Source organism: Chrysosporum bergii ANA360D (assembly GCF_029891735.1).
Taxonomy (GTDB): Bacteria; Cyanobacteriota; Cyanobacteriia; order Cyanobacteriales; family Nostocaceae; genus Umezakia; species Umezakia bergii.
Window position 1 is genome coordinate 1 of sequence record NZ_JANQDH010000039.1, and the last position, 54,662, is coordinate 54,662.

The window sequence follows — 54,662 nt, forward strand, 5'->3', positions numbered from 1 at the left end:
CATTTTTTTGTCACTTTTTACCGATTCTCAATTAATCGTAGTGATGTCTCACTGTGCGCGATCGCTCCCATGAATGCCGCTTGAGCAAATTCTTACACAGCAAGCTTTTTGCCCCTTCCTCTCCGTCGAACTCACGTTAAATTACTAGTTGTCATTGCTACTTGAACCGAAAACAGTAGGTAATTTAGCCGTTAATTAACCATAAACTCTCTCTTCACTAAATCTGCCAATTTTCATGGAGTTAGTGAATCCTGTGGGGATGACATTTTATTTGTAGCGTTACACTAAGAAAAGTAAATAAATGTAAATAAATATTAAGTCGTGGAAAACATCACACTAGGACAAAATGGTCCGGCTGTTACACCCCTTTGTATTGGTACTTGGGCTTGGGGTGACAAACTGTTTTGGAATTATGGCGATGGCTATGGAGTAGAACAGTTAGAGGAAGCTTTTACAGCCGCATTAGAGGCTGGTATTACTTTTTTTGACACTGCGGAAATTTATGGTTTTGGGCTATCAGAAAAATTGTTAGCCAGATTCATGAAAAAAGCTGAAAAACCTGTACAAATGGCAACGAAGTTTGGCCCCTTACCTTGGCGATTTACAGGTGAATCCGTCTCCAATGCCTTAACTGAAAGTCTTAAACGCCTACAAATAGAGCAGATCGAACTATATCAAGTGCATTGGCCATTTGCCTTCTTTTTAAGTCAAGAAACCTTGATGAATACCCTAGCAGATGAAGTAAAGCGGGGTAGAATTGCCGCGGTGGGTGTGAGTAATTATTCAGCCAGTCAAATGCGAGACGCACAGCAAATATTAGCTGCCCGTGGAGTACCTTTAGCTGTGAACCAAGTGCGCTACTCTTTGCTAACCCGTCAAATTGAAAGTAATGGTATTTTGGCTACAGCTCGTGATTTGGGTGTGACTATTTTAGCCTATAGTCCCTTGGCTCAGGGATTGCTGACAGGTAAGTATACACCTGATAGAATTGAAACTCCCAGGGGTGCGAGGAAAATAGACCCGCGATTTAGTCAAGAGGGGTTACAAAAAATTGCCCCAGTAATTTCCTTACTGCATACTCTGGGAGAAAAGTACCATCGCACTCCTGCCCAAGTAGCCCTTAATTGGTTAATTGCTCAAAAAAATGTGATTCCCATTGCTGGGGTAAAAACTGCTGAACAAGTCAAACAAAATGCTGGGGCTTTGGGCTGGAGATTAAGCACCGAGGACAGGGCGCAACTAGAAGAAATCAGTCGTCCTTGGTTGAAATAACTAATGAATACTGAGTGATAACTTTATTCTCTAGCTGCATTTGAACCTAGCTTTTGATTGGTGGATGACATAGAAGCGTCGCGGCGAGTCCGCAGCTTGGGCTTAGGAGTAACTCGTCTGCCTTCGTCTTCACTATTGTTATCTGAGGCGTTCCAAGAGGAACGTTTTCTGTCGCCAGAAGACTCGCCACCACGGCGCTTGGTCAACTTGGGTTTGGGGCAGGGGGCATCTTCTTCCGGATCTACGCCTGTTTGCAACCAAGCAGGGCGAGTTTGGTCATAGGCCATTTGTAGTGCAGCTGCGGCGATCGCATGAGCATCATATTCTCCGATTAGTTCGCTGACTATGGGGAGGAATGAAGCTAGGCGTTCGCCTGTTAGGGTTTCTTTGACCTTACTTTGCAATTTTTGGATGTGTCGCGCTTCGATTTGCGCTCGTGTGGGAATAGAAAGCAATTGCCAAGTTTGGCGGTTGTGGCGCTCAAATGCCTGTTGTTTGCGGCGCTCGAAGGGTTGTACTAAAGAAATTGCTGTACCTTCTTTACCGGCACGACCAGTGCGGCCAATGCGGTGAACATAGGTTTCCGGGCTATCTGGCAGGTCGTAGTTAATCACATGGGAAAGTAGGTCCACATCCAGCCCCCGTGCTGCTATATCAGTAGCCACTACCCAGCGCACCTGACGATTACGGAATCTGGTCAATAGTCGTTCCCGTGCTTGTTGGGACAAGTCGCCGTGGTACTCATCAACACTGTGACCTGCTGCTTGCAGTAGATTGGTGAGTTCTGCTGCTGTACGTCTGGTACGCACAAAAATTAAAGCGGTTTCTGGATCTTCCATTTCCAGAATTGGCTGTAGTGCTTTAGCTTTTGTCCAGTGACGGGGGATGAGATAGGCTACTTGATTGATTTTGTTGGGTGTGGCCTTTGGCTGTTCTACAGTGACTGTGGCTGGATTTCGCAAGAATTTGTTAACAATCATGCGAATGGATGGTGGCATTGTTGCCGAGAATAAAGCTGTTTGGCGCTCTTGGGGGGCTTGAGATAAGATTTTGATCACATCATCAATAAAGCCCATGCTCAACATTTCGTCAGCTTCATCCAAGACAAACCACTTCACTTGATCGAGTTTTAGACAACCCCGGTCTAGTAAATCGATCATTCGTCCTGGCGTACCTACTACCATGTGAACACCGCGTTTGAGTTGCATCATTTGGCGTTCAATTGATTGACCGCCATAAATTGCCAGAATTCGCAATCCTTCGTTGCCCGCAAATTGGCTGATGGCATCATGAACTTGAATTGCTAACTCACGGGTTGGAGCTAATACCATTGCTTGTACAGCTTTTTGGTTAATATCCAACTGCTCTATAATTGGCAAGGAAAATGCTGCTGTTTTGCCCGTGCCGGTTTGAGATTGACCCACCACATCCCTACCTGCTAACAGTTGGGGAATGGCTTGAGCCTGAATATTGGTAGGTGTGGTAAAACCAATTTTTTCGAGTTGCTCAACACGTTTTTGTGAAATACCTAATTCTTGAAAGGAAAGAGTCATTAATTCTCCTAGATTTTGTTTTTTGGTTTTAGATTTGTCAATCTGACGGCAGTGGCTGATCAACAACATCTGCATTCAGTGGTCAGATTTATCACTATTTGGTGGAACCCTCATCTAAGTAAGGACTCCACGGGGAAAGAGGGTCAGTGATGCCTAAAGGGCTGAATATGACTTCTCTGGTGGTGGAGACACTGCTTTATCCAGGCATACGCAGTGCTTGATCCACCCTGATGCTTTTACATTGGGTAACTATTGACAACGTGACCGTAGAGGTCGTATGTATCAGCATTGTGGATTGCCACAGGTACAATGGTTCCTAATTTTGCTTCCCCATCGACATATACCTGACCATCGACTTCTGGGGAAAACCTACCTGAGCGACCTATTAGCTTTCCACTTTCAGGGTGTTCTTGTTCAATCAGGATGTCAACAACTTTGCCGATTTCCTGTTGATTTTTTTTAGCTGCAATCGGTTCCTGCAGCGCCATTAATCTATGCCAGCGCTCATCCATTATTTCTTGGGGTATTGGATTGGCTAGTTTGTATGCCGGCGTTCCTTCTTCTGGTGAAAATTTGAATACACCAACATGGTCAAATTCATGCCGCTGGACGAATTCTAGTAGATGCTGAAAATGTTCTGGGGTTTCTCCAGGGAAACCAACTATAAATGTTGTCCTGAGTACGGCATTTGGCAGAGCTAGTTTGATGCGTTCAATAATCCCATCATTTACCCGTCCTTGCCAAGGACGATTCATGGACCGAAGAATATCTGGATGAGAATGTTGCAGGGGCAAATCCAGATATGGTAAAACGTTGTGGGTTTCTTGGACTGCCTTTATTACATCTGGGGTCAGCCCGGTGGGATATGCGTAGTGCATTCTAATCCACCGTACATCTACCTTACCCAAAGCGCGCAGTAATTCGGCTAACTTTGGTTTACCATAGATATCTAACCCGTAATTGGTGGTGATTTGGGAAATTAAAATAATTTCCTGCACCCCTTGACTAGCTAACTGCTCGGCTTCAGCAACTATAGATTCAATAGTACGCGATCGCTGCTTTCCTCGCAGATGGGGAATAATACAAAATGCACAACTATAATCACATCCTTCTGCTATTCGCAGATAGGCCACGCCTTCGGTTGTAGTACGATAGCGGGGTGTAGTCTCGTCGGCAATGTAGGTTGGTTCGGCACTAACCTCTTGTACCCGCTCCCCTTGTTCTACACGCTTGATGACATTAACAATTTTGTGATAATCTCCCGTCCCTACTAATGCTACTGCCTCTGGCAACTCTTCCAGTAATTGTTCCTGGAAGTGCTGTGCCATACAGCCCGTGATCACGATTTTCTTGTTGGCTTCTGCCAGTTCCACTAAGGTTTTGACGGATTCCTCTCTTGCTGCTTCTATAAAACTACAAGTATTAACTATAACGTAATCTGCCAACTCTTCATTTGTATCTACGCCATAGCCTGCTTCTACGAGCAGTCCTAGCATATGTTCTGTATCAATTCGGTTTTTTTCGCAGCCCAAGTGCGAAATGGCAATTGTTGGCTTTTCACCCATATTTTGAAAACATTTGCTGTTTTTTTCTTTTTTTGGTAATTTGATATCCAACCAGCCCTATTTTAGCTGCTTGTGATAGACAACTTTACAAACTTTAGACTAGAATAGCAGGCTTTAACTGACAGCTACTACCTAAAGTTACATGACATGGATATTTTCCTGCCATGTTATGATATTTTTACTATTTAGTCTATTTCCCGGGGCAAGTGGAGTGTCTTTGAGTATAATTGACACTTTTATTTTTTTCACAAATTCTCTGTTGGTATTTTTCATTACCGCAGCGTGTGTTGTTGATTTACCCATCGGGAAGCTGCCCAAAGGGCTTGTTGTGAGAAGTCGCTGCCCTCTGGGAAATCGCGCTCTCTGCGTAATTTTTTTCGCATGAGTACGAAAACACGCCGAATAAAGCGCTTACTCTACCGTTATACTTAGGACTTGCCAACGATCATGCGCCGAAGACCAGCCCCAAGTGTGGGAAGTTACCTCGCTTCTTTTGCGTAGCAAACTCCTCTTCTAGCCTGGTTTGATCTTAACATATCTTAGGATAGGTTTTACAATATTTTCCATCCTAGGGAAGAAGAAATTAGCTAGTTAATCATATGCTAACGTGTGTTAACTAATGCTATACTTTACCTATGGCAGAATTACATACCACTCAGAAAAGCGGTCGAATTTCTGGGGTTGCACCCTAATGCCTTGAGGAGATATGCAGATGAAGGAAAAATCAAAAGCATTAAAAACCCGGCAGGGCAAAGATTGTACAATCTTGAATCATACATCAGACGTGATTCAACTAGGACTACCACTATTTGCTACTGTCAATTCAGTTCCTCAAAACAGCGACATGATCTCGACAGACAAACCGCTGATATGCAATCCCTCTACCCGGGCGCAGAAATTATCAAAGATACTGGATCGGGACTCAACTTCAAAAGAATTTGAAATTGAAAATCAAAAAATTCAGAGAAATCCAAAATCCACAATTGGCACAGTCAAACAAGTTCTGGACTCTCGACTGGTGAACACTAGACCCCGCAAAACGGATTAATAACGTGGACTTATATCAGCTATTTAAAACTCGAACACCGATTATTGGCGTGGTTCACCTACTTCCACTGCCCACCTCGCCCCGTTGGGGAGGCAATCTCAAAGCAGTAATTCACCGTGCGGAACAAGAAGCAGCAGCCCTAGCCAGTGGCGGAGTAAACGGTATTATTGTGGAAAACTTTTTTGACGCGCCATTTGTAAAAAACCAAGTAGATCCCGCAGTGGTGAGTGCCATGACTGTGGTGGTACAAAGAATTCAAAATTTGGTGCCATTGCCCATAGGTTTGAATGTTTTGCGAAACGACAGCAAAAGTGCAATGGCCATTGCCTACAGCACAGGAGCAGAATTCATTCGCGTTAATGTTTTGACAGGAGTGATGGCCACAGACCAAGGATTAATTGAAGGAGAAGCCCATCAATTACTCCGTTATCGGCGAGAATTGGGCTGCGATGTCAAAATTATGGCTGATGTGTTGGTGAAACACGCTCGTCCGTTGAGTGCCCCAAATCTCACAGTTGCTGTCAAAGACACAATTGAAAGAGGTTTAGCAGATGCCATAATTTTGTCTGGCTGGGCTACCGGCAGCCCACCTAACCAAGAAGACCTGGAATTAGCTTCTGGTGCGGCTAATGGCACTCCAGTTTTTATTGGTAGTGGGGCTAATTGGGAAAATATTTCTACACTAATGGAAGCAGCAAATGGTGTAATTGTTTCTAGTTCACTCAAGCGCCACGGTCGAATAGAGCAACCAATTGACCCGATTCGCGTCAGTCAATTTGTGGAAGCTGCTCGTAGTGGTGAAAATCCTCCAGGTGATATTCAATCTATTTCTGTTGACACTCCCCACGCCTAAAGGCGGGTGATTCCAGCGTCACTGACGTTCCTTCTTAGGGTTAGCTAGGCAGCCGACTACTCTTGTAGTATAACACAATAAAAAGCCGTCCTTCTAGGACGGGCTTCTCATCCCATTCTTTTGGTCAAAAGCAAAACCAATACACTACTACCTATGATTCGCCGCCGTTCTACTCCTTGGATTCATAAATGGTCCCGTCCATTGTTAGCCGCGATCGCCGGACTTGGTGCTTTGACAACAGGTTATATCACCATCAAAAAGTTAACAGGAGGTACTGCCGCTTGTGTGGCGGAAGCCGGAGCTAAAGGCTGTGATGATGTACTTTCCAGTCCTTGGGCAACCATACCAATTTTTGGCGGTCAGCCGTTAGCTTTATTTGGTTTTTTGGCTTATGTGACTATGGTGATTTTGGCTGTTGCTCCTTTGCTATGGAAACCAAGTGATAAAAATAGCCTTAAACAACTAGAAAACTTGACTTCGTGGTTGCTGTTGATAGGAGCGATCGCTATGTCGGTGTTCAGTGGCTATTTAATGTATGTGTTGGCATTCCAAATCCAAGCGGTCTGTTATTACTGTATTGCTTCCGCCCTCTTCTCTGTTAGCCTTTTAGTGTTGACCATTATGGGTCGTGTGTGGGAAGACATTGGGCAAATTTTCTTCACCGCTATTATTGTGGGGATGGTCACTCTGATTGGTACTTTAGGTGTCTATGCTGGGGTAAATTCATCAGGTGTGACCTCAAACTCTACCCTTGGAGAACCTCAAAAAATTAACTTTGTTCCCAAAGAACAACCTAACCCTGCTTTTGGTTGGACAATTACCACTAATTCTGGTGAGGCAGAAATTGAATTAGCACGCCATCTGGCTACCACAGACGCTAAGGAATATGTTGCCTATTGGTGTCCTCATTGCCACGAACAAAAACTACTCTTTGGTAAAGAAGCTTACCAGATTCTTCAAGATAATCAGATTACGGTGGAGTGTGCTAGTGATAGCCCCAAAGGTCAACCAGAAGTTTGTCAAGCCGCTAAGATTACCGGCTTCCCCACTTGGATTATTAATGGTAAAGCCTATAGCGGAGTGCAAAACCTGGACGAACTGGCAAAAATATCTGGTTATACAGGTTCCAGAAACTTTAAGTATTTCAGATAATTAGAGAATAGGGAAAACTAAAAATTAGTCTTTGTATCCCGAAAATTCATAATAAAACTATTGACACTCCCCCGCCTTTAGTCGGGGGATTCCAGCGCCACTGACGTTCCTGATTACTTTGGCTGCATTCACATAGTATATCTAAGAATGGCAACCATGAAAGGACAAACAAGATTAAAAAATATACCAATGCTTGATGATCAAGTTAAAACCAAAAGAACCGTAGTTTTAACACCTAGGGCATGGCAGAATATTAGAGTTTATTAGTGCAAGCGAATTAGTTGAAGAATGGGGAAGGCGATTTTAATCGCCAACGGCTAACCCCCATGTCTGAAGCCAGTAGCTCTGCTCGCCGTTGATATTTCGGTCAACTGGTTGATGCGCTGCGAAATTTTCTCCCAGTTGACTTTTTTTTTGCTAAAAACCAAAAAATCAATTTGTGAACTTATAGCTGTTTATAATAAAATAGGCCGAAAAACCTTGAGGTATGAGTAAGCAAATAGTAAAATATTTTGTCAAGTGTCCTAGAAAACTGAAACAAAAGCTTGTCCGAGAATATAGGGAATTGATTACAGCTTTTATTGTGACAGTTTGTATCTTGATGCTCCGATCTGTGGGATTATTACAATCTTTAGAGTTAGCAGGCTTAGATCAATTATTTCACTTACGTCTAAATGATTCACCTGATAGTAGTATAACTATTGTAGCCATTGATGAGGCTTCTTTAAAGCAAATAGGTTCCTGGCCAATTCCAGATGATGATATTGCCGATTTATTACAAAAAATACAAGTGCATCAACCCCGCGCTATTGGTTTAGATATCTACCGTAATTTACCGGTGAAGTCTGGTTATGAAAAACTGGTAGCAGCTTATAAATCAATGCCCAACTTAATTGGGAATAAACTATTGGCAAATAATCAAAGTGTTAGTGTTTCACCTCCACCGGAGATGAATGATCACCAAGTGGGTTTTAATAATGTGTTATATGATCCTGATGGCAAAGTACGTCGTAGCTTGCTGTATTGGCACGTTGGTGAGGAAGTACACGAAAGTTTTGCTTTGAAGTTGGCTTTATTGTATTTACAATCTGAAGGTATTACTCCCCAAAAAGCAGCTAATAAATCTGAATATTTACAGTTGGGTAAGGCAGTTTTTACCCGCTTTGAAGCTAATGATGGTGCTTATGTGAGAGCGGATGCTAAAGGCTACCAAATTTTGTCTAATTTTCCTAAACCAGGCTGTCACAGTTTATTAAAATACTGTGGTTATGCTCAGGTGAATATGAGGGATGTGCTAGAAAATAAGGTGGCAAAAAACTTGATTCGCGATCGCATTGTACTGATTGGTTCTACTGCTCCTAGTATCCAAGATTTTGTATTTATTCCTTATTCTAGTAGTTTGATTGGTACAGCCGAGCCTATTCCTGGTATCCAACTACAAGCTTATTTTATTCATGAGTTAATCTCAGCAGCTTTACAAGGAAGACCTTTACTTAAAGTTTGGTGTGATAAATGGGAATATTTATGGATTTTTGCTTGGTCTTATCTGGGTTCTCTGATCACATGGCGGGTTAGATCGCCGATGAAAAGCATTTTTAGTATTTTACTATCTTACTTAGTGCTGATTATATTTTCTTACTTGGCTTTTTTGTTGGGTTGGTGGATACCAATTATCCCTGCATTAATAACCTTTGCTGCTTCGGCTATTTGGATTACTTCTCATATTGCCTATAGACAAGAAGAATTAAAACGTTCTAAAGAATTTTTACAACAGGTGATTAACACAATTGCTGATCCGGTATTTGTGAAAAATGAACAATATAAATGGATGGTTTTAAATGACGCCTATTGTCAGTTAATCGGTTATCCCGATACTATATTAATTGAAAAATCAGAATATGACTTTTTTCCTCAACATGAGGCGAATTTATTTCGCCAACAAGATCAGCTGGTATTTCAAACCCAGCACCCCCAGGAAAATGAAGAAGAATTTACTGATTCCACTGGTACTACTCATGTAATTGCCACTAAGCGATCGCTGCACAAAGACGCTGCTGGTAATTTCTTTTTGGTGGGGGTCATCCGCGATATTACCCAGCGTAAGTTAAGGGAAGAACACTTGAAGCGCACTGCTGATGAGTTATTCCGCTCTCATCATGAATTAAAACTTCAGGAAGACCATTGGCGTTATCTGGCTGATCATGATCCTTTAACAGGTTTGAGTAATCGGAAATTTTTTGCAGAACAACTCCAAGAATCGTTACTTTGGGCAAAAAATCATAATTTGTTACTGGGACTGCTATTTATTGACTTAGATGGCTTTAAGGAAATCAATGATAGTTTAGGACACGACATGGGCGATCGCTTGCTAATATCCATTGCTGAACGACTGACCAAAACTTTACGCCATAACGACACTGTGTGCCGATTAGGAGGCGATGAATTTACAGTAATTTTACGCTCAATTTCTCACTTGGAGGCAGCAGCTAAAATCGCTGAAAAAATTTTAGCCAGCATTAATTATCCAATTGTTTTGGAGGGATGTACTGCTAGGGTTTCTGCCAGTATTGGTATTAGCGTTTATCCCCTCAGTAGTCAAGATGCTGAAACACTGATCAGACAAGCTGATGCGGCTATGTACCGCGCCAAGCATCTGGGTAAAAATTGTTATGAATTTGCCTGAAAGATATTATGTATATTTAATTACCCTAATCTTTATGAAAGCTGTTATATTTTGTATCAATATTTGTTTAATCATCAGTCCAAAAATAGCTGCTGCCATAGTCAGCCTTGATGCTGTCACGTTTGATGAATTGAATTCCAGTGGCAGTATAAGTTTAACCAACAATAGAGTTAATTATCAGGATTTCCAAGAAATATATGTTCCGCCAAATAATGGGGGTCCTGACAGTAAAAATGGTAGTGGTACTCGTTGACATAACATTTTTTAAACACGTGAGATACAAATGTAAATGATCTCTTGTAGCGCGAGCATCTTGCTTGCTGATAACAAAACCCTTCGCTGCTTAATACAGTTACGCTAATTATGTACCTCACTCTGGCTAAAAATGTCTAGTTTTTCCGGACCGGAGATTTCTGCCATTGAGACTTTTTGTACTATGGTGTGAACTTGCCAATTGGGGTCTGGCTGGGGGTAGTCTAGCCGGTAATGTCCGCCACGGCTTTCGGTTCTAAAAGCTGCGCTGTTGAGAATTAAATAAGCCACATCTAGTAAATTTCGGGTTTCTGCCCACAGTCGTACTTGCCGTTCTACATCTGGTATATCTAAAGTCGCTGGTTCTTTAGGACTTAAAGAGAATAAAAATTGACTTAAGGGCAAGGCAGCAAAATCTTCTTGCCAAGATGCTACGGTAGCGATGGCATCTGCTAAACCTGACTGTTCTCGACAAATACCTGCACTTTGCCAAACCAATGGTGGTAATTTTTCTCTAATTGTTTCTAAATCTGTTTTTTGGCTTTGCCATGCGCTGATATCGGCGCTAAATTTTCTGGATGGCAGTGTGCGTAATTGTGGGGATGGTGTGACATTGGTTAAATTAATATTAGCCATTTGCGCGCCAAACACAATACACTCCAGTAGAGAGTTACTTGCTAAACGATTAGCCCCATGAACTCCCGTACTGGCATTTTCTCCCACTGCGTATAAACCCGCAATGTTGGTGTGATTCATTAAATCAGTGGCAATACCACCCATCCAGTAATGAGCAGCCGGGGCTACGGGAATGCGGTCATGGAAGACATCAATACCCCAATGTTGACAAACTTTAACAATGTTGGGAAAGCGATGACTAATTTTTTCTGGGGGGATGGGGCGCATATCTAGCCAAACATGGGCTGTGGCAAGATCAATGGCTGTGTGTTTGAGGTGGCTGAAAATAGCTCTACTAACTACATCCCTAGGTGCTAGTTCACCAGCAGGATGATAATCAAAGGCAAAACGTCGTCCTGTGTCATCTACAAGGTGTGCGCCTTCGCCACGTACAGCTTCACTAATGAGAAAGTGATCTGCTCCGGGTTTAGTCAGGGAAGTAGGGTGAAATTGCACAAATTCCAAATCTCGGAGAATAGCCCCGGCTCGATAGGCCATGGCTACCCCGTCTCCTGTACTGACAGCTGGGTTGGTGGTTTGGGCAAATACCTGACCTCCTCCTCCTGTTGCTAAAACCACCGCAGCAGCTTTGATCCATGTGATTTTACCTTGATAAAATAGGCTAATTCCTTGACATCTTGGGGTTTCGGGTTCTAGCCACAGATTCAAAGCCAAGGCTTGCTGGATGACTTGAATGTTTTGGCGGCGCAATACTTGCGCTGTGAGGGTGGTGGTCACTTCCCTACCCGTGGTGTCAGCAGTGTGCAGGACACGATGACGAGAGTGAGCGGCTTCTAAGGTTAAAGCTAAACTTTGACCATGACGGTCAAAAGCTACTCCCAAGTTAAGGAGGGATTGAATACACTGGGGGGCTTGTTGGGCAAGGAATTCTACGGCCGGGCGATCGCACAAGCCCGCTCCTGCTTGCAATGTGTCCTCAATATGCAATGAGGGGGAGTCTTCTGGAGCAATGGCCGCAGCAATGCCTCCTTGAGCCCAGTCACTGGCGGATAAAGACAGAGTTTCTTTTGTAATTAAGCCGACTCGCAGGTTTTCTGGTAAACACAGGGCTGTGTACAGTCCAGCAGCGCCGGCACCGATTACTAAAACATCAAATTCGCTAGGAATGTCAAACAATTTTGGATTTTGGATTTTGGGTTTGGGATTTTGGACAAGGGGATTATGCCCCATGCCCCATTTTTTAGCTATCTGTAGATACCATTGTTAAAGCGATCATCGCCCTCAATGAAGGCAGTAGTTGGGTCGGTAACAGCAAAGTTTCCTAAGTTACTTTGCAAAATTTCTATTTGGCGATCGCTTAATCCCGGTATGTTCAATACATCCTCTACTTCTTTGTATGGAGCATTTAGAATGATTTTTCTAGCTAGAGTGGGGTATAGCCCTGGGTACTGTTGAAAAGCTCGCACGTTGGTATTATTCAAGTCTATTTTTTTTACCAAATTCTGTTCCTAATTTAGCGTCTGCACTGTTCTGGAGGGAAATTGCCAAAATTGGGACTTTTTGCCAAGTTAGGCTATTGATATTGGCTGCTGTGGCTATGTGATTTGTTCCCAGCCATCCCCAGGAACCGAGCAACAAGCTAAATACTGTTAATAAACGCATCAATGTTTTCACGATTTTTCTCCCTTGTTCATCAAACTGAAATCACGACCTTAACCTAAATCTTTAACAATACTATCAACTCTGAGGTCAATTTAGACGCACGAGCTAAAGTACATTGGTTTTGGACTCCTATTTGGTTTTTGAACAACACTTTTTACACCTTATTGATTTTTTTGCCTGTTCCCTGTTCCCTGCCTTTACGAGTAATTACTTTTTAGGCTGCACTTGCAGCTATGAAAAATAGGGTATCTACCAAAATTGTACTTAACACCGCTCCGATAAAAGCGTACCAATGTTTTGATTTTGTACGTAAAGGTAAAACTCCTGCTGTTAAGAGCAATATAGCTAAAACTACTGCCCAGCCTTCTCCCCAAGGGGTTTGTACCTGGATTAAAGCAGATTGTAAAATTGGTGATACATTAGCAGGTTCAACCTGCATAACTTGCCGCCAATAGGGCATTAAGTCTACTATATAAAAATATACATCTGTTAACACCGTACCCAGTAAGGAGCCTAAATAAAACCAGTTACCAACTTTGCCCCAATTCCTGAGTAAACACCAACAAGCAAATGGTAGACCAATAGACTCTACTGGTAAATGCCAGAGGGGTTCCCAACGCAGCCAACCCCAGTAAATTGCTCCTGCTAACCAACTCCAGCTAAAGCCAAACAGCAAATCTCCCCAGGTATAAGTTTGAGGGCGTGACATTAAGCTAAAACTCAGCCATAGCCAAAATCCTGTACTGGCTACACTGATAATTGGTAGCGATCGCACCAAGGGCGCTTCTATAAATACTGGTACTGATACTAATAACACAGCTGCTGCAAATACTAACCAAATTTCCCCCACAGCAGTAGATATGGCTATGGGAGGAGATAGGGAAAGTGTAGATTCTAATTCCCTGATGTTCTTCGACTCAAATTCTCTTGCGGCTAAATCAGTATTAATCACGGTGGTAGAAGTGGTGTAGGAAGACAAAATGTTGTTAATCAAGGTTTTTTTGGGTTTTTAATTTTTGTTACTAAACTTTATATTATTTAAGGTATCACATTTCAAATGCCCCCCCAGGGCATTTTTATTTTACTGAGTTTTTGCCTAAAGTGGTGACTAAAATAAAAAAATTCTTGATCTGTACCAAACCGGTACTTTCTGGGGGGATTTTCCTGGAAGGTGATCCAGAGGGCTGTTTGTGTAATTGGTTGTAGCAGGTAAAATAAATGGCTTTATCGAAACGTCAATGCTTTATAATGTTAAGTGCAGCATCTGCCATTTGCTCAGTTGCAATATTTCCGACAAAAGTTTTCAGTAGCCCAGGTAATCCAGGTTTAGAAGAAGTACAGCAACAAATGAATATCTTGCAGGCTATTTTTTTAGGCTTTGTTCAGGGTATGACTGAATTTCTCCCCATCAGCAGTTCAGCACATTTAAAAGTTGTACCCGTAGCATTGGGTTGGGGTGATCCGGGAGTAGCTTTTACAGCCATTGTTCAGCTGGGGAGTATTATCGCCGTGCTGTGGTATTTCTGGGATGACATGAGGCAAATTATCAAGGGCGCAATTAAAGCCATTACTCAGAAAGACTACGACAGCCATGACTTTCAGCTATTTCTGGGAATTATTTTGGGAACAATACCGATAGTGGTGTTTGGATTGTTAATTAAAAGATTTATTCCAGATTATGATAGTTCACCCTTAAGAAGCTTAGTAGCCATTGCCATTGCTTCTATATTGATGTCGTTATTATTGGGATTGGCAGAAAAACTCGGTAAGCGTCAACGAAACTTTGAGCATCTCAGCCTTAAAGATGGGCTGTGGATGGGTTTAGCTCAATCATTGGCATTAATTCCTGGGGTATCCCGTTCAGGTTCTACCATCACCGGGGGATTATTTATGAGCTTAGAACGGGAAACTGCGGCCAGATTTTCGTTCTTGTTAGGAATTCCCGCCATCACTATGGCTGGATTAGTAGAATTAAAAGATTTTTTAGAAATAGGTGTGGGTAATGTGGCTATGGTTCCTATGGTTGTGGGAGTAATTTCATCCGGGATATTTTCATATATAGCGATCGCTGGTTTGATACAATTTTTGAAAACCAAAAGCACTTGGGTGTTTATTTGGTATCGTCTCATATTTGGTGTGGTCATCTTGGCGGCCATCAGCGCCGGTTTGTTGAAAAATAGTTAATAGTCAAGCAACTAAAATCTAAAATTCCCTTATTATGTCTACCATCCATCCTGCCCAAATTACTAAAGTATTACCGGATTCCATCGCCGCAGAAATTGGCTTTGAGTCTGGGGATGCCATAGTTGCTATCAACAGCACAAAGCCCCGCGATTTAATTGATTATCAATTTTTATGTGCTGATGAATTTCTGGAATTAGAAGTTTTAGACAGGAATGGTAAAACTCATCACATTGAAATTGAAAAAGATTATGATGAAGACCTAGGGCTAGAATTTGCCACGGCTTTATTTGATGGTTTAATTCAATGTAATAACCGTTGTCCATTTTGCTTTATTGACCAGCAACCACCCGGTAAGCGTTCCAGCTTGTACTTAAAAGATGATGATTACCGTCTCAGCTTTTTATATGGTTCCTACTTAACTCTAACTAATTTGTCAGAGAAAGAATGGCAGCGCATTGAACAAATGCGCCTCTCTCCTTTGTTTGTTTCTGTTCATGCTACGGAACCGGAAATTAGAATTAGATTGCTAAAAAATCAGCGTGCTGGACAAATTTTCTCACAAATTAAATGGTTCCAAGACCGGAGATTGCAAATTCACGCCCAAGTAGTGGTTTGTCCTGGTATTAATGATGGTCAACACCTAGAACGAACCCTCCAGGATTTAGCGTTTTTCCATAGTGGGGAAATACCTGCTGTTGCATCAGTGGCGGTGGTGCCAGTGGGTTTGACAAAATTTCGCCCACCAGAAGATGAACTCATCCCTGTAACCAGGGAAAAAGCTCAAGAAGTAATTTCCCAAGTGCAAAGCATCTCCCAACAATTTCGCCAAAAATTCGCTTCTCGTTTTGCTTGGTTAGCTGATGAATGGTTTTTGATTGCAGGTGAAGAATTGCCCACAGAGGCGGAATATGAAGAATATCCGCAAATTGATAATGGTGTCGGTTCTATTCGTTTATTTATTAAGCAGTTTACATCTATGGCCGCAGAATTGTTACCCGCCAAGCTGGATGAACCGAGAAAACTAACTTGGGTGGTTGGTAATGCAGTGGAAAAGGCATTTCAACCCATTGTGCAACGCTTAAATCAAGTTGAGGGTTTAGAAGTAAATATGCAGGCTTTATGTAGTGATTACTGGGGTCAAAATATTACTGTTACTGGGTTAATTACAGGTCATGATTTACTTCTCAATCTCCATGGGAAAGATTTAGGCGGGGGAATTTTGCTGCCAAAAGTGATGCTTAAACATGGGGAATTAGTGTTTTTAGATGATATGAGCTTGGCAGAGGTAGCTGGTAAACTGAATACAGAAATATTCCCAGTTTCTGGTATTGAAGAACTGATCAATACTTGTATTACTGGAGTTGTTTTGGCTTAGTTGGCAAATATCAGTTATTTCTCGACGGTACTGTGATCGTCTTGTAACACAAGCATCCTGCTTGTTAATGATGTACCTTACTAAGCAGCGAAAACAGCTATAGCAAGGGATGAATAGGTTGAAGCGTTTACGCCGGGGAGTGTCAAGAAGATGATAAATAAAAGAAAGTGAGTCAATCGTAACTGAGGAGTGAGTAGTGAAGAATCAGAGTAAATGCCATAAACAAGTTAAACAAGTTGGATTCTTCATTGTCAGTTTTAAACTTTTAATTTTTAATTGCTGTGGTATCCTACCGGCAACGGCCACCAGTAGGGAACCTGTGTTAACCGTGGTACACAGCCAGGATAATAACCAGGAATGGGCAGAAATCACCAAGGGACTGCAAGCAGTAAATGTGAAATATTGCGTTATTCGCCTGGCTAATGTCAGGAGTGGGGTAGATTTTGGCGATCGCCAAGTATTGTTTTTGCCTAATGTTGAGAGAATAACACCAATCCAAGCAGTGGCACTACAGGAATGGATGAGCAAGGGCGGAAAGGTGATTGCTAGCGGTGCTGTGGGTAGTTTATCAGTACCAGGAGTTCGGCAGTTATTGCGATCGCTCTTAGGTGGTTATTGGGGTTTTAGTCTTAATCAGACCCAACAAATACAACCCTCAAAAAGTCCGAATCATCAATGGGCAAACCAAAACGGACTATTTGGCAGTGTCAAAGGCGGTGTTTTAATTCCTAACAATGTTAGCACTCAAGGGGCTGCTCTGTGGAATTCTCTAGATAATCCTGTAGCAGTGGTGACGACGGAGCGTTCTACTTTCTTTGGTTGGCGCTGGGGAACAAATACAGCCTCCTCAGCCGATTTAGATAACAATTGGTTAAAAGCTGCTTTAAATCGCCATCTATCGGCAGAAAATGTCCAGAAAAAAATTACAGGAGCATCCCCAACTTGCGGTACATCAGTGGCAACTGCTCCCTCATCTTCTCCATTGTCCTTCACTCCATATTCTTCACTACCTACTCCCCCTAGTCCTCAACAAATCCAGCCACCAGAACCAGCCGAAGTTGTGGGTATGGATGCTGCACCCAACTCCAACCAACCAACTGATGATCATGAAGTGATAGCGAGTAGCACTGAAAAAACTGCACTTCAACATCAGCTAGAAAGTTTGATTGGTCGAGTAGAAAGCGCTAATTTAGCAGCATCAGCTTATGGTAACAGAGGGATAGGTGAAATGATCACCAGTAACCAATCTCCAAAGACAAAACAGGTAGAATTAACTTCCAGCAGAACCACACCAGAAATTCTCAGTCAACAGGAAGCAGTATCACAAGCAAGGTTAGTTGCCCAAAAATTACCTGAATTGATTGCCCAAAAAAACTATGGTTTAGCGCAGCAACAGTGGCTAGCAACCAAGGCGAATTTATGGAAGCAGTTTCCTGTCAATCGCAGATTAGCTCCCGCAGAAGTGCGGGCTGTGTGGTTAGACCGGGGGACAATTGTTCAGGCTGGTAGCGAAAAAGAACTGGCTAAAATTTTTGATCGCTTGGCAAAGTCGGGAATTAACACTATTTTTTTTGAAACTGTCAACGCTGGTTATACTATTTATCCCAGTCAAGTCGCACCACAAACCAACCCATTAATTCGCGGTTGGGACCCCTTGGCCTCGGCGGTGAAATTAGCCCACGCCCGGAGAATGGAGTTACACGCTTGGGTTTGGGTGTTTGCAGCAGGTAATCTGGTACACAATAAACTAATTAATGCCAGTCCTAATTATCCTGGTCCGGTGCTGGCGGCCAATCCTGATTGGGCAAATTACGATCACCGGGGTGAGACAATTCCTGTTGGTCAGACCAAGCCATTTTACGACCCAGCTAATCCGGAGTTAAGGCGGTATTTATTGAAGTTGTATGAAGAAATTGTCACTCGCTATCAAGTAGATGGTCTGCAACTAGACTACATTCGCTATCCTTTTCAAGACCCATTTGCTGGACGCACTTATGGTTATGGTAAAGCCGCAAGAGCGCGGTTTCAGCAGTTGCATGGTGTAGATCCAGTAAATATTTCTCCCCGTCAACAGAACTTGTGGCGGAAGTGGACGGCATTTCGTACTGAACAGGTGAATAGCTTTGTTGCCCAAGTGACCCAGAAATTACGAGAAAAGCGCCCAGATTTGATTTTTTCAGTGGCTGTATTTCCCATACCGGAAATAGAACGCATTGAAAAACTGCAACAAAATTGGGAAGTTTGGGCAAGGCGAGGAGATATAGATTTAATTGTGCCCATGACCTATGCTGAAGATACTTCTAGATTCCAAAAATTAGCGGAACCTTGGATAGCTTCCAGAAATTTAGGTTCTACTTTGTTGTTACCAGGTATCCGCTTGCTTTCTTTGCCTAATTTGGGAGCCTTTGACCAACTACAAGTAATCAGAGATTTACCCGTGAGTGGTTATGCACTGTTTGCGATGGAGAATTTTAATGATGAATTAGAACAAATTTTTACTAATACCCAAGGACAAGTTTATTATAGTACCTATGAACCTATTCCTTACCGCCACCCTTTTAAAACTGCTGCTCTCCGTTATACTACCTTACAAGGAGAATGGCAGTTAGTGTTGGAAAATCAGCAATTACAAATGTCTGCTGCGACAATTTTGGATTTTAATCAACAGGTAAGGCTTGTACAAGCTACTTTAAATCAGCTGGCAGCCTCACCTTCTCTTAATAATTTAGTAGCTGCCAAAGCGATATTGAATCGATTTCAATCTCAATTTCCCATGTGGATGGCTCAACAAGCTAGGGATAATCCCTATCAAGTCCAAACCTGGGAAAATCGTCTGGTTACTATAGAAAGGCTATTACGTTATGGCGAACGCCGGGTGCAAAAGATACAGTGATTTAGTTGAGAAATTTATGTCTGAGAATAAGGATCATATTCAATCAAATATTCCCGAGTCTTCTGATCATTCTGGTGAAAGATACTGGGGTACTGTAGAGGTGATAGAAGAAGGGGAGACTTATAGAATTAGTCGTGTGGAAATTAAGCCTAGACACGGGATTAAACCACAAATCCATTATCACCGTAATGAACATTGGGTTGTGGTCTCTGGTGTGGCTAAGGTAACTTGCGGAACAGAGGAAAAGTTACTGATTAAAAATCAATCAACTTTTGTCCCTGCAGCTACTCTCCATAAGGTAGACAACCCAGGACATATTCCCCTAGTTATTCTGGAAATTCAAAATGGTGAGTATTTGGGAGAGGATGACACAGAACGGCCTTATGAACTGAATTTAGTTAAGCCGGGGACAGACAATAAAAAAGTTCATCAAAAGTAAATGAGGTCTGAGATAGCAATTTGACATACTCACCGACCTTCTAGGTCGGTGATTCTTGAAGGTTCAGCACAACTTGCTAACCAGGCCTTGCTGAAAAAGTCGTACCGCTGCGCCATGCCGACTACCTTCGTACCATAACACACTCAAAAGCCCTCTTGTTCTAAGGTTTCAATCAACTGCAAACCACGAGGATCGCCCACCCCTAATAGTGAAGCTTTGCAGTCTTCCCGAACTCCTAAATCTTGGTCTTCGGCAAAGGCTTGAATTAGTGAATCTATGGCTGTGGCATAAACTATGTTAGATGGTAATTCTCGGCACAGTTGACCAATACTCCAAGCGCAATTACTCCGCACAGCAGCCACTGGATCTTGGACTAGGGCTTCAATGAGGGGTGGTATAGCTCCCACCACTGCTTCATAACCAACATTTGCCATTTGGGCTAAAGAACTGGCAGACCATAGGCGCACTGCGGAAATATCAGTTTTTAAGGCATCTGCTAGGGGGGCTAAAGAACGGCGATCGCGGCAATTCCCTAAAGCCCAAACTACACCTTTACGCACGTAGCCGTTCCAGTCTTGATTAAGTTGTAAAATTAACGGTTCTACCGCTTCCGGACTAGGATTGCGTCCAATACCATAGGCTGCACTTACTCGCACCAAGGGACAGGTATCAGTTAACAGGTGAATTAAATGGGGGATAGCCCGTTTATCTTGAATATCACAAAAAGCGCGAGCCGCTAACATCCGTTGGTGGGGTTGATGATCTTGCAATAGAGCCAACATCACTTCTGGATCAAGCTCTGCCACTTCAGGTTCAACACTTCTGTCGGTTGCTATGTTATCCAAGGGGCTTTGAGCTTCTACCTCGACATCAAGTAAGCTTAGGTCTTTTTCGTCATACATATATCATTTAAATGCCCTAGTGGGATTTACCTCAATCCCCATGCTAATGATTAGTTCATTGAGTCTGATGCAGTGATTTTACCATCCATAGGGATTGAGTTTGATAACCGAGATGATGATAAAGATTTAATGCGGGTGGGTTGGATGTAAAAACTTGTAAGCCAATTTGTTGATCGCCTCTTTGAATTGCCCAATTTTCTACATATTTTATCAAAGCTGTGGCAACCCCGCGCCGCCGATGTTCCGGGAATACGTAAAGCATAAAAATGTGAGCATGGCGATGGCCATGGATTTGATCTATGGCATTTCCCACCCAGATACAAGCAATGGGAGATGGCGGGGATTTTTCCGCGGCTGAACAATCTACCCACCACAGGGGGGTTTCCTGGGAGAAATATTGTTCAACGGTTGCTGCTAGGTGGCCAAAATCTTGCTGGGGAAATAGCTCTTGGTAAGTTAGCCGCATAAATTTCACTAGCAGCGATCGCTCTAGTCTTGAACCGCGACGAATATGGTAACCGGGTAACAGCTGTTCAGACAAACTCAGTTATAGTGTAAGTAGGGAGAGAGAAACGGTTTCCGCTTTTTCCTCAATGGGTGCGGGTGCTGCCATGTCAGAGGGTAGAAAAATGCGCGCGCTGACCGCCACTAAGGCTAATGAGAATACCAACACTGCTAGTAATGGGGCGATGTATTGACGAATGATGACCATTGGGGCTTATTGTGTGAGAATTTAGTTAAAGATTGGTGAACTTTTCTGAATTTATTGTAGCGACTTTTGGGCATAGTTAACGTTGATCCCGTTCTAGGTCATCAATTACTCGCTCGCAATACCAATTTTCTGGCATTCCCGGATAGTTGACCTTTGCTTGATCAATTAATCGCTCGGCTGCTGCGATATCACCTCCTAATTTGGCAATTAGTTTATTTTTCAGATGGTTATCGGCTGTTTGGGTGTTGATTTGCCCTTGTACCTGGGCTGGTGTTTCAATGGTCGTTACTTGTAATTCCTGCCTGCGTAGTTGCCAAAATAAGACGTAATAAAGTGTACCAAAAATTAAAATCAGGCTGAATGTTCCCAACAGAGTTAGTAAGTTAAAGGCTAAAAACCCTAAAACTAACTGCGATAGAACATAACCGAGTAACAAGCCAGTGATTAAGAGAATAAATGTGCCGACAATAATAACTACTTGGTTCCCCATAAATCTTCGTCTTCTTGTTCAAGTCCTGGTCTGGATATTGCCACTGGTTTAGGATTCCAAGGGGCAAACAATGGTAACAGAAGTAGTCCTGGGATAGCAGCGACTATACTTATAATGAAAAATAACGGCCAACCCGTGCTTTTTGCTAGAGTTCCTGCTGGCGCAACTAGAATATCACGACTGACAGCCATAAAACTTGATAATAAAGCATATTGGGTAGCAGAAAAGCGCTGGTTACACATATTCATTAAAAATGCCATAAAGGCGGCCGTTCCTAAACCTCCACAAAAGTTTTCGATGTTGATGGTTAGTACTAAAGCCTGGTAATTTTGCCCGATGTTGGCTAGAATATAGTAAGCTAAATTACTGACTGCCTGCAACCCACCAAATAACCAAAGTGAGCGGTTGACACCAATTTTACTCAAAATTGTTCCCCCTGCCAAAGTGCCGACAATGGTGGCAATCAGCCCCATAACACCTTGAATTGCGCCGATATCGGTTTGGGTGAATCCAGTTTGCAGCAAGAAGGGTGTAGACATATTGTTGACAAAGGAATCGCCCAGTTTATACAGAACGATAAACAGCAAGATTAAAATGGCTGGGATGACCCCCAATCGCTGGAAAAATTCCCCAAAAGGTAAAATTACCGCAGCAGTTAAAGATTCTGGTGGGCTGGTTTCTTTGGGTTCTGGTGCCAATAAGGTGGCAATAATTCCTATTACCATCCCCAAGGACATTAATAGATAAACTGATGGCCAGGGTAAATTATCAGCCAGCACCAATGCCAAAGAGCCTGTGAATAATAGTGCTATCCGATAACCCAACACGAAAACAGCAGCACCCGCTCCCAACTCTAATGATTCTAAAATATCAGTACGGTAGGCATCAGCTGCAATGTCTTGACTGGCACTTAAAAAGGCGATGGCTACCGCATTAATGGCTAATAATTGTAGTGCTTGTTTGGGTTGTTGGAAAGCCATGAGGGCGATGGCTATCAATAGCCCCATTTGCAGTGTGATTAACCAGCCTCGTCGTCTACCTAAAATTGGCACTGTAAACCTATCTAACAAAGGCGACCAGATAAATTTTAATGAGTAGGGTATACCCACAAGGCTAAATAAGCCAATGGCGGTTAAATCCACTTGTTCTACAGTCATCCAAGCTTGCAGGGTTTTACTGGTTAAGAACAAGGGTAAACCAGAGGAAAAACCTATGAATGTTAAAGCAGCCATTTTCCGACTGGCGAAAACCTTCAGCAGCGATCGCACTGGATTCATATTTTCAAGGTTCCTTCTCAATCTTGTGAATTGCAGTTATCTTCCCATAGCTGCTGTCATATTCTACGCAAACATATAAATCTACCAGGGTTGGCGCGGCTGAGTCATGGTCTTAAATCACCCAAAAATAGCATATGTTAGTTAATTATCTTGAATTTGCTCAACTTGATGATTTTTAATTTCTACTTTATGGGCTGCGAGGTATTTTGACCAACCGACACGAGTACCAATGTCGCTTTTGTGCTTGAGTAGTCCTAATTGCTCTTCTTGTTGGGTGAGTTGGGCAAATTCTTGGTAGCGGGGGTAGTCGGGGGTGACAAAATTTTCCTTGCGGTGCAAAATTGGCGGATTAGCCCTGTTGGCGTAATCACGATGAGTTATATATAAAGTTTTTAAATCAATGGTGATACTGGCTGTTAAGGCTGGATGGGGATCATGGTCAAATTCTGGGTAAAACAAATAGGATATTTGCGATTTATCAAGATGATATTTAATTAATGTGGCTCCATCTACCCGCCCAATGGTGCGACTAGCACAGCCTTCATAAATGCGTAGTAGAGGGTCAACGGCTGGTAGTGCTGAAACATGAACGTAAAGCGCGCCCCGGGTGTGTTTGCCAATTTGGCTTTTTCGACAGGCGGTTTGTACAACTTGGGGATTACCTAAGCTGAATAGCTTTTGATCGGCCACTTGACAGGCTTCTTCATAACTACCAAAAAAAGCTTTGATATCATGACGCATTTCTGGGGCTAGTTTGTGCCATGAGGGTCGTTGTTCAAAGTGGGTGAGTGCCAGATATACTTGGATATCTAAAGAACGACGATAGGCGATCGCATCCCATTCTGCCTCATCGGTGACTTGTAACACCACATTAAAAGCCCGGCGAAAGCTACCAAATTCTTTAAATATTTCCCCTTGGTTTGCTAATTCACCTTTAACTGGTAGTCTGCCGCGTTTGGTAAAAAATTCCATCAGTGGTTGTAGTTGTCCTTGGTAGTCTTCAAACCTCTTACTGGGGAGACGAACTCTCGGTGTAGAACTGCTAGAAAAGAAGCGGATGGCTTTAAAATTTTCTTTGGCGGCATCATCACGGAAAACAAAATACACACCCAATGCCACTGGTACTGCATCTACCTGGAGTACTTCGTCTATGTAAGTTTTTAATTCTTCTTGTTCGTAATATTTCTGAAAGGTGTTACGACGAGTGACAATACCATCGCTGTAGGCTAGTTGTGTCTTGCTAGGGGCATTAATTAATACCTGTGCGGCAACAATTAAAATTTGTTGGGTGAGTTCCCAAGCGTAGATCAGACTTTGGCGGCGTTCTTCCTGGTCTTCAATTACGTTGAGGACGTAACCCATGTTGACCACATCCGCGGGGGTAATGGTTTCATTGGGGAAGTAGTAAGGGTCCCAGCCAGCGCTGGTATAACCTAAATTCGCCACTCGCTCCACATCACCACCATATCCGCAACCGTAATCAAAGAATGAGGTGTTTTGATTGAGGATTGCCCATTCTATTGCCAATCGCACCGGGCGAGATATATCATTACGAACGATAGCAGCTTTGTGACGCTGGATTTCTAGGTAGCTCTCCATGAATTATCTTGTCCATCTTTCAGCGCTAATTGAATTAAATCTTCAATTTTCTTAATGTTGGGATCGCCTGCTAAGTAGCCAATACCACGATGCAAGTGCAAGCGAAATTGAGTAGCGAGGCTGTCTTTATCAGTGGGGTAGCCGTCGTTGTGACAACGTTGTTTCAGGGCGAGGAGGAGTACATCGGACATTTCGCCGCCAAATACACGCCAGGTCATTTCTACGTTGCTATCTTGGGGAATTGGTGCTGGTGAAGGGGCGGTTGGTTCCGCCAGGGAAAGACAAAATGCCCAACGGCATAAAATATTCCATTGGTCAACTTTGGTGCTGCGTCTGAGTTTGAGCAGTTGGTCTTTGGCTGTTTGGGAGAGTTTAATTCTTTCGATGGGAGATTCCATAACTAGCGCTAAAATAATTTATTTAAATTTTTTCTTGTATTATGCAATTCATTGTATCTTAGAGATTAGGTAGGTGGAAGATTTTTTAATCAGAGCATGGCTAAATTGCAATTACATTTTAATGGCTCTTTTGCCCTAAAAAAAGATGAAATTAGTAGGCTGATTCGTGCAGCTGCTGAAGAGAAAGGCTTAAATGATAGCTTATCTAACTTGATGGAAAAAACAAGTTTAGGTAATGCCAAGGTGGGAAAGATAAAAAGTTGGGCAACACGTGGGGGGTTAATCAAAAATAATCGCCCTAGTCCCGAGGGGGAAGTGGTTTTGCGAATAGACCCTGAGTTACAGTCAAATATTACAGACTGGTTGATGCACTTTTATTTAAGTTTTGGTGTTCAAGGTCTTAAACCAACCCCAGAAAACCCGGCTGATTGGGGTGCATGGTCTTACTTTATATATACATTTTTACCTAGTTTGAGTAAATTTACTAAAGAAGAATTACTTAATCACACTGGAGCAATATTTGAGGAAGAAACCAAAGTTATTGGGGAGAGAATCAAATTTATCTTACGAGCATATACTGAATTTACGGCTTTAGGATCTTGCAGGTTACTCACCCAAGAACAAGATCAATATATTGGTGGCTGTGCTTGTTTACCTAACCCTTATCTATTAGGCTACTTCCTAGCCAAGCTGTGGGAACGTGATTTTCCAGAGGAAGATTCGGTTCTCACTGACTCTATTCTCCAGCAAAAAATGGGTCTGGCTGCTGTTTTAGGTATAAAAGCTGATGCACTACAACAACGGCTAAATGCTATGGAGGCTTATGGCATTATTGAACAGCAACGGGTAGTACCTCCTTTTCAGGTGACTCGGCGCTGGGATGAACCTTTGGTACTACTAGAGAAAGCCTATGAAGGATGAAACTCACTTGCAGCTGCGAGATGCTAGGCCAGATGACCAAATTCATCTGCTACTGTGGGATAGACCTGATGAAACTGAATTGGTGCGTATAGCTCATTACAACAACGCCCATCGAGTTAATTACCGACAAAATTTACTACAACGAAATCATCCGGAAGCAACTTTTCTGGCTCTTCATCACAATCTTGATGTAGAACTAAGCGCCATTAAGTCAATGTGTTCTAGTGTGAGCAAAGAAATGGTTTTACTAGAAGGGTTGGATTGTTTAATTACTTATCTCCATGTTACATCTGGCAGTCATATTACTCTGTTCTGGAAACAACTAGAAGAGACTCGCAAGCTAGAAAAATTGTTATGGATCATCCTACCCCAGCAGCTGGCACCCAAAACCTGGTTACCAGAACGAACTAAGCGTATTCCTGGATGATTAATCACAAAAACATTTTATTGACTATGCTCCTGAACCAACTTGTTGAAATTAACGCTAAAGGTAGTATTGCTAGTTCTGTTAACTTTGGCATGATAGATGATTCAATGAAAAATTTATCTTTATGTGAAAGTTTTATATTTAACTACGACTCCATCAAACCTGAGTTGTCAACAGTGGGTATCTTGGATGCGGTGAGCCGTAGCTACCATAGTGCAAATCAGCCCAATATCCATTTGATGATTCAACAATATGGTAAGGGTAAGTCTCATTTTGCCATCACGATCGCTAATTTTTTTCAAAAACCCTGCCATAGTCCAGAGGTACAGGGGATTTTGTCACAAGTGGAAAAAGCCACATTTGGCAAAAGTCAAGCGATCGCCGAACGGTTAAAGCTTTTTAAACAAAATCAACTGCATCAACATTTGGTTATCTGTCTCAGTGGCGACCAGGGCGGCGACATCAAAAAACAATTTTTACAACAATTGGTGAAAAGTTTGGCGGCGGCGGGTATTCAAGATTCCTTGGCGCAACATATATGCAGCGAACCTCTACGCTACTTGGAAAGTTTGACTTACCAGGATAGAGTCAAGGCAGATGATTATCTCCAAAGCATTGGTAGTGTTGATGGTAATTTAGATGTTCTGGTGCGTTTACTGCGACAAAATAACTCTCATGTTATCTCCACTGTTAAAAAAATTGCGGCTCACCTGACGGGATTTACACCTGATTTTGCGGCTGATGTTAATATCCAAGATATTTTACAAGACTTGATTAAAAATTATTGTAGTGGGGAAAATGCCTGCTTCCAGGGGATTTTAATTTTATTTGATGAGCTAAACTACTATTTAAAGTCTTGGGCAGTAGATGAAGTTGGTGCTGGGGGTACTGCACTGCAAAATATTACTAATATCTGTGAGAACTATAAAGGAAAAATTGCTCTGCTCAGTTTTACCCAAATTCATCCTGGTAAAGCTGTTGGAATTGCGGCTAATGTAATTCCTGAATATCAAAAGATTGCCACTCGCCTAGCCCCAAAAGATGGCACAACCTATGATAATCCTGCTTCTAGCTTGGAATTAGTGGTGGAGAACTTATTACTACGGAAAGATAAAGCAATTTGGCATAAATTTTGTTCTCAGTGGCATAATACCCTCAGCAAAGAAGCGGAAATGGCTTACGAACATAGAATTAAAATTTATAAAAATAAAGGTTGGTCTTTTCCAGAGTTTTACACCCACTTATCTGAGGGGTGTTTTCCTCTCCATCCTTTGACGGCATATCTACTATGTAACCTGGATTTTACTCAAGACCGGACCGCTATTCAGTTTATAAAAGGTTATGTGAAAAATTTTATTGCCACTCAACCTGTAGAAAAAAGTGGCAAACTTAATTACATCTATCCCATTGCTTTGGTGGATACGTTTATTGAAAATTTCTCTAACTACCCTGTTTATAGACATTATAAAAAAGCCGTGGATTTGGTGGGAAGTGCTGATAATGAGGATGAGTTAATTGTTCTCAAAGGTTTGTTTTTATATGAAGCTAGTGGGGAGAATTTGACTAAATTAGATAGAGAAGAACATCAAGAGATTTTAATGAGTTTGACGGGTTTACCAAGATATCGACTGCAAACAGGATTGGATAAACTAGAACAAGAAAGAGATTTAATTTACTACAGACCGGAAATTAAACTTTACCGCTTCTGGGAAAACATTAGTCCTACAATTATTCAAGAAGAAGTTACGGAAAAAACTCAATCAATGACCACATCTATTAATGATGTGGTTGCCTATTGTCATCAGATTAATATACTTAATCAACATCCCTATAATATAACAATTAGTGCTAACAAATTTGTCAAAGATAATAAGTTAGTACCTGAAGATTGGCAGTATAGATGTAAGATATATAGTATTGATAAACTGATTCAAGCTTTAGAAAGCAGTCGCACTCTCAAGGATATTAAAGAAAAAGGTATTTTGGCTTATGTGCTGGCAGAAACTCAAGAAGAATTACAAGAATTTCGCACTACTGTAGATAATTATTTGTCTAAATCACCGATTAAAAATTACATTGCTGTGGCTATCCCTAGAGAGGAAACTGGAAATTTAGCCAGGGTGATTTTACAGATTAAAGAACTAGAAAAAACAGAGAGTGCTGATAAAAGACTACTGGGGAAGGCTTATCAAGAACAACTCCACCGTTGGCAAGAAGAGGTAAACATCCGATTAAAGACTTTATTCAATGATTGTACTTATCATTGTGTAGGAATAGAGAAAATTTCACCAGCGGAACAACGGCAACCCCAACAGGTCATCAGCAGAATTTTACAAGATTTGTATCCTTTGGTTCCTCCAGTGGAGGAAATTGATAAAATGCGTTCCGACCATCACACCGGGAGAAAAATTATTGGTTGGACGGCAAAACAAATGTTTATAGAAGACCATATCAGTGAACAAACATTACCTGATCGGTCTTTTAGTACGGTTATTAATCAGGTTTTTGTCAAGTCATGGGGCTTACTGAAGAAAACATCTGATCAATATTTTGTTCAAGAACCAACCCATGAGAGAATCCGCGCGGCTTGGGATAGAATTTCTCACATTAGTGACTTACAAGGACTACCAGAAAAAACTATTGATTTAGAAAAAATCTGGGCAGAACTATCTGCACCGCCTTTTGGTTATAATGAGTATAACTTTACTATATTACTGGCAGGATGGTTGGCAGTTCATCGCCAACAAGTTTGTTTAAAAGGAAGAGTCAAGCTCATTAGTAAAAAAAGGGAACTGGTTGCTTTGCAAAAGCAGTCTCTGCCAAACTGGGGTAAAACTGATATTTTGCAACATCCCACAAGTTTTGTTCAGGAATGGGTGCTAAAACAAAAGTCTCAACTGATTCGTCGTCAACCAGCGCCCATGCCTATACTACCGATGTTACCTATGGACTATGAACAAGCCCAACAGTATTTAGTGGCAGTTGATGATTTTTTAGCTGATCATGAACCAGATGAGTTAGAGAAGGCAGAATTAACTAAAAATAGAAAGTATGTGAGTGCAGAAGTTGCCGAAATTGATAAGTGGTTTGAAGCAGTGGTAAATGTGGAAAAATTACCGCGTCAGGCATCTTTGGTAACACTGTTACGACTGTATCCCCAATTGCTGAAGCCACGGCCAGTTAACTCTATTTTACCAACACCACAACAACGCGATCGCTTTTCCCAAGGGGCTGAATATGTCCATGGCAGAATTGCAGAAATTTTAGCAGCAGAAAACCGACGTGCTGAGTTATTATCTACAGAATCAGCTTGCATTGTTTATAAAAGAGAGATTGAGGGGATTATTAACCAAGTTAGCCAAATTGCCGACTTACCTTCCCACATTAATGAAAGTTTGCAAAATGCTCTGGTTACTTCCAATATCAGATTAACAGATATCAGGCAACAGGCAGAGGAACGAAACCGGCAAGAGGAAGATATGGCAATTATGCAGCAGATTCGCCAGTGTAATTCGGAAACCAAACTTAAAACAATTTATCTAGCTCAAGCAGCACTTGGGGAAATTAACAATTTACAATCTCGCTGTCATTATCCTCATAAATTTCAAGATGACATTGCTCATGTTATCCAGTCAATTGAAAATAAAATTACTGACTATCGTTCCACCCTCACCAATCTTTGCTCTCGACTCCAGTCTGTGAATAACTTGGCAGAATTACATATTATTAGTACAGAATATGCCAAGTTGGATGTGGTGTTTCAAGATTCGGCTGATTATGGAGATTATCAACAATTACAAGCACAAATTGACAGTTTAAAAAATAACCTTGAGCAGGTGGCAAGTATCAATCCTCAACTAATTGAGGAACAAGACAAAGATATTATTAATCAAATTCTACTACTATTCCAGCAACTTACACCTTTAGAACAACAAAATTTGTACGCAAGGCTCGGACAAATCCTTTCAGAACAGGCAAATGAGTGATAAACATATCATACTAGACCCTACGGGACTGTATAATATTCCCCCGGCTTATATTGCAATTACCACAGAGGTGGAATGGATTAAATTCTTGGGTGTCAGTAATGCTCGTTGTTGGGTAAGAGGTGAACGATTATGCCAGTGGGCAGAACTTTGGTTACAGTCTTGGAATAGATTAGAGGAAATCAGAGAAATTAAGCAACATCCGCGGGATAAACTAGTAAGATTGTTTACTGCCTTACCCTTACCCCATGACTGGAGTGATCAACAACTACTGATTTTAGTCACAGAATTAGATGCTTACCCCCAAGATGACCCCATTGCTTATTTTTTGACAGACAAGGTTACTGAAAGTGATGGTCAGCAGATATGGTTGGCTGAACCATCAGTTTTACATCTCGCGGCTTGGTTGGCAATTCCAGTACCGGAAGAATACCAACTTTTAGAGAGTGTTTGGCAGCAACGCTTCCAAGAACATGAGTTAGCAAGTTTCTATCAGACAGAAGATAAATTATTGCTACTACGTCAGTGGTTGGGCATAGCAGAACCAGTTTTTGATGATCTTGGTAAGTATCCTTTACCTGTTCCCCAGGTACTCAGCAAAGAGTTTGATCATTACTGGGAAGAAATAATTTACCGTACCGAAGGCAAAGTAATGGATACCCTCAATCCTCCTCAGCAAGTTGGTATGGAACGAATTGCTAATTGTGTTTACAAACTTTCCCTACAGCGCCCCAACTGGATCAATCAAGTCAGGGAATCTCGGGTTATGCCTTATCTTAACCATCAGCAAAGGCAAGAATTAAGCTTAAATCAACCCCCTCCCCAACCACCTCCCCTGGCTTTAGATGCAGATCCTGAACAGGCTTTGATTTGGGTGACAAAAGATTATTTGCCCTTCCGACGCTGGGAAGTTATCAAACAATCTTCGTCTGCACCGAAAATTAGTAATCAAGTGGCGGATAGCTTTGTGCTGTGGATACTGGCACATTACCCCCAAATGCAGTCGGAATCGGTGAAAAATTCTTACCTAAATTATAGTGTGGCTTCACAAGTCCAAAATCTCTGTCAAGGGAACCCGGTTTTGTGGGTGGTGGTGGATGGCTTGGGATGGTTGGATCACTTAGAATTGTTATCTTTACTCACCAATGATGGGCAACTGTCCATAGAAACCGCCATTACACCCCGGTTTAGTATTCTGCCTACTAAAACAGAATATGCTAAGTGGAGTTTATACGCTCAATTGTTACCTAGTGATTCTGCTTGGGTTGCTAATGCAGGTCAGGCTTTTGTCAAAATAGGCATGGGTAAACGTTACACGGATGAACAAGATGAGAAACTGTACAAGGCTTTGAGAAAAAAAACTCATAGGTTGTATTGCTGGGATACACAGATGTTAGATAGTGTTTATCAGCAGCAGAAAGATTGGCAAAGTTTTTATCAACTTGACCGCCCCCACAGTTTACAAGGCATTGCTAAAAGAATTGATTACTGTTTACAACAATATCCGGATGCTGATGCCCTGAGAATTGTTATTGCTGGAGATCATGGTCAAATTATGGGTACTGGCGAAAAAATCACCCACTGCCCCCCGGAATGTCAACCACAGGGGAGAATGGCTATTGGTAAAACTGATGACCCTAGGTTTGTGGTTTTGGCAAGCGATCGCTATGGTCTTCCCCATGATGTTAGTGTTGTTAAAGGGTCTGGTATTTTAAGTTCTTTAAGCTACAAAAACAAGAAAAAAATTAGTAATTATCACGGTGGACTATTTCCCGATGAAGTTGTAGTTGGTGTATCTGTGCTGCGAAAATCCAGCCCACGTCTTCCCGTGAGAGTTTATTGCCGTGGTGAAGGCAAACCCAAACAAGCAGCAGAACTAGAAATTATCATTGATAATTTCAATTCAGTACCGCTAACACAGCTTTATTTGTATATTCATGAGTTGCCTGATTTTCAATCAGGAAAATTATTAAAACGAGAAATTCCAGCCAATCAACGCCAGGGTTTTTACGTTAGAATTTCTCAAGTGCCAGAATTACCTCCTAGTCATAAAGGAAATAAGTTACTCTTGTCTGGTGAATTAAGTTTTCGCTTTTCCTATGCTGAATTTACCACTGTTGCGTTAGTTTCTGAATCCCACATCATTGTTAAGCAAATATTTAATAGTGGATTGGATATAGATGACTTCTTCTGAATTGAACTACAATAATGATTTCGTGCGCGAGGTTTTCGGAAATCTCTGTATTGATAAAAATAGGTTGCCATCTAGCGGACTAAGTTCTATGGGAATGCCTAGTTTTGTGGCTGAATGGTTGCTAGATAAAATTGTCCCTGGCTCAGGAACACTCACCACTGAGGAATTAGAGCAAATTAATGATTTTATTAAAAAAGCTTTTCCCCGCCCATATGACCGCAATGAAATTATCTTTGATTTGACTCAAAGGAAAGTATGTAAATTTATTGGCTTAATGCAGGTACACATTAAGTTAGAACAGGGAGGACGATTAATTCCTGAACCATTGGCACAAATTCCAGCCCTTAATTTAACTGAATGTATTATTCCTACTCAGATTGTAGAACGCTATAAAATGCTGTTACGCCAACGAATATGGGGCAAAATTACTCTGGCTATGGGCAACCATGGCAAAGTAGAAGTGATAGATTTTGACCCTTTTCAATGTTCCCAAGTTGATTTACAAACCTTTGGGGAATTGCGGTCAAAGTTCAATACACAGCAGTGGCGAGATTTAATATTTTGTTCCATGGGTTTTAACCCCCAGCACCCTAGTTATACTCAGGAAGTAAAAACGTGGGTGTTAGCTAGGTTATTATCATTGGTAGAATCTAATTATCACATGATCGAACTAGCGCCTAAAGGTACTGGTAAAAGTTTCTTTTTTGAAAATATCAGTAGTAAAATTACTTTAATTAGTGGCGGTAAAGTTACACCGGCTCAATTGTTTATTAACGGTAGAACTAAGACAGTTGGGTTACTGGGTCGTTATGAATTAGTGGTGCTGGATGAAGTGCAAAGTTTAACTTTTGACCACCCGGAGGAGGTGATTGGTCCACTGAAAAATTATCTGGCTAGCGGTCATTATAATCGATCTGGTTTGGCAGATATTTATAGTAACTGTGGGTTAATGATGTTGGCAAATATTGAGTTAGATCAACAATTACAACCACGTCATCAAGATAATTTACTGGCTAATCTGCCGATGTTTTTTAGCGAAACTGCATTATTAGACCGATTATGTGGGATTCTACCAGGTTGGAAAATTCCTAAATTTACCAGAGAAATGGCCGCCTCTCAGGTGGGTTTAAAAATGGATTTTTTGGGGGAAGTTTTGCTATCTCTACGCCAAGATAATCGCTTTATGTCATACGTGCAAAAGCATACTCACTTTCCCCCAAATCTGACTATCCGTGACCAAAATGCTATTCTCAAATCAGCTGCGGGTTTTTTAAAAATTCTTTATCCTCATTTGCAATTAACATTAATGGATTATGAGCGTGATTGTCTAAAACCTGCTTGTGAACTACGCCAAGCTATTCGTAATTCACTGTATTATCTAGATGATGAATTTAAGCAGCTTGGTAAGGAAATTTACGCACTGACCAAAGCCGACTAGATCATACAATCACGTAGTATTTATTACCAAAAGTATTTATTTTCTAAAACTGTGGTTTGGCGGGTGGAGGAATCATATTTGAGGAGATATTCCCTGGCGATCGCTTGATTATTTCTCAAAGTTTCTACTTCGTTTTTACCAATTTCAGTATCAGTTGATAACAGTATTACTTGATGGCTGGCGGATGGAAAGTAACGTTCTACTAGGTTTGCCCGGTGAGATGAATCTAATCTACCCAGGGGGGTGTCTATGGCTACAGGTAAGCGACGGCCGGAGACTCGGGCCAGTCCCCACAGGAAGGCGATGGCTAATAGTTGTTTTTCTCCTGCTGAAAGTCTATGTTTGGGTACTGGTTGACCATTAAAATCATATAGTGATAAGGTGAATGTATCTGTATTAATGGCGACACGATGCACTAAGTCGGACTTGTGTAGCAGGTAACGGAAACATTCCGTAACTTCGATTTCTAGTTTATTCAGTTTTCTTAGAGTTAATTTCTCGCGGAACAGCTTTAATGTTTCTTGGACTTTAGCTGTTGCAGTAATAATATGTTCATTTTGTTTGCGGTCTATGGTGGTTTCTGTGTATTTTTCTAAAGTTTTTTTAGTATTACGAATTTGTGTTTCTAGTTCGTTTAAGTCCCGTTTGGCTATTTCACAAGCTGCTTGGGCTGTTGCAACTTCTGTTTGTGCTTGTTGCAACTCATCCATCAGCTTTTGACAGTCTTCGGGAGATGCGGCTGTTTGAATTTGTCTTTCTAGGGTGATGATTTCTTCTTCTTGGGTTTGCAGTAATCCTAATTTCTCTTGGGTGGCTTTTTTGATATATGGTAAGTAATGATGAATGACATTATCTAGTTGATGTAGTGTGGCTGTATCGGTTAGTAACCAGGTTTCCCCTGTGATATCTTGCTGTAAGATTTGGTTTTCTTGATGGATAAATTCTTTAATTTGATTAATTTGGGTTTCTTCCAGCTTTAATTGCTGAATCAACTTAATTAAACGCTGTTCTCGTTGTGATAGTAAATTATATGCTACTTTTGCTTGTTGGGTGCGAAATTCTTTTTCTGCTTGGATATAAGTTTCAGTTAATAAAGGTGTAATTAAGGCTAGTGGTGACATATCGGCAGCTAGTTCACCTAGGGATGAACGTATCTTTTCGGCGGCGGCGGTTATTTCATATTTTTGTTTTTCTAAATGACCGCGATCGCGTGCTGTTTTACCACCTTCAGATATAAACTTATTTAAAGCTGCTCGCTGCTTTTGTTCAGCATTTGACAAAGTGTGATTCAGTTGTTTGAGTTGATTGTCAAGTTGATCATATTTTGCTTGTTGTTGGTTCAGTTGTTGTTCAATTTCTTCTAAATTAGCTAAATCTTGAGTATCAGCGATTTCTTTACGCTTGCGGTTGACAATAATGTCTAAATCACTCCCCAAACGTTCAGCTAATTCTAGTCCTAGAAGACCGCGAATGGCATCAACCACCATGGGGGGTGGTATTTCCTGTTCTGCCAGTTCTTTAACTTGTTCCCCATCAAACAAAAATAAGTTAGAAATTCCCAAAGGCAGCAGATTTTCTATGTACTCATCCCAAATATTCACTAAAGCTGTATCTAACCATTCTTGAGCATCTAAAATCCCTAATTGATCCTTACCATCTTTAGGGTTTTTTGTCCAGCGCCGCACAACTCTATATTTTACAGGTTGGTCTCCGTCCAGGTGTTGAAAAACTAGTTCTATTCGGGTATCTTCTGCTGGGGAACTATGAGTATTAACGCATTGAGTGAGAAAGTCGTGATAACTCAAGTTACCACGGGTGGAACATTGGGCGCGATGTCCATATAATGCCAAGCGGATGGCATCCATCAGGGTAGTTTTTCCCCCTCCATTCATCCCACCTAACAGGATAATGGGAGAAAGTGTTTCTTGATCAACTGCGGGGTCAAGATTGATGATTTGACGACCAGAGTATGGTCCAAAGTTTTGTAATACTAGTTCCAGGAAGATCATTTATCTAGTAGTTTGATTTTTATCTTCAACATCTTAGCGGGGGATGGTTGGGCGATTTTCAATCCCTGGGTATTTTAAATTTCATGCTTGCCCAAGTTGGCGGTTTATCTCCGGGTTCGTCATTTTCATCCCTAGCATCACCCAAGGTTAGTTGTTTAACTTTTTTCACATCTCCTTGGTCAACGGCAGTTTTTAAATCCCGTTTCAAGTGAGCGTTTTTAATCGCTTCCTCTGGTGAATGGGAACTAGTGAGAAAACATTTTTCTAGGCTGTCATATATACCCACGCGGCGACCTTTTTTACGGTACTGGCGTTCTATATCTAACAGCTTAGACATGAGTTCTAAGTGCATAGCATCATCCCCACAAATTTCTTCTAGCACTTCCCATTCATCGCTACCGAGTAGGCTATACCCAGCACCAGGGCGGGGATCGCGGAAAACTTCACCAGTCACTTCTTGATAAATGCGGGGTAAACTATCATCAAATTCATGTCTTTCTTCTAGCCAAATGCGGCGAATTTCGCTCAGTTCCTCTGGGGTGATTAGGGTAATATCCCGCATATTTTCTGGTGCTGTACGGCGGATTTCTTGTTGAATTGTCAGCAGCTTTCTGAGCCAATCCTCACGCGCTTCTTTAAGATATGGACCAGGAATAGGCTCAACTGATACTTCACCTTCTAAGTTGCGCTCATATAGTTGAACATCCCCATTTCTACGTCTAAAATCTCGCCGCTTGCGGTTTTCTTCAACGTCCAATTCTTTACGAAAATCTAGTAAAGGCTGCATCCACTCTTTTTGTTCGTCATTTTGAATCATAGCCGTGAGGGATTTATCCTGACTAACTAATGTACAAACCCAGCACCCAAAACGGGAACCACCACAACTAGGTGTAGTTGTATCAACTACTAAAGGACATTCATTATCAGCAGACGCACCTCTATAGAGGTTGAATAAGTCTTTATTACTATAATTCCAAGGGTTTTGCCACTGCATTAAATAAATCCAAACCTCATCATTTTGCCAGTCTTCAATAGGGCTATAAACTAGGGAGTTTGGTAAGTTCATATTAGGACTCAGGTGAGCGCGGACTCTATGAGCTTCCAGTTTTTTCATTCTATTAGCTCGCTTTGTACTTTCAGCTTTGCGAGTACCTAACACCACAATGGCCTCACCACTGCTGCGGATAACATCACGAATAAAGCGATTAGAAGGATTTATTTTCAGGCGTTCTGTACACCAGCGAAATTTTCCCCTTGGCGCTGGGTAGCCCTTCCCAATTAAACCCACCCAAAATGTTTCTTTAGCCTCCGGCTGTAATAAATGCGGTTCAAACGGTAATTTTTGGGCTTCAGCTTCAGATTTCATCTGTTTTAAAGAATTGCGTACCCATGCAGCAACTATGGGATTTTCTACCAGAGTATCTGTAGTGATCACATATACTGTCTTCTTTCTCTGTTCAGGAGAAAGTGCTGCGATCGCATTCCAGACCAGCTGCAAAGTTGCTGTACTGTCTTTACCTCCAGAGTAACCCACGACCCAGGGGATCTCGTCTAAACAATACAATTCTTGAATTTCCCTTGTCAGTGCTTGGACATCGTCCACTAAATCTGCTACAGTACGCGATTGCTGACCTTGATTGTCTGGTTGTTGTGCTGTAGTCATAATCTCTCTTGTTAAAGATAGGCTGGCTGTCAAGGCAAAATTTACCTATGTGGGGGCGAAAATTTTAATAAAACCTTACTACTAATACTCAATTTTTGAGTGGTTAACTTATCCTACACCATTTAGTTTTTAAAAATTAATATGAATGACAACCTATCTGATCAAACTGCTAACCCAGACCCAGAATACCTGGAAGGAGAAAAAAAGGAAAAACAGGTACTCACTATGCTGTTAGAGAAGTTTTTACGCAAAAAAAACCAAATTTTGGTCCAAAAAACCGAGATGGGAGGTACAGAGGCTTATATTGGTTCTGTTTCCCTAGGATGGTTTGCTAGTCGTGTTCACTTCGCCTCTGGTTTACCTTTGCTTCAGAAAAAATACAATCCCAAAACAGGTAACGTTGACATTGACGCAGATAGCATTGATGAAATTCAGCAACGTCCCCTAGACTGGTCACGTCAAGCGCCCCTAGTGCAGTATTTAGCAGCCCGGAAAACTCACAAATTCCCACCAGTGCTGGTGGTGATTAATAAACCGTGGGTAGATAATCCCAAGGCTACCGAGTGGGATGATCAGGGAATAGCTTTACAATCCACTATTAATTTCACTCCTTTAGATCAAGATAACCAAGTTGGTCTGCTAAATCTTGAGGAAAATCAGGTAACAATTTATGCTTTAGATGGTCAGCACCGACTCATGGGTGTACAAGGGTTGATGGAATTAATCAAAACTCACAAATTGCAGCGCTATAAAAAAGATAAAACTGTTGATGATAACTTTATTACATTAAATGATTTAATAGATAAGTACCAAGTAGACCTTGATTACTTGCAAACCTTACCTAAAGAAAAAATTGGTATTGAGTTTATTTGTGCTGTTGCTGCTGGAGAAACTTACACCCAAGCCAGGCGAAGGGTGAGATCCATTTTTGTTCATGTTAACTTAATGGCTGCACCCTTGACTAAAGGGCAGTTAGCACAACTCAATGAAGATGATGGTTTTGCCATTGTTGCTCGAAAAATCGCAGTTAGTCATCCACTGTTAAAACAACAACAAAACCGCAATCCTCGGGTTAACTGGAATAGTGCTACTGTAGCATCTAATTCCACTGTTTTAACCACTCTGCAAGCTCTCTATGATATGTGTGAGCGGTATTTAGGGCAAAAGTTCCCCCACTGGAAACCTTTAGAAAAAGGTTTAATTCCCATGCGACCAGAAGATGAGGAACTAGAAGAGGGAATTGAGGAGTTCAGCCAGCTATTTGATTATTTAGCCAGTCTTCCCAGTTATCAGCTACTAGATGAAGAAGACACGCCAGCCTTGCGGCGTTTTAGTTTTGAAAAGCATGGAGGGGAAGGAAATCTGCTTTTTCGTCCTGTAGCACAAGTAGCTTTAGCTCAAGCTTTGGGAATCTTGGTTTTTAAAAAAGGTTTGACCCTGGAAAATATTTTTAAAAAGTTGAAAAAATTCGACCGACAGGGCGGTTTAAGTGGAATGGAGTACCCCCAATCTTTATGGTATGGCGTTTTATATGACCCCAATAAAAAGCGGGTGCTGGTTTCTGGAAGGGAACTAGCAGCCAAGTTACTCATTTATATTCTGGGCGGGGTTGAGGATCACATGGAACGTGCTGAACTTCGTAAAGCTTTAGCTGACGCGAGAACTGTAGAAAATCAAACCATCGCCTTTGATGGTAAGTTGGTTGAACCCAAGCAAGTAGGATTACCACCAATTTTATAATTTACATAGGTTACAAGGCGTTATCCTGTGGTTATTACGGCATTTTCAGTATAATAAAAGTATTTAGCGTAATTTGCCACTTTTTGTAGCGCGAGCATCCTGCTTGCCAATGATATACCTCACTCAAGCGAAAACCGCTATATAATCAGGAAAGGAATTTGCTTAAATCAAATTCCTCCTCTTGTTCTTCAGTGCTAGTTCTTTCATAACTTAAAAATAATAAAATTCTCTCTGAATAATCAACTGCTCCATGCAACTCATGTTGTAATATTTCTAGTCCGCCATTAATATATTCTTCAAATATCTGATTACGTTGCTTTTCATATTCTTCTTCATAGGGAGTTAATATTTTAATATCCTGAGTTTCCATCACTGCCAATAATTTAATAACTACATCATTTCCTACAGAAGCGAAATATTCTAACCTAATTGGCGATGGTTCCCTTTTAGAAATTTCCCCCAAAGGAACTCGTTTTTTATGCTTTGCACCCAACGCAGCAGCAAACACAACCACATCGGCAAATGTTTGGAAGGGACCTGTTCCCCCTCCTGAAGACGTTAAGTCCTTAACTAATTGAGCCTTATCCTTAGCAACCCTGATTCTGCCAGTTTCCGCCATGAGAATTATATCTATAATTATGGTCATTTTAACCGAAAACCCAAGCGATCGCCTGATCCACAACCTCCCCATCTCTTCTGTTTGCGCCTGGTGCGCCTCCGGGTGACACCTTCACCCCTGGGTCATCTACGAATCACTTCTGTAATTTCCGTATACTCAAACTCATTGGGGCTTTGTTTCACCAAAGGATATCTTTGTCCTCCTAACTCAATATAGTCTTGTTCACAGTCTGGCTTAGAAGAATAATAGGTGAGTACATATTCCCTACCAATTCTTGTAGCTATTTCTTCTTCCACTTCCCCCCGCCACTGAGTTTTAGTTAATAGTACAATTAGCTGATTTGCTAATTGGGGAATTGTCCCGGCTATGTGTCGGCGTGACATTTCATCCAAACTACCAAAAGGCGAATCCATGACTATAGGAAAAGTGCTACTATCAGGAAGCATCATTATTTTTCGTTTTTGACTCCATTCCCGTACTTTATCTATAATGCTGACGATAAAGGATAAACTGAGAATTTGATTTTCTCCTGTGGAAGCTGCCACTGGTGCTTCTATACCCGCAGTATGTTCTACTAATGTTAATTCGTATTTATCGCTAATTTTGGGGAGATATGGTTTGACTGAAAGCTGATTAAATATTTCTTGTACTCTTTTTTCCAGTTGCAGACGAAATTGTTTTTCTTGCCGATGTTTAACTTCTGTTAACCTTTCTATGGCATCTTGAGTAGCGTTAATGCGTTGCTGTGCTAACATTTGCCTTTCTTCGTTCAGTTTCTGTTTAGATATTTTTTTGGCTAAAACATCAATTTCGGTTGTTAAATGTAGCACCTTTTGCTGATTTGCCCCTTGTTCTCTGTTTAATTCATCAATTTTACTGGAAATTTCATCTAAGCGTTTTTGTAAACTACTAATTTCTTCATTGGCATCTTTTCGCAGTTGGTCTTGAATGTTATCTAATTCACTTTCTACTTGAGATAGAGTTTGTCTTAACTGACTAATTCTCTCTTGTTCCCTGTCAACTTCTTCCCAAAAAGCTCCAGCTTGTTTATCAATTTCATCGACTTGTACACCCATACGAATTGCTGTTTCTTCCAATGTAGAAGAACTTGCTTTATCTAACCAATGTTGTACATTTTGATGATGAGAATTGCCTGGAGTTAAATCTGCACCACAAATACAACGTTGAGATTTTAATAAATCATTGACAAATTCACGGGAAATTCCTGATGTTAAATTACCTTGTTGTTTTAAATTATCCATCATTTGCCGAAATTCCGCTGTATTTTCAGCAAGTAACACTGTGTAACCCCGTGCCGAAATAATCTTTTTTAGTGTTTCTTTATTTTTCTTCAATCCTTCCTGGGTTGATACTTTTTTAAATTCTAAACTTTCTAATTGGTCTTGGATTTTTTTAGCTTCAACAAGTTCTAGGAGTCGGTTAGTTGTTTCTTTTTTAAAGGTGTGCTGATATTCTAACTCTTGTTGAATTTCTACCTGTCGGGTGGTGATCCGTTCAGTTTCTTGTTCTATTTGCTCTTGCTGTTTTAGTAACTGTTTGGTTTGTGCGTCACCAATAGCTTTTAACTCGTTTTCTAAACTTTTTTTCGCTTCTCCTAAGTGTCTAATGGAACGGTTAATAACTTCCACACCTAAAAAAATCTTGGTTGCTTCGGCAATTTCCGTTTTTTTGTCACAACGAACTATTTCTTCTATCCGTTCACCATCAAAGAAAAAATATTGATGCAAATTTGCCGGTAAAATTTGATTAATGATATCATCCGGTTGTTGTAGTGGTATCGACCATTCCCCATCGTCTTTTACTATCCACATACGTAGCTCGGTTTTACCTGCTTCAAAGTCACTGTCATTTTTATAAACTCGACTAGACCGTCTAACTCGGTAGCGTTTACCTTCGTGTTCCCAAGCAACTTCTGCCCAGCATTCCACCCCTTGACCTTTTTTAGCTTCAGCAATTGAACGCTTATTAACTAGCTGTTCTGCTGAAGCGAAAGCAGCACTAAATTTTTCATATAATACCCACGTAAAGGCATTGAGTAAACTGGTTTTTCCTGAACCGTTATTACCATGTATAATGGTGGTGTTGCGAATGTCTCCCACGGATAGGTTGATTTCTGGTGTTGTGCCATAAAAAGAGCGAAAGTTGCACAGCTTAATTGAAGTCAGCTTCATTGCACCTCTTCCTTGACAATCTCTAATATCTCTTCGTTAATATGACTATTAGTTTTTTTATCTAGCCTGTTTTTCTCCAGCTTCCACACTCGCTCAATAATTCGCCGCACTTGGTGCGGTGCGCTGCTAATTGGTTCATGCACATCCTCTATACTTGACTCTGGGGGCATTTCAGGCTTGGCAATCAATAGTTTTTTTATATTTTAATATTCTAGCTGTTTAAACCACTGCATTCACAGGACATTTTACCTGAGTTGTTCCCTGTTCTCTTTTCCCTGACTAATGCGGGACTGAAGTCCCTACTACGAACCAGTGTTCTCTGTTACCTGTTCATATATCTAATAAACTATAACGCCTTTGTAAATCCAATAACTTCATTCTGGCTTCACCGGCGTTATCTGCTAAGTCAGCAAACTCAACAAAGCGGCGCAATTCTTTCTTGAGTAGGTTGCGTTCTACCTCTATACTCTCTCTATCTAAATCTGGTGGTAGTACAATCATATCAAATATGGTAGCCCGGTGTTTACCAATATGAGGGCGTAGAACTCGCCCCCGACGCTGAATAAATTGACGAGGATTTCCAGAACTTGATAAAATGACCGCAGTTTGAATGGCCGGAATGTCAACCCCTTCATCTAAACACCGAATGGCTACTAAACCCTGTAATTCCCCATTTTCAAATTGACGACGTAAAATTTCTCGTTCTTTTAAAGAAGTGTGTGCTGTGTAAGTGCTGACTCTATATCCCAGGTCTACACCCAGAATTTTGGCTACGGCTTTGAGTTGACGCAAGGAAGAACGCTGTCCGGGTTGTTGAGAACCATCGCTGCAATAAAAAAGTGTGTGTGTGGTTTCCCTGCGAGTGGTCATCAGGTCTCGCAAAGCAATTAATTTATTTTCTGCTGCACCAATTAACCTGGCCCGTTGCATTAATAATGGCTTTAAGTCTTCGTTTTCTTCAAAGTTTGCCCCATGGCTGTGGTCTTTTTGTCTATATAATAGCGATCGCCCGATTTTTTTAGTTAACTTTAAATAAGCAATACTTTCCCCTTCCGTTAGTTCTATAAGTATGGGATAATACAAATAATGTACTAAAGCCCCTTGAGCGATGGCATCTTTGATAGTAAACTCTGGTTGGAGAACCGGGCCAAAATAGTCAAATAAAGATTGAGTCCCACCGTCATCAAAATATCTTTCTGGTGTTGCTGACAAAGCCAGGCGCAACCCCACACGACGGGGTAAATTTTCTTCTAATTTTGGTGCGCCTAAATTATGTGCCTCATCACCAATAATTAAAGTTTTGGGGGGAAAATATTTCAGTTGCGACTGCAACCCGTCACCAATTAATGTGGAGTTGGTAGTAATAACCGTGACAAACTTTTGAGAACCGGAACGGAGATTATAAAGTTGTGTAGATAGTTGACTTTGCCAAGTGTGTAAATTTTCACAAGCTAATATAGGCAGTAAATTAAACTTTTCACATTCCCGCCCCCATTGGGTGACAAGATGACGATAAGGACACACCACCAACAAAACTTGTAAATTAATCTGCTGGTATAGTTCACAAGCGATGGCTAAGGCTGTAATGGTTTTACCACTACCAGTTGCCATTTTTAGTGTACCTCTGCCATTATTGGCAAACCAACTAGTAATAGCTTGTCGCTGGTATGATCTTAATTGCAGAGATATAGGTATAATTGGGCATCCTTTGTGGGAGTGAGTTTGATAACTGGCGTTACCTTCCCTAGCAAATGGGGATTTGAGGCTGAAACTAGGTAAATGCTTTACTAAATACTGAGTCATTAGTCACTAATTATAACTTTTCCTAAACGCGTAAATATATAAATCTTGTACTGCGGGTATCCTAGCAGACACTGTACCCAAGGAAGGCAAAATTCCCCGTATTACTCGCTGGGAAGAGAGAATCTTTTAGCCATTCCCCATTCCCTGCATTTGATTTAATAACTCCGCCAAACCCCCACTAAAGAACCTTGCACCTGCACTTGTGTAGCTAGTACCTCAATGGGTTTGTATTTAGAATTAGCAGGTTTGAGGGTAACGCGATCGCCTTGGCAATAAAAACGTTTTAAAGTAGTACCGTATCCATCAACCCTAGCGGCGACAATAGTTCCATTTTTTAATTGACCTGGTTCTAACACCGGATACAAAAAGACCAAATCCCCATCAGCAATTAAATCCTCAATCATGCTATCCCCGGATACCCGTAAGCCGTAGGTTTGGGGAGGTAGAGAAATATTAGAAAAATCTAAATGGTCTATAGCATCAGTAAAAGGTTCTATTAAACCACCAGCTGCAATTGTGCCTAAAATGGGGATACCCTGTTTCACAGGATGTAAAATGCGAAGAGTGCGGGCTTTACCTTCATTCCAACTTATATATCCTTTATTGCGTAAATGCTCTAAACGACTTTGGACCGGTGCAGGTGACCTCAGCTTCATTGCTATCATCATCTGCCGAATAGAAGGAGAGTGTTGGTTGGTGCGGATATATTCTACCAACCAATCGTATAATTCTTGTTGAGCTTGTGTTAGACGCTGCATAATATAATATTAATGGGCAGGTATACAAAAAATATGCCTTAAAAACATTAGTACTATAAAAAAGTCCAAATCACAAGATGTAATTCTAAATTAATTCCGCATCCAAGATACTAGCCAACAAAGCTTTTTGGGCGTGTAAACGATTTTCCGCTTGTTGCCAAACTCGAGACTGAGAACCTTCTATAACTGCTTCGGTAATTTCTTCGCCACGATGGGCTGGTAAACAGTGTAAAACAATTGCTTCTGGTGCGGCAAGACTTAATAAATTTTCAGAAATTTGGTATGGTTGAAAAATTGGCGAGCGATTATCTGCTTGTGTTTCCTGTCCCATACTTGCCCAAACATCAGTATAAAGTACAGATGAACCTTTAGCTGCTAACTCTGGGTCATGGGTGAGGATAACTTCTGTTTGCTCACCTGCCATCTCCCGTGCTTGTTCTACAATTTGTAGTAATGGTTCATATCCAGGAGGGGTAGCAACTCTCACATTAATTCCTGCCAAGGCACAACCCAATATCAAAGAATTAGCCACATTATTCCCATCTCCTACATAGGTAACAGTTAATCCAGAAAAATCACCAAAGCATTCCTGAATTGTCAATAAATCAGCTAATATCTGACAAGGATGCTCTAAATCCGTCAGGGCGTTAATCACAGGAATTTTGGCATAACTAGCAAAAGTTTCTAAATCTTCCTGTGCAAAGGTGCGAATTGCCAAAATATCTAAATATCGATCTAACACCCGTGCGGTATCTTGTAAAGGTTCACCGCGACTAACTTGGGTGACATTGGGGTTAAGATCAATTACCTGTCCCCCCAGTTGGTACATGGCCACAGTAAAACTAACTCGGGTGCGAGTGGAAGCTTTAGAGAACAACAAACCCAACACTTTATTGCAATGCAGCTTGACCTGCTGTGATTTAAGTTGGGTTGCTAGTTGCAGAAGTTCTTGAAGTTCCTGGGCAGTTAAGTCCGCCAAACCTAATAAATCTCGTCCTATCAACGCTGCCATGCTTGGTAATTGTGAACAACAACACTAAGAGCAAGATGCTCGCCCTACCAGATTATCACTTTAGATTTTAGATTTTTAATTTTGGATTGTTCCCTGTTCCTTCTTAATGACCAAAAAAATTTTTGCTCTTGACTATGGACAATTAAATAATGTATGCTATGATAGTATGTCAGTAAGTGCGCCAGCATAGCACAGTGGTAGTGCATCCGACTTGTAATCGGAAGGTCGTCGGTTCAAATCCGACTGCTGGCTTTTGTTATTTCTGTATAAGGTAAACTGTCACTTGCCAAATTATTTGACCGCGTTGACAAATTAGTGTCCGTATTGCCAAATTATTGTCCCCGTTGACAAATTGTTGTTTCTCACGGTCAATAGTTTGTTTACCATTATAAGCTCCGTCCAAATTAAACCGACGACCTTCCGATCTTTCAACCCACCTAAAAATTTTTAAGTATTTTTGTACTAAAGTCTTTCAACCCGCCCCACTCCGGGAGGGGTGTTGAAACTTTCTTAGTTTTCCTAGCCCTCATTCTCTAGTTCATCACTTTCAACCCGCCCCACTCCGGGAGGGGTGTTGAAACCTAAATCCAACCCTTCTGATTTTAGCCGTATCAACTCTTTCAACCCGCCCCACTCCGGGAGGGGTGTTGAAACAAACGGTACTTTTGCCTGTGGAGAGCCATATACTCACTTTCAACCCGCCCCACTCCGGGAGGGGTGTTGAAACTTTTCGGAACTAGGCACAGAATGCTTTCTAATAGAAACTTTCAACCCGCCCCACTCCGGGAGGGGTGTTGAAACTATGACTCCAAGGGACATTGGTTGATTGATCATGCTCTTTCAACTCACCCCACTCCGGGAGGGGTGTTGAAACTATCAATTAATAATTCGCTCTTTTTTTATTAAGACTGAACTTTCAACTCACCCCACTCCGGGGGGGGTGTTGAAACTAGTGAGTTGAACTACGATTCCCAAGGATACATATATCTTTCAACTCACCCCACTCCGGGAGGGGTGTTGAAACTCCGCCCGACCAAACCCTTATCTAAAGACATTTCCAAAATCAATTTTGGCAGATGTCCTAAATTTGCTCTAATTTTCCCTCTCAAGGGAGAATTATTAAAGCATCTCAACATCTGAAACACAGACTAGACAAGGGTTTTGGACTTTTGGCAGAACCCCCAGGGAAATTGACCCCGCTTATGGTTTGCCAAAAATAAATAATTAAGGTGGGTTCCTCCTTGCTCGGAGGTGATTCGGTAGCCACCACTGCGGTAAACCCGCACCTCTATTACTGGGGGCGCACCTTATTCCTGTTTACTAGAAACAGCAGCATCAAGGTGGATAACTACCAGGGTCAGAAAGCAAGACTGTCTCACAACAGTCAAACTAACCCACATTTATCTCAGTTCAGAGGTTGATCAACAACATGAACTGCGGCGCTATTGTTAATTACTATTTTATTATCAAGGTTCGGTGTTTTGTCAATCAGGCTTTTCGGGATTGATAGGCTTTTATGGCTAATTCTTTGGCTTTTTCCTGTGGACTCGCTCTAATTGGTTGTTTTGCTTCTTCAATCACAATTCCTACTTTATTGGCCTGACTTTGAATATTTGCAATCAATCTGCCATAACTCCATTGATGAATACTGGTTCGATATTGTTTGGCATATTTTTTTTGAACTTCTACTAAATCTGATTTTTGTTCAGCTTTGGCTTGAATCTCACTCTGGACTTGTTCCCGTATATCACCTAATTTTGGTAAGACGATACTGCCAGCTTTGTATGTTTGTGCGATCGCAATAATTTCTTTTGCCAGTAATCTGTCTATATATTCCCCTAACTCTGAATCTCCAAAGTTATTGGGTGCTGACATCCTTTGAGCAATATGGCGTTTGTGGGATAGCAGGTGTTTTTGTTGTCTTTGTCTGTTGAGTAGTTTGTAATTTTCACCAAGTAGTTGTTTGATATTGCGATAGGTTAAAACCTTGCCTGTAGTTCCATCTAAAACTGCAACAGTGGCAGGATATTCCAAACCCAAGCTGACACCAACTAAAATATGAGATTGTCCTTTATATAAAGGTTTACTTGGACGAGGGAAGGGGTTATTAATTCTGGCTAGAGAGGAATTTTTGCGTTTGATATGTGCCTGTTGTCTATCATTTAGTTCACCTCTAGCTTTAGTCTGGGTGATAGTTTTGGCAATTTCTTCAGCTTTTTCTTCCCTAACTAAATTTGTTCCTTCCTCTGTCCATAAACGAGTATCTACACAACAATAAAGGGTTAAATGGTGAATATTCCAGGGTTCTCCGTCACCTTCTCCTTTTTGCCAAGCTATACGACCACTTCGTAGGGTAAATAAGGCACTAGAATGTTGATTTTTACTACTTCTCTTGGTTTCTTGGTCTTCTAGGAAACGTTGAAACCAGTGGAGTTGGCGAGAATCACAATAAATTTGAAAGGTATGCTCTCTTAGACCACTAAATTTTACACAAACACGCCCGAATTTATTTTTAGACCAAACTAAATCTTCGTTGGTTTCGTAAGCTACTGGAAAAGGTACTTTACTGGATTTTTTTAAAAGATTATTTTGACATAATTTCGCCTCTGTTTCGTTTTTAGGAACAGTCTTATCAGCAGTGATCAGAGTTGCTATCAATTGAGTATCAGTTAAATCCCTTCCTTTGGGTATTCGGGCTGCTAAATTTTCTGTGAGGCGTTGAATTTGAATTTCTAATTTACGGCGACGTTGAGCAAATTTTTCGGGTTTTTCTTCTTTATCGTTAATTTTACAGCCATTTTTCAGTAAATATCTAATAGCACAACGAGTTATATTATCTTCTGTATTTTCGTAGGTATCAAATAAATGTTTTGATAAATTTCTTTCGCTATCTACGTTTTCAGATTTTTTCCCCTTTTTGGACTTTTTACCCTTAGTGGTTTTATCTCCTTTGGTTTCTTGTGGTGCAAATTGAGCCAAGATTTTCTCAGCTTTAGCACGAAGAGTATCTAATGAAACTCCACTTTGTTCTACTAATTCAACATCACTATTGAGCATTTCTAACCAGCGCAATTTACCATCCAGTTGGGATTGATAACGCTTCATTAAGGCAAACCAGGATTTATAAATATAGTTCACTGATGCTGTGGCACTGGTGTAAAACCTTGCAGGTTGTCCCATGAAGCGCGGATCAGTTTTCAAAGGTTCGCACAGTTCTTTAACAATACAGGTGGGATGTTTACCTTTTTGTCGCCATGTCTCAAATTCTGAATTTTGAGCAACCTGTATCAGTAATTCGTTAATCAGTGGCGTGTTTTTCTCTGCCATCAATTGCCATAGTTGTTGACGGGTAAATTCACTGGCTACTAAACGACACTGAATGGTAATTTGGCTCATACCTTTTAAACATATTTGTCTAATAATACCATATTTGTATTATAGCCGCTTTCTGTAAAATAGTATTTTATGCAAGAAACTTTTTTCACAAGTAAGGAAGCGGCTCAATTGACAGGTTGTACCCTTCGCCAGATTCAGTATTGGCGAGAGAAGGGGATTGTTGTACCTGTAATTAGTGATACGGGTACGGGACGCAGTATTTATTATTCCAGGTCGAATTTGGTGGAGTTAGCAGCTATGGTATATTGGCTGTCTACGGGTATCAGTTTTGATATTGCTTGTTTTATTCTGAAACGATTGAAGGAACAAGAACCGGAGTTGTTTATTTCGGGTAGGGGGAAGCGGTTTATGTTGTTGTTATCGGCACAGGATGATTCGCTTTCTTTGGTAGAGTTTGATCGGAAGATGGCGATCGCATCTCTTGATGAAGGTAAACCAGTAATCCCTGTGTGGTTAGATGTTATTTATCAAAATTTGACTTTGAAGCTGAATAAAAATTAACACTTACCTTCTTAATTAGAAACAACAGTGTGTTAAACTAATACAAATAAATCCTAATCTCAATCATATTGGCAATTATCGCCTACTTTATCTACTGTGCTGACAATATGAATTACACAACACATAACGCTATAGTTAATTTTATCTGGGGCATTGCTGACGATGTATTAAGAGATGTCTATGTACGCGGAAATACAGAGATGTCATTTTACCTATGACTGTACTGCGGCGTTTAGATTGTTTACTAGAACCCAGTAAAGATAAGGTACTTGAGCTTTATAAAAAATTAGAAGCGGGAGATTTTGGACAAAATGCGATCGCTCAACAACTGCCAAGAGCATCAGGTTATGTATTTTATAACACCTCAGAATTTACTTTTAAAACCTTGTTGGACTTTCCCAGTAATATTAAAGCTAACTTTGAAAATTATCTGGATGGTTTTAGCGACAACGTACAGGAAATAATTAGTAAATTTAAACTGAGAAATCAGCTCGAAACCTTAGTAGAAAGTAACAGACTTTATGCACTAATTCAAAAGTTTGTCGCTAAGGAAATTAACCTCAGTGCAGAACCCGTAACCAACGAAAAAGGAGAAATTCAAGAAGGACTAACTAACCTGGGAATGGGTTATGTATTTGAAGAATTAATTCGCAAATTTAACGAAGAAAATAACGAAGAAGCGGGAGAACACTTTACCCCCCGTGACATTATTCAATTAATGGTAAATTTGATATTTTTACCAATTGAAAATCAAATTCAAAGCGGTACTTATTTAGTATATGATGATGCTTGTGGATCTGGAGGAATGTTAACCGAATCAGAAGCATTTATTCAACAACTAGCGGAAAAATCAGGTAAAAAAGTCACCATTGAATTATATGGTCAGGAAGTCAACCCAGAAACCTACGCTATCTGTCAATCAGATATGTTAATCAAAGGTCGTGACCCTGATAAAATTTACTATGGTTCAACAATTTCTAAAGATAAATTTGCTGATTTACAATTTGATTTTATGTTAGCAAACCCTCCCTATGGTAAGTCTTGGACAGTTGACCAAGAAGCTATTATGGAAGGGAAAAAAAAGGAAGTAATAGACCCCCGGTTTGCGGTAGAACATCCCGGTTTAAAATCGGGAGAAAAGCTAACTCTTTTACCCCGAACCAGTGATGGACAATTGTTATTTTTAGTGAATATGCTTTCTAAAATGAAGCAAAATAGCACTTTAGGAAGTCGGATCGCAATTGTTCATAATGGTTCAGCTTTATTCACAGGTGACGCAGGACAAGGGGAAAGTAATATTAGACGTTGGATCATTGAAAATGACTGGTTAGAATGTATCATTGGTTTACCTTTGAATATGTTTTATAACACAGGTATTGCTACCTATATTTGGGTACTTTCTAACCGCAAACCAGAACACCGCAAAGGTAAAGTACAATTAATTGATGCTACAGAATGGTATGGAAAGTTAAGAAAGAATTTAGGTAAGAAAAATTGTGAATTAACCCAAGGAGATATTAAACGCATTACAGAAACATTTTTAGATTTTCAAGAAACGGAACAATCTAAGATTTTTGATAATGCAGATTTTGGTTATCATAAAATTACCGTTGACCGTCCTTTGCGGTTGAGTTTCCAAGTTACACCGGAAAGAATAGAACAGTTTATCACCGCAACTCAGGTTAATTCTCCACCGAAAAAAGCTAGTAAAGCACAGCAGGAAATACCTTTAAATATTGAAGTTGAGAGTAAATATCAGAGAGTTGTGGAAATTTTAAAAGACTTGTTTAATGGTGATATACACACAGACTTTAATCAAGTTAAGCAGGATTTTGAAAAAACGCTGAAAGTAGAAGAAATTAAACTCACAAGTAAAGATTTAAAGTTAGTTTATGATACCTTTACTCAAAAGGATGAAAGCGCACAACCTGTAATTAAAAAGAAAACTAAGGAAGGGATAATTTATGAACCTGATTCAGAATTGCGAGATACGGAGAATGTACCATTAAAAGAAGATATTGAGGAGTATTTTCAACGGGAAGTTTTACCCCATGTTCCCGATGCTTGGATAGATGAGGAAAAGACCGTTAGGGGTTATGAAATTTCCTTTACTAAATATTTTTATAAGTTTAAACCGTTGCGGAGTTTGGAGGAAATAAAAGCAGATATTTTAGCTTTGGAAGCGGAAGCAGAAGGGGTTTTACATCAGATTGTTAAGGGAGAAGGATAGAATAATGAAAGAAATTCAAGGCGACGCTAAAACTATTCGTCAACTTCTCAGTGGCAATAAATATGCCATTGATTATTACCAAAGAGAATATAAATGGCAAACTAAACATCTTCAAGAACTGCTGGAAGACTTAGTAGGGAAATTTCTTAATGATTTTGAGCCAAGTCATGAACGCCAAGCTGTTGAAAAATATGGGAATTACTTCCTCGGATCAATTATTATAAGTCAGAAGGAACGTCAGAAATTCATTATTGATGGACAGCAACGGCTCACTACTTTATCTTTGTTGCTTATTTTCCTGCATAATCTGCAAAAGAATTGTCCAGACCAAGTAAAACTGGATGACTTAATTTTCTCTGAGAGGTATTCCCAGAAATCTTTTAACTTAAATGTTGAGGAGCGTAATGCTTGTATGGAAGCCCTCTTCAACGAAACTCCCTTTGATGACACAGAACAACCAGAGTCAGTAAAAAATATTGTTGCCCGTTATGCCGATATCAAAGAATATTTCCCAGAAGATTTAACTGGAGAGGCTTTACCCTACTTTATTGACTGGCTAATAGAGAATGTCTATATTGTGGAAATTACAGCTTACTCCGATGAGGATGCCTATACTATTTTTGAAACGATGAATGATCGGGGGCTATCTCTTACGCCTACGGATATGCTGAAAGGCTTTTTACTGGCGAATATTAGCGATGAAACTAAAAAGGTTCAGGCAAATCAGCTTTGGAAAAATTGGGTAAATAAATTGGTAGAGTTGGGTAAAGATGAAGAAGCTGATTCTATTAAAACCTGGCTTCGCAGCCAGTACGCCCAGACTATTCGGGAACGCAAAAAGGGTGCTGTTCCTGGTGACTTTGACCGCATCGGTACAGAATTTCACCGTTGGGTGCGTGACCATAAACCCCAAATTGGACTTAACAAAAGTGCTGATTTTGTGGGCTTCATAGAGCAAGATTTCGTATTTTATACTCGTCAATTCTTACGCTTGCGGAAAGCCTCTATTTCCTTGCAACCAGGCTTAGAGGAGGTGTTTTACAATGCCCAGCACGGTTTTACCCTTCAATATCCCTTGCTGCTTGCACCTCTACATCCTGATGATCATCTAGATGTGGTTAACCAAAAGATTCGTTTAGTGGCAAGTTTTCTCGATATTCTGCTGGCTCGGAGGTTGTGGAACTCCCGAACCATTACTTACAACACTATGCAGTATGCCATGTTTGTGGTTATGCGTGATATTCGTGGAAAAACACCTGCTGAACTTGTAACAATTCTGCGTCGTAAGTTAGATGCAGAATCAGAAGTCTTTGCTTCTAATGATCGACTGCGATTGCATAAGCAAAATTACAAAGCTATTTACCAGTTTCTTGCTCGTATCACAGACCATATAGAAAGGGAATCAGGGCTAAAGTCACGGTACAGTGAATACATTGCCACTGGTACGAATAGATATGAGATTGAGCATATTTGGGCAAGTGACTTTTTAGTTTACGGTGAGCAATTTTCTTCTCCTGTTGATTGCGTCAAAGAGTTTCCCTATCCAGATGATTTTGATGCGTATCGTAACCGCATTGGGGGACTTTTGCTGTTACCTAAATCATTTAATGCTAGTTATGGTGACTTGCCTTATGCTAAAAAGTTGCCTCACTACTACAGTCAGAATCTTTTAGCTCAATCACTCAATTCTCAATGTTATAACCATAATCCCGGTTTTTTGAAATACAAGGGACGTTCTGGGCTACCGTTTCAGCCGCATGATGAATTTAAAAAAGCTGATTTGGATGCGCGGCAAAAGCTATATCAAAAAATTGCAGAGGAGATTTGGAATCCAGAGCGATTAAATAAGATAGTTGAGCCTTAATTGTATAAAGGAGGTTGTAGGATGAAGCGTTATCCAAAGTATAAAAATTCTGGTGTACAGTGGTTGGGTGATATTCCTGAACATTGGGAAGTTAAGAAACTTGCTTTTTTTGGTAAATTTTTAAAAGGAAGCACTATATCCAAATCTGATTTAGTAGATAATGGTCTTCCTGTAATACTTTATGGTGATATTTATACTAAATATACTATCAAAGTAAATAATATTATTAACTTCATAAGTCAAGAATTAGCAAATACTTCAAAACCAATATACAAAGATGACATTTTATTTACTGGTTCGGGAGAAACAAGAGAAGATATTGGGAAATGTATTGTTTATCTAGGTGATAGTAAAGCCTATACTGGTGGTGATATTCTAATTTTTAGACAGAATATAAATGATAGCCTCTTCATATCATATTTTTTAAATAGTAATTATGCAATATTTCAAAAGGCTACAAATTCAAGAGGAGATGTTATAGTTCACATTTATTCATCATCTTTACGTAATATTTCTGTTACTATTCCCCCCCTAGAAGAACAAAAACAAATCGCATCTTTCCTTGACGAGAAGATAGAAAAAATAAACCAATATATCAGCAACAAACAAAGACTAATAGAACTACTCAAAGAACAGAAAACCGCGATTATTAACCATGTAGTCACCAAAGGACTCAACCCTGATGCACCCATGAAACCTTCTGGTATTGAGTGGTTAGGGGATATACCGGAAGGTTGGGAGGTGAAGCGAGCAAAATATTATTTCTATGAAGTTGATGAACGCTCAGAAAGTGGTACAGAGGAACTTTTATCAGTTTCTCATATTAACGTGAGTTCGACGGAACTAAAAAATGGCAGGAGGTAGAGCAGGCAAATCTTTTGGGTAAATATCAATGGAAGGTTTTTTGGGCAAATAGGTGTAAGCGGCTAAACCAGCCATCAAGTTAACCAAAAAGTTAAATGGA

General features: G+C 40.7%; 39 protein-coding genes, 1 tRNA gene, 3 pseudogenes and 1 CRISPR repeat array. Of the genes and pseudogenes, 21 read left to right on the forward strand and 22 right to left on the reverse strand.

Annotated features, from left to right (window positions below; all coding sequences use genetic code 11):
* Window positions 1-321: 321 nt before the first annotated feature.
* Complete coding sequence (locus tag NWP17_RS05875) at window positions 322-1,272, forward strand: aldo/keto reductase (protein WP_280653983.1); 951 nt, start codon at window positions 322-324, stop codon at window positions 1,270-1,272.
* Window positions 1,273-1,295: 23 nt separating this feature from the next.
* Here NWP17_RS05875 and NWP17_RS05880 read toward each other — a convergent pair whose 3' ends face one another.
* Together NWP17_RS05880 and rimO are read right to left on the reverse strand one after the other, a co-directional pair.
* Window positions 1,296-2,825: a DEAD/DEAH box helicase gene (locus tag NWP17_RS05880; RefSeq protein WP_280653984.1), complete on the reverse strand. Its 1,530-nt coding sequence runs from the start codon at window positions 2,823-2,825 to the stop codon at window positions 1,296-1,298.
* Window positions 2,826-3,061: 236 nt separating this feature from the next.
* Window positions 3,062-4,390, reverse strand: a complete 1,329-nt coding sequence (gene rimO, locus NWP17_RS05885) for a 30S ribosomal protein S12 methylthiotransferase RimO (protein ID WP_280653985.1) — start codon at window positions 4,388-4,390, stop codon at window positions 3,062-3,064.
* A gap of 609 nt (window positions 4,391-4,999) precedes the next feature.
* Between rimO and NWP17_RS05890 the strand changes: the two genes are divergently transcribed.
* From NWP17_RS05890 to NWP17_RS05910, 5 genes are all read left to right on the forward strand, one after another.
* Entirely contained in the window at window positions 5,000-5,332 is a 333-nt protein-coding gene (locus tag NWP17_RS05890; protein WP_342393998.1) for a MerR family DNA-binding transcriptional regulator, read from the forward strand.
* Window positions 5,333-5,442: 110 nt separating this feature from the next.
* The gene (gene btpA, locus NWP17_RS05895) at window positions 5,443-6,291 is read left to right on the forward strand and encodes a photosystem I biogenesis protein BtpA (RefSeq protein WP_280653987.1); all 849 of its coding nucleotides are present in this window, start codon (window positions 5,443-5,445) and stop codon (window positions 6,289-6,291) included.
* 153 nt (window positions 6,292-6,444) lie between these two features.
* Window positions 6,445-7,443: a vitamin K epoxide reductase family protein gene (locus NWP17_RS05900; RefSeq protein ID WP_280653988.1), complete on the forward strand. Its 999-nt coding sequence runs from the start codon at window positions 6,445-6,447 to the stop codon at window positions 7,441-7,443.
* Window positions 7,444-7,930: 487 nt separating this feature from the next.
* A complete protein-coding gene (locus NWP17_RS05905) occupies window positions 7,931-10,126 on the forward strand; it encodes a CHASE2 domain-containing protein (RefSeq protein WP_280653989.1) in 2,196 nt (731 codons plus the stop codon).
* 34 nt (window positions 10,127-10,160) lie between these two features.
* Window positions 10,161-10,379 carry a hypothetical protein gene (locus NWP17_RS05910; protein ID WP_280653990.1) on the forward strand — a complete coding sequence of 73 codons (219 nt, stop codon included), beginning with the start codon at window positions 10,161-10,163 and terminating at the stop codon, window positions 10,377-10,379.
* A 136-nt stretch (window positions 10,380-10,515) separates the two neighbouring features.
* Here the strand turns inward: NWP17_RS05910 and nadB are convergent.
* The 3 genes and pseudogenes from nadB to NWP17_RS05925 all read right to left on the reverse strand — a co-directional run bounded on the left by nadB (window position 10,516) and on the right by NWP17_RS05925 (window position 13,670).
* Window positions 10,516-12,244, reverse strand: a pseudogene (nadB, locus tag NWP17_RS05915) (L-aspartate oxidase).
* Window positions 12,245-12,258: 14 nt separating this feature from the next.
* Window positions 12,259-12,688 (reverse strand): annotated as a pseudogene (gene psbU / locus NWP17_RS05920) (photosystem II complex extrinsic protein PsbU).
* Between the two features lie 202 nt (window positions 12,689-12,890).
* Entirely contained in the window at window positions 12,891-13,670 is a 780-nt protein-coding gene (locus tag NWP17_RS05925; RefSeq protein WP_280653991.1) for a DUF3120 domain-containing protein, read from the reverse strand.
* A gap of 224 nt (window positions 13,671-13,894) precedes the next feature.
* Between NWP17_RS05925 and NWP17_RS05930 the strand changes: the two genes are divergently transcribed.
* The 4 genes from NWP17_RS05930 to NWP17_RS05945 all read left to right on the forward strand — a co-directional run bounded on the left by NWP17_RS05930 (window position 13,895) and on the right by NWP17_RS05945 (window position 19,567).
* The gene (locus NWP17_RS05930) at window positions 13,895-14,860 is read left to right on the forward strand and encodes an undecaprenyl-diphosphate phosphatase (protein WP_280653992.1); all 966 of its coding nucleotides are present in this window, start codon (window positions 13,895-13,897) and stop codon (window positions 14,858-14,860) included.
* Window positions 14,861-14,894: 34 nt separating this feature from the next.
* Window positions 14,895-16,235 (forward strand): TIGR03279 family radical SAM protein, encoded by a 1,341-nt coding sequence (locus NWP17_RS05935; protein ID WP_280653993.1) that lies wholly within the window; start codon window positions 14,895-14,897, stop codon window positions 16,233-16,235.
* 196 nt (window positions 16,236-16,431) lie between these two features.
* Window positions 16,432-19,128: a glycoside hydrolase family 10-like protein gene (locus tag NWP17_RS05940; protein WP_280653994.1), complete on the forward strand. Its 2,697-nt coding sequence runs from the start codon at window positions 16,432-16,434 to the stop codon at window positions 19,126-19,128.
* Between the two features lie 16 nt (window positions 19,129-19,144).
* Window positions 19,145-19,567 carry a phosphomannose isomerase type II C-terminal cupin domain gene (locus NWP17_RS05945; RefSeq protein WP_280653995.1) on the forward strand — a complete coding sequence of 141 codons (423 nt, stop codon included), beginning with the start codon at window positions 19,145-19,147 and terminating at the stop codon, window positions 19,565-19,567.
* A gap of 143 nt (window positions 19,568-19,710) precedes the next feature.
* Here NWP17_RS05945 and NWP17_RS05950 read toward each other — a convergent pair whose 3' ends face one another.
* The 7 genes from NWP17_RS05950 to dndE form a co-directional block, all read right to left on the reverse strand.
* Window positions 19,711-20,469, reverse strand: coding sequence for a HEAT repeat domain-containing protein (locus tag NWP17_RS05950; protein ID WP_280653996.1), 759 nt, complete (start codon window positions 20,467-20,469; stop codon window positions 19,711-19,713).
* A 55-nt stretch (window positions 20,470-20,524) separates the two neighbouring features.
* A complete protein-coding gene (locus NWP17_RS05955) occupies window positions 20,525-20,935 on the reverse strand; it encodes a GNAT family N-acetyltransferase (protein WP_280654019.1) in 411 nt (136 codons plus the stop codon).
* An 81-nt stretch (window positions 20,936-21,016) separates the two neighbouring features.
* Window positions 21,017-21,181, reverse strand: coding sequence for a hypothetical protein (locus NWP17_RS05960; protein WP_280653997.1), 165 nt, complete (start codon window positions 21,179-21,181; stop codon window positions 21,017-21,019).
* A 76-nt stretch (window positions 21,182-21,257) separates the two neighbouring features.
* Entirely contained in the window at window positions 21,258-21,671 is a 414-nt protein-coding gene (locus NWP17_RS05965) for an ABC transporter permease (protein ID WP_280653998.1), read from the reverse strand.
* Window positions 21,656-22,948: an AmpG family muropeptide MFS transporter gene (locus tag NWP17_RS05970; protein ID WP_280653999.1), complete on the reverse strand. Its 1,293-nt coding sequence runs from the start codon at window positions 22,946-22,948 to the stop codon at window positions 21,656-21,658. Before NWP17_RS05970 ends, NWP17_RS05965 begins: the two co-directional genes overlap by 16 nt.
* Window positions 22,949-23,089: 141 nt before the next feature.
* A complete protein-coding gene (locus tag NWP17_RS05975; protein ID WP_280654000.1) occupies window positions 23,090-24,547 on the reverse strand; it encodes a DNA phosphorothioation-associated putative methyltransferase in 1,458 nt (485 codons plus the stop codon).
* Window positions 24,532-24,945: a DNA sulfur modification protein DndE gene (gene dndE, locus NWP17_RS05980; protein ID WP_280654001.1), complete on the reverse strand. Its 414-nt coding sequence runs from the start codon at window positions 24,943-24,945 to the stop codon at window positions 24,532-24,534. The genes NWP17_RS05975 and dndE overlap by 16 nt, the downstream gene beginning before the upstream one ends.
* Window positions 24,946-25,041: 96 nt before the next feature.
* Between dndE and NWP17_RS05985 the strand changes: the two genes are divergently transcribed.
* From NWP17_RS05985 to brxL, 5 genes are read left to right on the forward strand one after another with little or no spacing between them, the layout of a single operon-like run.
* Window positions 25,042-25,866 (forward strand): hypothetical protein, encoded by an 825-nt coding sequence (locus tag NWP17_RS05985; RefSeq protein WP_280654002.1) that lies wholly within the window; start codon window positions 25,042-25,044, stop codon window positions 25,864-25,866.
* The gene (locus NWP17_RS05990; RefSeq protein ID WP_280654003.1) at window positions 25,856-26,293 is read left to right on the forward strand and encodes a hypothetical protein; all 438 of its coding nucleotides are present in this window, start codon (window positions 25,856-25,858) and stop codon (window positions 26,291-26,293) included. The genes NWP17_RS05985 and NWP17_RS05990 overlap by 11 nt, the downstream gene beginning before the upstream one ends.
* A 26-nt stretch (window positions 26,294-26,319) precedes the next feature.
* Window positions 26,320-30,279: a hypothetical protein gene (locus tag NWP17_RS05995; RefSeq protein WP_280654004.1), complete on the forward strand. Its 3,960-nt coding sequence runs from the start codon at window positions 26,320-26,322 to the stop codon at window positions 30,277-30,279.
* Complete coding sequence (locus tag NWP17_RS06000; RefSeq protein WP_280654005.1) at window positions 30,272-32,473, forward strand: hypothetical protein; 2,202 nt, start codon at window positions 30,272-30,274, stop codon at window positions 32,471-32,473. Before NWP17_RS05995 ends, NWP17_RS06000 begins: the two co-directional genes overlap by 8 nt.
* Complete coding sequence (gene brxL, locus NWP17_RS06005; RefSeq protein WP_280654006.1) at window positions 32,460-33,911, forward strand: BREX system Lon protease-like protein BrxL; 1,452 nt, start codon at window positions 32,460-32,462, stop codon at window positions 33,909-33,911. The genes NWP17_RS06000 and brxL overlap by 14 nt, the downstream gene beginning before the upstream one ends.
* A 23-nt stretch (window positions 33,912-33,934) precedes the next feature.
* Here the strand turns inward: brxL and dndD are convergent, their stop codons facing one another.
* Both dndD and dndC read right to left on the reverse strand, forming a co-directional pair.
* On the reverse strand, window positions 33,935-35,920 hold the full coding sequence (gene dndD / locus NWP17_RS06010; RefSeq protein ID WP_280654007.1) for a DNA sulfur modification protein DndD: 1,986 nt from the start codon (window positions 35,918-35,920) through the stop codon (window positions 33,935-33,937).
* 58 nt (window positions 35,921-35,978) lie between these two features.
* Window positions 35,979-37,583: a DNA phosphorothioation system sulfurtransferase DndC gene (dndC, locus tag NWP17_RS06015; RefSeq protein ID WP_280654008.1), complete on the reverse strand. Its 1,605-nt coding sequence runs from the start codon at window positions 37,581-37,583 to the stop codon at window positions 35,979-35,981.
* Between the two features lie 141 nt (window positions 37,584-37,724).
* On the opposite strand from dndC, the gene NWP17_RS06020 reads away from it, so the two are divergent.
* Window positions 37,725-39,323, forward strand: coding sequence for a DGQHR domain-containing protein (locus tag NWP17_RS06020; protein WP_280654009.1), 1,599 nt, complete (start codon window positions 37,725-37,727; stop codon window positions 39,321-39,323).
* Window positions 39,324-39,468: 145 nt separating this feature from the next.
* Here the strand turns inward: NWP17_RS06020 and NWP17_RS06025 are convergent, their stop codons facing one another.
* The 6 genes from NWP17_RS06025 to argF all read right to left on the reverse strand — a co-directional run bounded on the left by NWP17_RS06025 (window position 39,469) and on the right by argF (window position 45,707).
* Window positions 39,469-39,942, reverse strand: a complete 474-nt coding sequence (locus NWP17_RS06025) for a DNA phosphorothioation-associated protein 4 (RefSeq protein ID WP_280654020.1) — start codon at window positions 39,940-39,942, stop codon at window positions 39,469-39,471.
* 122 nt (window positions 39,943-40,064) lie between these two features.
* On the reverse strand, window positions 40,065-42,134 hold the full coding sequence (locus NWP17_RS06030; protein WP_280654010.1) for an AAA family ATPase: 2,070 nt from the start codon (window positions 42,132-42,134) through the stop codon (window positions 40,065-40,067).
* Complete coding sequence (locus NWP17_RS06035; RefSeq protein WP_280654021.1) at window positions 42,131-42,322, reverse strand: hypothetical protein; 192 nt, start codon at window positions 42,320-42,322, stop codon at window positions 42,131-42,133. Before NWP17_RS06035 ends, NWP17_RS06030 begins: the two co-directional genes overlap by 4 nt.
* A gap of 142 nt (window positions 42,323-42,464) precedes the next feature.
* The gene (locus NWP17_RS06040) at window positions 42,465-43,937 is read right to left on the reverse strand and encodes a DNA phosphorothioation system restriction enzyme (protein WP_280654011.1); all 1,473 of its coding nucleotides are present in this window, start codon (window positions 43,935-43,937) and stop codon (window positions 42,465-42,467) included.
* 155 nt (window positions 43,938-44,092) lie between these two features.
* A complete protein-coding gene (gene lexA, locus NWP17_RS06045; RefSeq protein ID WP_280654012.1) occupies window positions 44,093-44,695 on the reverse strand; it encodes a transcriptional repressor LexA in 603 nt (200 codons plus the stop codon).
* Between the two features lie 85 nt (window positions 44,696-44,780).
* On the reverse strand, window positions 44,781-45,707 hold the full coding sequence (argF, locus tag NWP17_RS06050) for an ornithine carbamoyltransferase (RefSeq protein WP_280654013.1): 927 nt from the start codon (window positions 45,705-45,707) through the stop codon (window positions 44,781-44,783).
* 180 nt (window positions 45,708-45,887) lie between these two features.
* Between argF and NWP17_RS06055 the strand changes: the two genes are divergently transcribed.
* Window positions 45,888-45,959: transfer RNA gene (locus tag NWP17_RS06055), tRNA-Thr, on the forward strand.
* 217 nt (window positions 45,960-46,176) lie between these two features.
* Window positions 46,177-46,731: a CRISPR direct-repeat array (repeat unit 37 nt; unit sequence CTTTCAACCCGCCCCACTCCGGGAGGGGTGTTGAAAC).
* A 464-nt stretch (window positions 46,732-47,195) separates the two neighbouring features.
* On the opposite strand, the gene cas12k is transcribed toward NWP17_RS06055, so the two are convergent.
* The gene (gene cas12k, locus NWP17_RS06060) at window positions 47,196-49,103 is read right to left on the reverse strand and encodes a type V CRISPR-associated protein Cas12k (RefSeq protein ID WP_280654014.1); all 1,908 of its coding nucleotides are present in this window, start codon (window positions 49,101-49,103) and stop codon (window positions 47,196-47,198) included.
* A 69-nt stretch (window positions 49,104-49,172) separates the two neighbouring features.
* Between cas12k and NWP17_RS06065 the strand changes: the two genes are divergently transcribed.
* The 4 genes from NWP17_RS06065 to NWP17_RS06080 all read left to right on the forward strand — a co-directional run bounded on the left by NWP17_RS06065 (window position 49,173) and on the right by NWP17_RS06080 (window position 54,562).
* Complete coding sequence (locus tag NWP17_RS06065; RefSeq protein ID WP_280654015.1) at window positions 49,173-49,604, forward strand: MerR family transcriptional regulator; 432 nt, start codon at window positions 49,173-49,175, stop codon at window positions 49,602-49,604.
* A 214-nt stretch (window positions 49,605-49,818) separates the two neighbouring features.
* Window positions 49,819-51,834 (forward strand): type I restriction-modification system subunit M, encoded by a 2,016-nt coding sequence (locus NWP17_RS06070; protein WP_280654016.1) that lies wholly within the window; start codon window positions 49,819-49,821, stop codon window positions 51,832-51,834.
* A gap of 4 nt (window positions 51,835-51,838) precedes the next feature.
* Complete coding sequence (locus NWP17_RS06075; RefSeq protein ID WP_280654017.1) at window positions 51,839-53,698, forward strand: DUF262 domain-containing protein; 1,860 nt, start codon at window positions 51,839-51,841, stop codon at window positions 53,696-53,698.
* A gap of 21 nt (window positions 53,699-53,719) precedes the next feature.
* A complete protein-coding gene (locus NWP17_RS06080; protein ID WP_280654018.1) occupies window positions 53,720-54,562 on the forward strand; it encodes a restriction endonuclease subunit S in 843 nt (280 codons plus the stop codon).
* Here the strand turns inward: NWP17_RS06080 and NWP17_RS17595 are convergent.
* Window positions 54,542-54,662: pseudogene (locus tag NWP17_RS17595) on the reverse strand (IS982 family transposase); the annotation flags it as partial. The gene NWP17_RS06080 and the pseudogene NWP17_RS17595 overlap by 21 nt on opposite strands.

What these genes read in the sequence shown, in the direction of transcription:
- NWP17_RS06025 (WP_280654020.1), bottom strand. Translation starts at nt 39,942, where the DNA reads ATGGCGGAAACTGGCAGAATCAGGGTTGCTAAGGATAAGGCTCAATTA.
- lexA (WP_280654012.1), bottom strand. Translation starts at nt 44,695, where the DNA reads ATGCAGCGTCTAACACAAGCTCAACAAGAATTATACGATTGGTTGGTA.
- NWP17_RS05955 (WP_280654019.1), bottom strand. Translation starts at nt 20,935, where the DNA reads ATGCGGCTAACTTACCAAGAGCTATTTCCCCAGCAAGATTTTGGCCAC.
- NWP17_RS06075 (WP_280654017.1), top strand. Translation starts at nt 51,839, where the DNA reads ATGAAAGAAATTCAAGGCGACGCTAAAACTATTCGTCAACTTCTCAGT.
- NWP17_RS05930 (WP_280653992.1), top strand. Translation starts at nt 13,895, where the DNA reads ATGGCTTTATCGAAACGTCAATGCTTTATAATGTTAAGTGCAGCATCT.
- NWP17_RS05880 (WP_280653984.1), bottom strand. Translation starts at nt 2,825, where the DNA reads ATGACTCTTTCCTTTCAAGAATTAGGTATTTCACAAAAACGTGTTGAG.
- NWP17_RS05960 (WP_280653997.1), bottom strand. Translation starts at nt 21,181, where the DNA reads ATGGTCATCATTCGTCAATACATCGCCCCATTACTAGCAGTGTTGGTA.
- NWP17_RS06080 (WP_280654018.1), top strand. Translation starts at nt 53,720, where the DNA reads ATGAAGCGTTATCCAAAGTATAAAAATTCTGGTGTACAGTGGTTGGGT.
- NWP17_RS05950 (WP_280653996.1), bottom strand. Translation starts at nt 20,469, where the DNA reads ATGTATGACGAAAAAGACCTAAGCTTACTTGATGTCGAGGTAGAAGCT.
- NWP17_RS05975 (WP_280654000.1), bottom strand. Translation starts at nt 24,547, where the DNA reads ATGGAGAGCTACCTAGAAATCCAGCGTCACAAAGCTGCTATCGTTCGT.
- NWP17_RS05990 (WP_280654003.1), top strand. Translation starts at nt 25,856, where the DNA reads ATGAAGGATGAAACTCACTTGCAGCTGCGAGATGCTAGGCCAGATGAC.
- NWP17_RS06020 (WP_280654009.1), top strand. Translation starts at nt 37,725, where the DNA reads ATGAATGACAACCTATCTGATCAAACTGCTAACCCAGACCCAGAATAC.
- brxL (WP_280654006.1), top strand. Translation starts at nt 32,460, where the DNA reads ATGACTTCTTCTGAATTGAACTACAATAATGATTTCGTGCGCGAGGTT.
- NWP17_RS05900 (WP_280653988.1), top strand. Translation starts at nt 6,445, where the DNA reads ATGATTCGCCGCCGTTCTACTCCTTGGATTCATAAATGGTCCCGTCCA.
- NWP17_RS06030 (WP_280654010.1), bottom strand. Translation starts at nt 42,134, where the DNA reads ATGAAGCTGACTTCAATTAAGCTGTGCAACTTTCGCTCTTTTTATGGC.
- NWP17_RS05905 (WP_280653989.1), top strand. Translation starts at nt 7,931, where the DNA reads ATGAGTAAGCAAATAGTAAAATATTTTGTCAAGTGTCCTAGAAAACTG.
- NWP17_RS05995 (WP_280654004.1), top strand. Translation starts at nt 26,320, where the DNA reads ATGCTCCTGAACCAACTTGTTGAAATTAACGCTAAAGGTAGTATTGCT.
- NWP17_RS06065 (WP_280654015.1), top strand. Translation starts at nt 49,173, where the DNA reads ATGCAAGAAACTTTTTTCACAAGTAAGGAAGCGGCTCAATTGACAGGT.
- NWP17_RS05985 (WP_280654002.1), top strand. Translation starts at nt 25,042, where the DNA reads ATGGCTAAATTGCAATTACATTTTAATGGCTCTTTTGCCCTAAAAAAA.
- dndE (WP_280654001.1), bottom strand. Translation starts at nt 24,945, where the DNA reads ATGGAATCTCCCATCGAAAGAATTAAACTCTCCCAAACAGCCAAAGAC.
- NWP17_RS05965 (WP_280653998.1), bottom strand. Translation starts at nt 21,671, where the DNA reads ATGGGGAACCAAGTAGTTATTATTGTCGGCACATTTATTCTCTTAATC.
- NWP17_RS05945 (WP_280653995.1), top strand. Translation starts at nt 19,145, where the DNA reads ATGTCTGAGAATAAGGATCATATTCAATCAAATATTCCCGAGTCTTCT.
- cas12k (WP_280654014.1), bottom strand. Translation starts at nt 49,103, where the DNA reads ATGAGCCAAATTACCATTCAGTGTCGTTTAGTAGCCAGTGAATTTACC.
- NWP17_RS05910 (WP_280653990.1), top strand. Translation starts at nt 10,161, where the DNA reads ATGAAAGCTGTTATATTTTGTATCAATATTTGTTTAATCATCAGTCCA.
- NWP17_RS05970 (WP_280653999.1), bottom strand. Translation starts at nt 22,948, where the DNA reads ATGAATCCAGTGCGATCGCTGCTGAAGGTTTTCGCCAGTCGGAAAATG.
- dndC (WP_280654008.1), bottom strand. Translation starts at nt 37,583, where the DNA reads ATGACTACAGCACAACAACCAGACAATCAAGGTCAGCAATCGCGTACT.
- NWP17_RS06040 (WP_280654011.1), bottom strand. Translation starts at nt 43,937, where the DNA reads ATGACTCAGTATTTAGTAAAGCATTTACCTAGTTTCAGCCTCAAATCC.
- rimO (WP_280653985.1), bottom strand. Translation starts at nt 4,390, where the DNA reads ATGGGTGAAAAGCCAACAATTGCCATTTCGCACTTGGGCTGCGAAAAA.
- dndD (WP_280654007.1), bottom strand. Translation starts at nt 35,920, where the DNA reads ATGATCTTCCTGGAACTAGTATTACAAAACTTTGGACCATACTCTGGT.
- NWP17_RS05935 (WP_280653993.1), top strand. Translation starts at nt 14,895, where the DNA reads ATGTCTACCATCCATCCTGCCCAAATTACTAAAGTATTACCGGATTCC.
- argF (WP_280654013.1), bottom strand. Translation starts at nt 45,707, where the DNA reads ATGGCAGCGTTGATAGGACGAGATTTATTAGGTTTGGCGGACTTAACT.
- NWP17_RS06000 (WP_280654005.1), top strand. Translation starts at nt 30,272, where the DNA reads ATGAGTGATAAACATATCATACTAGACCCTACGGGACTGTATAATATT.
- NWP17_RS06070 (WP_280654016.1), top strand. Translation starts at nt 49,819, where the DNA reads ATGACTGTACTGCGGCGTTTAGATTGTTTACTAGAACCCAGTAAAGAT.